Consider the following 57,671-nt stretch of genomic DNA (forward strand, 5'->3'; position numbering starts at 1 on the left):
GAGCGATGTTCCGAGGGCTACCTGCGAGGAGTCAGGTCATGCAGGGTGCTCCGAGGTCGGGCCGGTCGAGGTTGTCCGCGACGGCGGCGAGCGACGCTGCGAGAAGGTGTTCGGGGAGGTCTGTCTGTTCGGCGTGCCAGCGGATCCAGTCGGGTAGCAGGGCGCTGGCCTCCTTGGTGACGGGGTCGTCGACCCAGTCGCTGATCAGGCCTCGGATGTGGCGGACCCGGTGGGGTGAGGCCGCGTGCCAGGTGCCCGGAAGCCGTCCTTCGATCCACTCGTAGGCAAGGGCGTCAAGGGGCTCGGGGGCAGGCGGGTTGCCGTGCCGGTCGCTGTACCAGGTGGCGAACGCGTCGACGAGCGGGCCTGCGTCGAGGTCGCGGTGAAGGTTGGTCGCGCGGGGCAGCGGGGTGCCGCGGCGGCGTAGCGCGTCGGCGAGCTCATGCAGGCGGCGGCTGGTCCGGAACCAGTTGTCCAGCGCCGAGTCCGACTCGTCGCCCTGGAAGATCTCGCCCCCATGGTCGGCGTACGCCAGGCAGACCAGTTCGTCGGCGCGCTGCGCCGCGGCGGGCTCGGCGTCGCTCGCGGACTCGCCGGCGAAGGCTCGCCACGCTGCGACGGCCTGGGCGACGTCGTCGTACACGCCAGCGTTGACGACGGTCACCATGCCGCAGGCATCGACGTCGAACAGGAACACCGACGGGTCGACCCCGCCCGGGTAGGTGAAGCCCGCGATCACCCCGATCCGGCTGCCGTAGGCATCACACAGGTGCCAGACCTCCCCGGTGGAGGACAGACGGCGCATCGCCGGCAGCCAGCGCGCCTCGCCCCGCCCGCCAGCACGGGCGACCTTGGCGGCGAGGCGTCGGGCCGCGGTGGTCGCGCCGGAGGCGAGCGCGGGCGAGCCGATCGCGGCCAGGCCGTGCAGCAGCCGCCACGGCCCCTCCCAACCAGTGCCACCGCGGTCGAGTTCGTCATGAATCCGGGCCGCGGTCGCCTCGGTGAGCTGCGCGAACCACCAGTCGACCCACAACCCCCGGCGAACGTCGCGCACGGCGTGGCGGATCTGCCCACCGACCAGCTCGACGGTCGCCTCCTCCAGCACACGGGGCCCATCGGCGGCCAGAACCGCGCCAGAGCCGTCGAGGACAGCCGCGATCGTCGGATCGAACCAGGCCGGCCTCTCCCGAGAACCCACGAACAGGTCCACCGGCGAGACCTCTGCCGCCGAGCCGGCCTGCGCCCTGCCCGCACGCGGCGAGCCAGCACCCGACCGACCGGACGGCCCGTTCTTGGACTTCTTCGGCTTTCGCCCACGGGAGACCGGTGACATGTGGCTGATCGTAGGGACCCGCACCGTCAGGCCAACCAAGGCCATGGCGTGGTCCGGCCAACCAGATCTACGAGCCCACCCACGGCGGCGGGTCGGGATGTGAGTGAACGGCGGCATGCGGGATGTCGGTTGCTCCCGACCTCCGGACGCAAAGCGTCCCGGCGCGGCGGCGCCTACCTGCCCGGGCCACTGTGTTGGACCGGTCCGCCAGCCGCGCGGATGTCGTTCGCGATGACTGACCTGATGACCGGTGTACGACGCGATGTCGTGCGCGGTGTCCCTGGCGATGAGGGCCGCCGGCAGCGTCAGCAGTTGTCAGTGCGGCTACCGGCGACGCCCGGGGCCGTTCTTGCCGCTGATCGGAGCGTTCCATGTCGAACCGCGATCACTATCGCGTCAGTTCTCGTCTGTCTCGTCGCCGGCATGCCCAGACCGGTGGCACACATCGAGCACTACCGTCACCACGTCCTCGGCCTGCCCTACGGCACCCCCGCCCAGCCCGACGCCGCCGACCCCACCCAATACGCGCTCGGGGACCGCCCCACCGACCCTGCCGACGTGGCCGAATACGACCAGGCCCGCGACATCAGCGGCCTGCACGGCGGGCAACTGGCTCTGTAGGTACGACACAGGCACGCATGTGGACCTAGGTTGATCAGGTCGTAGTTGCCATCGCGCGGCCGGTGCTCACATCACCGATCAGAAAAGAGGTTCGAGTTCCGGTTGCCGCCTGTCCCGAGCAGGGGTGCCAGTTCGTCGATCAGCGTGTCGATGCTCGCGTCGCGCGCGACGGCCCGCGAGATCGCGGAGGCCACGGCCGGCTGCGCGGCGAGCGTGACGAGGTCGGGTCTCTCCTCGCGCCAGGCGACGCTTGCCGCGCCCCATCCTGGACGGCGGTAGAAGTAGTGGCAGGTGATGAGGAGTCCGGTCACCGCCTCCACCACGTCGTCGGCCGGTCCGACGACGGTGAAGGCGCGGCGGCTGATCTGGGGATTGCGGACCACCATGGAGGTCGCCGCCCTGCCATAGCGATCCCGCCAGCCGTAGTGCAGGGTGCCGACCCCGGTCTGGAGGGCAGCGCCCATGCACAGGCAGCAGGGCTCCACATTCGTGTAGAAAACGTGATCCTGACTGGTACATCCCGGCCGACCTGCTTGACGTCCCCGGCGAACAGATCCTCAGCCCCACCGACACCCAGCAGGACATCGTCGCTCGCATCGTCACCGAGGCCCTGCCGCCCCGCCTCCGACCAGGTGTCCCACCGGCGCTCCCGGCCTAACGGCACGTACCCGAAGCGGGCGCTCCAGCGGCTTCGACGGCCGCGTCGCCGTCTCACGGCGGGATGCGGCAGGCAGGTGACTCCAGGGACGATCGTCCGGCATCGGACGATTCTTGCCGGAGCGTAGCTTCTCTGGTGCTCTATGTAGGTGGCAGGTAGACGTTCGGGGTGGTCGGACTTCCTTCGGGCCCAGGAGCAGGAACGCACGCGTATCGAGCGCGAGAAGCGCAAAGTCGACGCCGCCATCCAGCGGGAACGGCAGCAGGAAGAACGCGACAGGCGGGCGGCCGCGCGGCGAGCCCAAACCGACGCCAAGGCGCGCGAGCAGGTGGCGCACGAGACAGCGGCGGCAGAGGCTACGGAGCGCACTGAGGAGATCAACGCCAAGGTCAGGCGGCTGGAAACGATTCTGGACGGAGCGAGTCCAGCCCCGTTCTCCTTCGACAGTCTGCGGCAGGCAGCCCGGATCCAGCGGTTCAACCTGGCGCGCTTCGGCGCGCCGGCGCCATCTCCGGACTGGCAGGACTTCGCTCCGGAGGGCCCGCCACGTGGCCTTGCGGCGAAGTTCGGTGGCCGTGCCCGCTACGAGCAGGCATTGGAAGACGCCCGGCGGCTCCACCAGGAGGCGCTCGACGCCGCGCAGCTCGCTGAAGCGACCCGGCAGAAGCGGATCCGGCAGGCGCGCGAGGAACATCAGCGCCGCGCCGACGCGGCACGCGCTGAGGTCGACAGACACAACCAGGCGGTGGACCTCTTCGAGGCCGCCTACTGGGCCGGTGATCCCGACGCCATCGAGGATTTCGTGGGTCAGGTGCTGGACCGGTCGCCGTACCCACCCGGATTTCCGGCCCGCCGCCGGCTCGCCTACCGACCCGAGCCCCGCGAGCTCTGGATCGAATTCCAGCTGCCAGACAGAGACATCGTGCCGCCCGAACGCGGGTTCCGCTACGTCAAGACCCGCAAGGCGACCGACAGCCAGCTGCGCACCAAGCAGGATCGGGATCGCCTCTACACCTCCGTGGTCGCGCAGACGGCGCTACGGATCCTCCGCGAAATCTTCGAGACCACCCCGGCAGAGTTGATCGATTCGGTGGCCCTCAACGGACACGTGGACACTCATGACCCGGCCACCGGCCAGCCCGCCTACCCATGTCTGATCACGGTCAGCGTGTCCCGCGCGGCTTACCAAGAGCTGAACTTCAACGACCATCTCAAACCCATCGACTGCCTTAAGCGACTGAAAGTGATCATGTCGCCGCATCCATACGACATCGTCGCCGTGACGCCGATCGTCGACTTCGACCTCTCCCGCTACAAGTTCGTCGACGACTTCGACGCCGCAGCCGAGCTCGACAGCCGACCAGACCTGCTGCACATGGACCCATTCGCCTTCGAGCATCTCATCCGCCAGCTGTTCGAGAAGATCGGAATGAAGGGCTGGGCCAAGACGACCCAAGGGTCTCGAGACGAGGGTGTCGACGTCGTCGTCACCGATCCCAACCCGATCACAGGTGGCATCTGCGTCATCCAGGCCAAGCTGTACAGCCGGGTCGTGCCCACCGAGTCGGTACGGGCACTGTGGGGAACCGTCGAAGAGCAGCACGCCACCAAAGGCATCCTGGTCACGACCGCCTGGTTTGGCCCCGCCAGCAGGGAGTTCGCCGCGAAACGCCTTGGACGAGTGCGTCTGATCGAAGGAGACGAACTCAAGGGTCTCCTCGAGGAGTACCTCAACAAGAAGGTTCGCATCGGCCTGCCCAAACCACCCCCACCCCGCCGCGGCTCAGGCACCTGACGTTCACCGCCGATCGTCGCTGTTCGGCGCCTGGGCGGTCAGGCGGTCGATGCGCTTGGCGGTTCGCCGACCGCCTCTGGGCCCGCCTGCTGGTTGATCGTGGCGAGCTGGGCCAGAGCGTCGTCGCGGACGTTCTCAGCGGCCTGGCGGGCGGCGTCGGAACGGGCGGCGCGGGCGGTCGCCTCGCGGGCCTCGGTGCGGGCGGCTTCTAGGACGGCGACGGCCTGGTCGGCGCGGGCCTGTTGGGCAGCGGCAGTCTCGCGGGCAGCGGCGAGCAGTTGCTCGGTGGCCGCGGCACGGAGCTGGAGACCGCCACTGGTTCAGACGGCCCGGTTGGGCACGCGATCCACCCGTCTTGACCGCCTTCGCCTCGGCCTGCCCCATCTGGTCAGCCACCGCACGGAGGCAGCCGCACTTAACGGCGAACTTAACCACCGTAGACTCGTATGATGCTGGCTATGGTCGGTGACAGAGCCTCGCATGCCACACCGCTGTCGGTGGCGCGGTCGCTGCGTCTGCTCGGCGAGCATGTGTCGACCTGGCGGAAGCTGAACCGGCTGACCGCGGCCCAGGTCGCCGAGCGAGCCGGGATCTCACGGGACACGCTGCGCGCCATCGAGCAGGGTAAGGGCACCGCGAGCACCGAGAACCTGTTCAGGGTGCTACGCACCGTCGGGATCATGGACGCCGTCGTCAGGGCCACCGACCCGTACGAGACCGACGTCGGCCGGCTACGCATGGACGAGATCCTCCCCAAGCGAGTACGGCGCTGATGGCCGAACGGAATCCTGTCGAGGTCACCGTCGAGATCGACGGGCAGGAGACCGCCGCCGGAACGTTGTGGCTTCACGACCGCGGCGGACAGAGCGCCACGTTCCGCTACACCGACGCCTACTTGACCAACCCTGCCGGATACGACCTCGACCCGGCACTGGCCAGGGCCGCCGGCGTCTTCCACACGCCGCCGCGGTCAGCCATCTTCAACGCGTTCGCCGACAGCGCCCCCGACCGATGGGGTGAGAACCTCATGAGGCGCGAGGAGCGCGAGCGCGCCCGTGCCGCCAAGACCACACCTCGCACTCTCGGCAAGGCCGACTTCCTTCTCGGTGTCCGCGACGACACCCGCCAGGGATGTGTCAGGTTCCGCCAGCCGGCAACCGCCACCTACTATTCGACGCACCGGCACGCGGTCCCACGGCTGATCGACCTGGCCCGGCTCATGCGAGCAGCCGACCGCGTCCGCGCGGAGGGCGACTTCGACCGCGACCTCGCGGACCTCATCGACGCAGGTAGCTCGCTCGGTGGCGCGCGCCCCAAGGCAACGGTACGGGACGTGTCCGGGCGGCTCTCGATCGCCAAGTTCCCGCGTTCGGACAGTGATGAATGGGACGTGGCCGGTTGGGAGGAGGTACAACTGAGACTCGCTCGGAGAGCGGGGCTTACCGTGGCGGAGTCGGAACTACTGACCGTTGCCGGCCGGCACGTACTACTCCTGAGTCGCTTCGACCGCATCGGGGCGCGGCGTCTGGGGTTCGCAAGCGCCCTGACAATGCTCGAGGCCTCCGACGGGGACCTCCGCAGCTACCTTGAGATCGCCGAGGTGATCGAACGTTACTCGCCGAGAGCTGACGCCGACCTGCGTGAGCTCTACCGGCGGATCCTGTTCTCCATCCTGACCGGGAACACCGACGACCACCTGCGAAATCACGCGTTCCTGCGAGAACGAGACGGCTGGGCGCTCTCTCCTGCCTATGACCTCAACCCCAATCCGGACAACCCGGCCCGGCTGAGCACGGCCGTCGATCTCGACAACACCGACGCAAGCCTCGACGTCGCGCTGTCGGTAGGCAACTACTTCCGCCTGTCGCCGCCAAGGGCCCGCGACCTCGTCAGAGAGGTGGAGACCGCCACGGCGGGCTGGCGGCAGGCCGCCGCCGAGCTCGGCATCCCGAAAAGCCAGGCCGACCGGATGGCAGTGGCCTACGAGAGCGAACAGCGACAGATCGCGCGTGCTCTCAGTGTGCCTTGAGGATCGGTGCAGGCGCGTGCGATCGCGTCAGAGACTGCCGTTGATCACCAGTCACACCCGCACCGAACGCAGCGGCGGCGCCGTCGTCCCAGGCAGACGTCGAGTGGTTGAACCCTGCCGGCGAGCGGTGAGGCACCATCCCACCAAGTGATCGCGGTGATCTCGTCGTTCGGGGCGAAGGCGTTGCCTGGTGTCGCTCGCCCGGCGTAGATCGCCGCGTACTCGGCGCGTTGCTCGGGGCCAAGCGCGAACCGCGCGAAGCCAGCGAAGGTCAGATCAACCCGACGCACAGGCCAAGGCCGGCCCGACCGCCAGCCGCGCCTGAACGCCGTGGATATTGGCCTTGGCGTTCCCTACCGGCCAAGTTGCCGGTTGAGTTCCTCCAGCATGTCGACGATCTCCAGCCGGCCGCTGCCCGCGGCCTCGGCCAGGACCGATCCTCGAAACCGGCCAACCAGAATGTTCGGGTCCGCGCCGTCGGCCAGCGCCTGTCCGACGGCCACCTCGTCACCGGCCCGCACAGCCTCGACCGGGCGCTGATCGGCAGCCTGTTTCACCGGTCATCACCACTGGATAGCTCGGCGAAGGCACGCAGATGCAGTCGTGCCGCGACACTGCGGGGGAACCAGGGGAAGTAGTTGCTGTCGAGTCGCCGATCCTTCTGGGGCCGCGGTCCGTTCCGCCGACGGTGGAGATCGTCGTCCGGATACGGCTCGCCATTATGCGGCAGAGGAGCGTCAGGATCTAGCTGGTGCAGACGCAGAGCATGGTCGAACAGGGCGGTCTGGGATCCGAGCGATCCAGGCTCGGCCGTCCCGCTCACCGAAGGACGCAGGACTCGATTCTTCCGATCATGATCGGCATGATGCCAACGCCGACCCACCAGGGCAAGTAGCGCACCCCGTATCCGCCATCCTCGAATCCGCGATCAATGCCTACGGACGGCGCAGCTCCTCGGGCCATGCCGCCGATGTCGCCAGGCTGATCATCCGTTTCCGATCTTGACGGTCTGGCTGACCGACTCCAACGGGCCTTGTCTTATACGAACCGTGCAGTATTCGCCTGTCTCGATTCGCCGAGGGCACATCGGACTCCGCGAGAGAGCCGCCGTGTAACCTGGCGGTCGCACACGGGAACGGCAGGATCGGCCCGCCCCGACCCACGGCGAGTTCCATCGGCGGACTGGGTGCGAGTGCATGGAGGCGCCGCCGCGCTCCCCGGCTCCAGTCGGGCCGTCGGTCAGGCGCCGCGGCTCACAGGGCCTTGGCGACGGTGGTGATGGTCCCGTCGGGCCCGATCCGGCGGATCCGGTTGTTCGCTATTTCGGCGACGTAGAGCGCGCCGCTCGTGTCGATGACCACCGAGTGGGCCCCCCAGAAGGTCGCCGCGACCGCCGGCCCCCCGTCGCCCCCGAAGCCCGTCTGGCCAGTCCCCGCGACGGTGGTGATGATCCCGTCGGGCCCGATCTTGCGAACGTTCTCCTTGACGGGGCTGACGACGTACAGCGTCCCGTCGGGCCCGATCTCGAGGATGGGCTGGAACAGGCCCGCCTTCAGCGCCGGGCCGCCCTCGCCCATCCGGCCGTCGGCGGTTTCGTCCAGCCGGCCGCCGGCGACGGCGGTGACCCCGCCGTCCGCGTCGAGGCGGTCGACCGTGGAGCTGATGAGATCGGTGAAGTAAAGGGCGCCGTCAGGGCCGACCTCGACGGTGCTCAGGCCACCGCCGGGCACGTGGATGACCGTGGAGATGACCCCGTCGGGCGTCACCTTGCGGATGCGCTCGTTGCCGAAGTCCGCGAAGTAGATCGTGCCGTCGGCAAGCACCGCGAGGTCGTCGACCGAGCCGATCTGCGCCTCGGTGGCGGGGCCGCCGTCACCGGAAAATCCCTTGACACCGGTTCCGGCCACTGTGGTGGCCATGCCCGCAGAAGGGGTGAGCCGATTGATGCGGTGTTCGCCTAGATCGGGGTAATAAAGGTTACCGGCGTCGTCGAAGTCGACCTGCCCGATGCTCGGGCTACCGCTGTAGCCCGGATAGCTGACGTCGATGTTAAGGACGTCGCCGTCCCGGCCGATCCGGTAGATCATGGCGCCACTGGAGCCATTACTGGACACGTACAGCGTGCCGTCCTTGCTCACCGCCACGTGTTCCGGCTCGAAGTCCGCGATCGCGAGTGCCTCGCCGGCGTAGGCAGGCCCGGGGCCAGGCGGCGGGGTGCGGGTGGGTGTCGGGAGGGCGGACTGCGCGCCGGGGGCGGTTCCGGTCGCGGCGGGTGTGCCCGCCGGCGAGTCGTCCGAGTCGCTGACGATGAACGCGGTCGTCCCCGCGGCCACGAGAACGACAACGGTGGCGAGGACGGCTGGGATCAGCCAGGTCCGGCGGCGGCCCCGCGGGGCACCGCCGCCGACGGGCCCGTACCCATGCGGAGGCGGGCCGCCCCAAGGCGCGCCGCCGGCCGGGGGCCAGGGGGTGGCACCGGCTGGACCCCCCGGGACGACCCAGGGGGTAGCGCCGGTCGGGACGACCCAGGGGGTGGCGCCGGTCGGGCCGCCTGGGACGGCCCAAGGCGTAGCGGCGGGCTGGGAGCCGTAGGGGGCGCCGCTGGGCGGGGACCAGAATGCGGCTTCCGCAGGGAGGGCGGGACCGCCGACGGATGCCGTGGGGACTAGGCCGGAGGGGATGCTGCCGGAGGGGGCGCCCCCTCCGGCGGCGCCCGGCGGCGCGGTGATGGCGACCGCCGAGGGCTCGGAGCCGGTCGGATGGTCGCTCCCGCCCGCGTGTCCGGGCTCGGGGGCCGGCGGCACGGCGTCAGGGTGACCGGCTGGGAGACTCGTTCCCGAGCCGCAAGGCGTGGTCTCATCTGGCGCCGATCCAACGGTCACAGCCGTCTGCACTCTCCCTGCTAGAGTCTGGCCAACTTGCCCCATATGGGGCATGCCGAATTGAGTACGGCGATGTTAGCGTAAGGGTGCAGCAGGATCCATCCGTGCTGCCCTTATCGAAGACCGGCCTTGACCGGCCCAGGAACGCGGCCCGCGACCTCGCCATGGACCGCCACGACATCGGCGCCACCGGCCGCTATCTCGCCGCGACCGCGACCGCCAATACTCGGCGATGTTCGACGCGATCCTCACCGACGCCGGGCGTTGCGGGCATGCCGGGCCTACGGTAGGCCGTTGTCGCGTCGCGTAGTGCGCGGTAGACAGCGTCGCGAGCGGGCTCGCCAGGGAAGCCGCCAGGGAACAGCCAGGTCGTTGCCGGCTTGATGGTGCTGTCAAGGATGGACGCGGTGCGGGCGGCGTCGCGCTGAGCGTGCAGAACAGCGGCGACAGCTGTGGGCAGGAGCAGCCTGTGCGCTCCCAGGCGGAGGTAGGTCCGGAGTGAACGCCTCCACCTCACCCGGCGTCCACTTCCACGGGTACTGGTTCGTGAACGCCGCGAACCGGCGCACGAGATCGATCCGGGCCCGGATCGTGGCCGGCCGAAAAACCGGCTCTGCTGCTGACGCGACCAGCCTTCCAACATTGCCGTGAACACCGCCGCCGCCGGATCGAAATGCGCAATCGTCATGGCCAGAACAAGATACGCAGCCCCGGGCAGATCAACGCGTTGCGCCACGGCCACCTCGTGTTGCATCCGATGCATCATCGTTGCATCGAACGTTGATATCGGCGTTTAGGCCGCGGTGGGTTGCGTGGTTGCCTGGCGGCGCCATTCGGACAGATAGCGGCGGGCGGTGCCCGCGTGCAGGTTGATGGCGGGTGCGAGGTCGCGGGCGAGGGCGTAGTCGGTGCGTGGGTCGTCGGGGGCGACGTCGCGGAGCAGGATGGTGGCGAGGCGGGCGCGTTTGCTGCCGCGGCGGCCGGTGCGCAGAGCCCGGGTGAGCACCGCCGGCGGGATCGGCTCCGGCGCCGCGTCCCACGCGGTAGCACTGTCCGGCCAGGACACGTCGCGCTTGGTCGGCCGGTGCGCCGCTCTGAGCGCGGCGGGCCGGCGGTCTCCGGGCGCCGAGCGCCGTCGCGGGCCGCAGCGGTCGGCTCCGCGCGCTGCCCGCCGTCGAGATCGCGCTGTCCGTCCGCACCGTGCCCGGTACCGCCGCCGAGGCTGTCGTCGTCGCTGGAACCAGTCAGGTGGACGCGGCTGGGCACGAAGTGTTGGGCGCCGCCCGAGCCGGGCCTGGGCGTGCTGGTGTGGCCGGCCGGTCGGGGGCCAGCCTGAACGGCGCGCCCCGGAGCGGCCCCAGTCGTCCTCGTGGATGGGTGGTCGTGGTCCCGTGGTGGGCAGGCAGGGTGCTCCGATCTGTTCTGTCGGTGGGGCGCGGTACCTTCCCGGCCACGAACCGCGAGTGGTAGGAGCGTCGATGAAGACGGACCCGGGCGGCCTCGCGATAGAGATCGCTGGCCTGTTAGCCCAACCCAGCCGGGCGACCATCTCGGCGCGCGCGACGTCGGCCGGGAGCCCCCACACATCGGATCTTGACGGCGACAGGTCTGCATAGGTGCGCCTGTTCCTGACCGTGGAATTGCCGCCCAGCATTGCTACCTGCCCGGAGCTCCAAACTGAAGACTGACCCTTAAACAACTGGGAGAGTGCGTGGTTGCAGTGCGGCCAAGAAGAAGTCGCACCAAAGGCAACACTAAGGAGGACGAACCGCCGCCAGCAGATTGCTCCGCTTCCGAATATGAAATATCGCTTGACGAACTACGGGCGCGTCGACCGAATCCGGTTTCTGTAACACCATCCAGGAATCCGGCCCTGCTTCCACTGGGCGAGCTCGAGCCGGAGGTATTCGAGCGACTTGTCGCAGAAATGATCGTACTGGAAAACAAACGCCACGTGGTCCATTACTACGGCCGCCGGGGTCAGCAACAGCACGGTCTTGACATATACGAGAAATGCATTGACGGCAAGCCGGTAGTTTACCAGGTCAAGCGATATCAGGAGATTTCTCCCGCAGAGATTCGCAGAGCAGTCGTTGCGTACGCGGGCCCTCCCCGGAGCTCATGCGGTTCCTCGCCAAAGCGCCGATTCAACTCGCAGAAGTTCGTTCTGGTGACGTCTGCGCGCTTCGACCATGAACGACGCAATGTGGATGCCCTCAACGCACTCGAAGAAGAATACAAAGATGATCTCGATATTGACGTTTGGGGGGCCGAGGATCTCTCGCGGCGGCTGCGGGAGCATCGAACTCTGGTTTCCGTCTTCTTTGGGAGTGCGTGGGCGAAGGAGTTCTGCGGCAGGAGGGGGATCAATCGGCGAGCAATATACGCAGTATGTATCATCGCGATCTTGGCAGCCGTTGTGTTTATTAAATATGACGGGCAGACGGCCGCAGGCGATGGAAAGAGTGGGGATGCCGTCGAGAACACAGCCAGTGGAAGTGCGGCCAAGAACCTCGTCGCTGGAACAACCTCAGTTTCGCCCGTAGGCTGCCGCTCAGGTTGGGTCATTCCTAATCAAGGAAACGGTGCGATCCCGTACAGCTCGAAAGACGCGCTTCCCGATGCTGTGGTGAGTAGCGGAGCAAAAGTGGCCGTTACTGTGCAGGGCACCATGAACAGGTCGGTTATTCTTGAGTCCGCCGAGGTAGAGATTGTAAAGCGCGCGTCACGGCGGAGTGGAGTCTATCTGCCACTCGACTGCCAAGCCGGGGTGGTGCCGAGAGCCTTCAGCCTCGATCTGAATTCACGATCACCAGAGATCGTTCCGCAGCCCGGGACCATTACTTTCCCCTACAGGGTGAACGAAGTGGAACCCGAGGTGTTTTGGATAACACCGGAACTACCGGAGGGCGAGGTCGAGTGGCGTCTTCATATAAATTGGACATCCGGAGCCGAGAAAGGGGAGTTGGTGTTCCCGCAGTCAGGGAAACCGCCGTTCCGTGTCGCAGGCACCGTTGGCATGCGGAAATTTTGCTTTGATCGGGTGAGCTACGAATGGAAACCAGAATGCTGACTCGAAGAGTAGCACTTGGCCTGGTCCTAGTGTCGGTCGCGGGCTGTGCTGCATCGGCGCCCGACACACCTCCAACGGCACCGGCTGCGACTCGGCAATTTGAGCCTCCGAAGTGGATGCGACAAGCACCGCAGCCCGCGCTCATGGGTGGTACCAGCCAGCAAGAGGCTGGCTGGGATAACGGCCTAATCTTGGCAAGCGCGGCGGCCTTCAGTAACGAAAATATGGAAGTCTTCACTTCACAAGATGGCCGCGAATGGGCCATGTCCCCACCTGCGGCTAAGACGCGTCAGCCACCGTGCTGCGGCCGCATAGTAGCGGGATTCGGTGCCGCGGGCTACGTTGTCGGCTGGGATGACACACAGCTGACTGTATGGAGAACCGAAGATGGAGAACGGTGGGCTGCCTTGCCGTTACACCTCGGTGATCTCACCGTGAATTCGCCGGTAGATCTTCGAGTCACCATCGCAGCGGGGCCGCGCGGCGTGATTGTGGTCGGAAATGATAACTACGCTCCACCTAGCTACAACGGCGTCTATGTCTGGCGCTCAGCCGACGGGCGCTCTTTCGGCGAAATGGACCGGGTGCCAGCACCTGAGCCATCATCTGGCGAAATAAGTGCGCCACCAATAGTTGCGGTCGATGCTAATGCCCAGGGATTCCTCCTCGGGCTCGCCAAAGGCGAGCAGAGCCGCCTGCTGACCTCCCGAGACGGTGCAGATTGGCAGGATACCGGTTCTGGGCTCCCTAACCCTAATGTGATCATAAGTAGTAATGGTCCGATCAAAGTCGCCTTCCGTGCTAACACCGCCGTGTTTCGCGACGGCGAGCCGCGCGCATGGTACTCACGTGATGGAGGCTGGAAGCCAGCCACAGTCGACCCGGGCCATCTCCCGGACGCCGGCGTTGTTCCGGCAGACCAGAGGCAGATCAACGCCGTACGCACCTGGGGGGACGGATTCATCGCCGTGGGAAACACAAGGGGCGATGATGGGGAGGAAAAGTCAGGGCTAGTTTGGTACTCCGTCGATGGCTCGTCATGGACTCGAATGCCGGCTCGAGACAACGGCTTCGATTCCGCCTCCGCGCTTATGGATGTTGCCATCGGAACTCGGAAGGCCGTACTCGTCGGCTATCCATCCGACGACTCGGAAAAGCTTCTTACCTGGCACGCCGACACTCCGCCACATTCAGGTTGAAGCAGCCTGGCGGCCAACCCTCACACGAGTACCAGGACGCGGCGACGGCGACGGCGACACAATCGGCTATCGGGTCACCGCCCCGCGGGCCACGCCACGAGGGTCCAGCGGGCGGGCTGACCCTGATCACGCAGCACTTGGACCGGGCGCCAGCCGCGCACCGCCGACCCCATGAGCCCGTTTCGTCTCCAACCGGCGAACTGGCTGAGGTGTTAGCTATCCGCGGCTGGACGTGGGTCCCGACGCTCGGCGCCGAACCCGCTCGGGGCCAGTCTTCCGAGAGCATTGACACAGGACAACCATCATCGGACGGCCGGGAGTAGTAGGGGTAGCTATTGAGAAGCCGGCGACAGAAATCGCCGTTGATCATTTGCTGAGGCGCGGCTATGGCGAATGGCCGTCCGCTATCCGCCGCACCACTTTGGGAGCGATGTTCCGAGGGCTACCTGCGAGGAGTCAGGTCATGCAGGGTGCTCCGAGGTCGGGCCGGTCGAGGTTGTCCGCGACGGCGGCGAGCGACGCTGCGAGAAGGTGTTCGGGGAGGTCTGTCTGTTCGGCGTGCCAGCGGATCCAGTCGGGTAGCAGGGCGCTGGCCTCCTTGGTGACGGGGTCGTCGACCCAGTCGCTGATCAGGCCTCGGATGTGGCGGACCCGGTGGGGTGAGGCCGCGTGCCAGGTGCCCGGAAGCCGTCCTTCGATCCACTCGTAGGCAAGGGCGTCAAGGGGCTCGGGGGCAGGCGGGTTGCCGTGCCGGTCGCTGTACCAGGTGGCGAACGCGTCGACGAGCGGGCCTGCGTCGAGGTCGCGGTGAAGGTTGGTCGCGCGGGGCAGCGGGGTGCCGCGGCGGCGTAGCGCGTCGGCGAGCTCATGCAGGCGGCGGCTGGTCCGGAACCAGTTGTCCAGCGCCGAGTCCGACTCGTCGCCCTGGAAGATCTCGCCCCCATGGTCGGCGTACGCCAGGCAGACCAGTTCGTCGGCGCGCTGCGCCGCGGCGGGCTCGGCGTCGCTCGCGGACTCGCCGGCGAAGGCTCGCCACGCTGCGACGGCCTGGGCGACGTCGTCGTACACGCCAGCGTTGACGACGGTCACCATGCCGCAGGCATCGACGTCGAACAGGAACACCGACGGGTCGACCCCGCCCGGGTAGGTGAAGCCCGCGATCACCCCGATCCGGCTGCCGTAGGCATCACACAGGTGCCAGACCTCCCCGGTGGAGGACAGACGGCGCATCGCCGGCAGCCAGCGCGCCTCGCCCCGCCCGCCAGCACGGGCGACCTTGGCGGCGAGGCGTCGGGCCGCGGTGGTCGCGCCGGAGGCGAGCGCGGGCGAGCCGATCGCGGCCAGGCCGTGCAGCAGCCGCCACGGCCCCTCCCAACCAGTGCCACCGCGGTCGAGTTCGTCATGAATCCGGGCCGCGGTCGCCTCGGTGAGCTGCGCGAACCACCAGTCGACCCACAACCCCCGGCGAACGTCGCGCACGGCGTGGCGGATCTGCCCACCGACCAGCTCGACGGTCGCCTCCTCCAGCACACGGGGCCCATCGGCGGCCAGAACCGCGCCAGAGCCGTCGAGGACAGCCGTGATCGTCGGATCGAACCAGGCCGGCCTCTCCCGAGAACCCACGAACAGGTCCACCGGCGAGACCTCTGCCGCTGAGCCGGCCTGCGCCCTGCCCGCACGCGGCGAACCAGCACCCGACCGACGGGACGGACCGTTCTTGGACTTCTTCGGCTTTCGCCCACGAGACACCGGCGACATGTGGCTGATCGTAGGGACCCGCGCCATCAGGCCAACCGAGGCCATGCCGTGGTCCGGCCAACCAGATCTACGAGCCCACCCACGGCGGTGGGTCGGGATTCCCGGATTTGATCCAGGCTGCACCTGAAGAGCGCCCGATCCAACGCGCCTTGGCCGACCGGCTCGCACAACTTGCCGAACAGGGCCTGCTCGATGCCCCCGACCCGCTCGAAGCCGCCGAGTTCCTCGGCCTGCTGGTGACCGGACGCGTCAACAACCGATCCTGGTACGGCGCCGCACCCCTCGACGACGCCGAGATTGACCGGCTGGTCGCCGGGGGCGTGTGGGTCTTCCTGCGCGCGTATGGCCGCTGAGCCCGGCAGTTGCGTCAGCGGCCCACGGGCTGGCCGGCGAGGAACTGCCCGACCGCCGTGGCGAACTCGGGTGCCGCGGGCGCCGTCCCGTGATCGCCGGCCACCTCGACCAGCGTTGCCTGGGGCAGCGCGTCGACCAGCTCAGCGGCCGACGCCGCGCGCGGGTCGTCCCGCCCGACAACCACCAGCGTGGGGACCTCAACCCCGCCGACCCGCTCGGCCGGCGTCGCGACGAGCGAGTCCAGCACATGCACCATCGCGACCGGGTCCAGCCCGCTCTCCCGCGCCCACCGCTCAGACCGTTCCTGCTCCGAACCCGGCGCGCCGGTCCCCCACCCAGCGGCCATCTTCCGGAGCTGAACACCAGCACCTCCGGCGACGCCGCGGCTCACCTCACGCAGGCCCTGACCGCCGACAAAAGCCCGAGCGGGCGTCGCCCCGCGGACCATCATCCGGACCACGATCCGGCCGCCGAGCGAGTACCCACCCAGGTCGTAGTCGACCAACCCCAGATGATCCACGAAGGCCAGGGCGTCGTCGGTCAGCACGTCGGGCGGGTACGCAGCGACGTCCTGCGGTTTCGCGCTCCTGCCATGCCCGCGAAAGTCCGGCATCAGCACACGGCGGCCGAGCGCGGCGAACGCCTCGGCCAGCCCGTAGTGCTCCCACATCGTCGAGTCACCAGCAGCACCGGACAGCAGGACCAGCGGCCGGCCCGCGCCCACCACCCGGTAGGCCAGCCGCGCGCCGTCCCGGCCGGGAAAGTACGCCAAGGTGGAGTTCACCATGTGGCAGAGCGTAGGCCGGACCGACGAAACGCGAAAAGCCCCGCCCCACGCAAAGCGGACCGGGAGTCGCAGCCTGCTGAGCGGCCGTCGTCTGCCCAATCACCTGCGAGGCGACGCCGCACACGCCGCGTCCCCGACGAACCGCTGCCGTGCTGATGGCCGCCAGCACCGTCGCCGTGAGGGCCTGCGCCTCGACCTCACCTTCGCAACGAACGTCCGGCCTTCGTACCGGTGAGACGTTAACGACCCGCTGCCAGGCCGCTGGCCGTGACGCCTTGCGCCCGGCGGCGGCGAAGCGGGGCACGAACAACGCGCCGTCTGGGTTGGCGGCCACACGCTGAATACCCGGCTGCCACCGCTGAAGATCACCCGAGATTGCCATCCCGGCGGCGACCACGGCGTCGCGCGCGGCCCACGGACCGCCGCCTCCGGAAACGGGTGAGACGACCTCGTAACCAGCGCGCCGATGCGTGATCTCCAGTCCCGCCGCCCGCAGGATCCACCTGAGCCGCGGGCCGAGAGCGAGGTCCTTGCCGCTGCGAATGTGGAACTGCGCGTACCGGTGGTAGAGGTCGGCGAAGTCGTCGTCGACGGGGTCGAAGCGAAGCGCGGTGGCCTCGGTGTCCACGACCTACAGGTAGCCGCCCAGGGCCGCCGCCGCGGTCGACCCGGCCGTCCGTCAGGCCGGTGAGGCGGCCCGCACTACCTGATCAACAGAACACACGACTCTGCCAATAAGACCGGGATCAGGGGAGGGTCACCGAGTGCAGCACCCGGCCGGCGCCGTCGCGGGCGAACAGCGACAGCGGCGGCCTGGCCTGCACCTGCTCGGGCGTGTCGACCGTCCTGTTCCAGTAGAGGGCGAACGCGCCCGTGGCACCGACGGGGACGTTGATCGCCTCCCCGTTCGGGATCACGGCGAACAGTTCCTTCACCTCCGGGGACACCCGCCCAAAGGCGTGCCAGAACCAGGTCGGGCCCGCCCAGTCGACCACACCCTCCTCCCTGGTGCTCGTGTTGAACACCTCGATCGGCGCCTCCGGAGGCCGGGAGAAGTCGGGGGTGCGGTCCGAGTGCCACCACCGGAGCATGGGCTTGTCGGACCAGGAGAAGTCCGGCGGGCCGTCGCGGCTGACCAGCTCGACCAGGCAAGCGGCCAGGCCCTGGCTGTTCTGGACGAGCACAAGGGAACTGCCGACCGCGACGAGCAGCCGGCCGTCGCCGTCCGGCGACACCGGGCGGCCGTTGTTCCCTGGAACGCAGCGGTGGACGACCGCCGCCTCGGCGTCGGCGTCGAGGTCGAGCAGCCGCCGGGTCTCGACGAAGCGGAGCGCGACCGGCTCGCCCCCCGGGCCAGCGGGGAGCACGACAGGCGGGGGTCCGCCCGGGCTGACCGACCCGGCCGGTACCGCCGCGGTGCCCCCGTCGCCGGGGTCGCCGCACGCGGCCAGGGCGACGGCCGCCGCGGCGACGACGCCGGCGGACCGCCAGCGCCCCCGGCGGACGGCGCGAGCGACCCACGACCCGTGGCGGTCGGCGGCCCCGCCGTCGCCCTCGATGCGCATCCGACCTCCATGAATGCCCGAACGCCGCCGACCGGTTGCCGGTGAGGGCGCGGCCATCGCGTCGATCTTGCCGGGCGCGCGCGGCAGTGGCAACTCCGCGCCGCCACCGAGGAAACCGCCCGCGAGCTCGACACCTTTCTCGGCGCCTACCAGAGCGCGCTCCGCGAAGGATCGGAGAAGCTCCTCCCACCCCTGATCGACCGCAATGCCACGCTGTCGGCGGCGGGACGTGCGGTCCGTGGGCGGGACGCCTTCGTCGCCGCACTGCCCGAGGCTGGATTGGTTTCTCTGTCCGAGGTCGAGTGGCTCATCGGCACAAGACGCCGGGAGGCCCTCTGCTCTACCGAAGCCGCGACCGAGAGAGGTCCGCGGCACCAGACCATGTTTCTCAAGGTTGTTGCAGGCAACTGGCAGATCGTTTACCACCATGCCGGATGAGTCGCGGCGAGGCTAGCGCCGATGATCATTGACTGCACGCGGTGCACTGGCTAGTTCTCATCCATAGTGGCGAGGAATGAGGTCCCGATGCAGCGAACGCGGCGGGGCGGGCTGCCAGGTCTGGACGAGACCATGAGGAGGGCGTCACCCGATCCACCGGACGGGCGGCTGGCCGCACGGCGGGCAACTGGCTCTGTAGGAACGACACGGGCACGCATGTGGACCTTGGTTGATCAGGTCGTAGTTGCCATCGCGCGGCCGGTGCTCGCCTCACCGATCAGGAAAGAGGTTCGAGTTCCGGTTGCCGCCTGTCCCGAGCAGGGGTGCCAGTTCGTCGATCAGCGTGTCGATGCTCGCGTCGCGCGCGACGGCCCGCGAGATCGCGGAGGCCACGGCCGGCTGCGCGACGAGCGTGACGAGATCGGGTCTCTCCTCGCGCCAGGCGACGCTCGCCGCACCCCGTCCTGGACGGCGGTAAAAGTAGTGGCAGGTGATGAGGAGTCCGGTCACCGCCTCCACCACGTCGTCGGCCGGTCCGACGACGGTGAAGCCGCGGCGGCTGATCTGGGGATTGCGCACCACCATGGAGGTCGCCGCCCCGCCATAGTGATCCCGCCAGCCGTAGTGCAGGGCGCCGACCCCGGTCTGGAGGGCAGCACCCATGCACAGGCAGCAGGGCTCCACATTCGTGTAGAGAACGTGATCCTGGAACGAGCCACGACAGGGAAGCCGCGCGAGCGCGTTGACCTCGGCGTGCGCGATCCGCGTGTTGGAAAGCTGGCCGGGCACCGCGATGTCCTCGTGGCGAGTACTACGCCCCTGCCCGACCGGCAGGCCGGAACCGTCGAGGACGACCGCGCCGATCGGCAGGCTCCCGGCCCGATACGCCTCCCAGGCCAAAGACATCACCAGCGGCCACGGAAACTCCACCAGACCAGGATCGCAGCACCATCCACATACTGAAGACCCCTCGCCGTGTTGATCACGGTTTAGGTCGGGCTGGGGCCCGCCACCCATCGCCGACCCCGCCGCACACGAGGCCGCCCTATCCCACCTACGCGCCTGAAATCGCCAGGCCGAGCCGCCGTCAATCACCCGAGTCGCCACCCGGTCTCCATAAACATCGGCAGGTGCCAAGACCGCTCGACTGGCAAAGTCGTGTGATCAGAGGTCCCATCTACGCGGAACCCGGTCTGTAGATCGTCAGGGACGATGAGCGCCGAGTCCACGACGATCAAACTAGTTCAGGCCGCACTATGATCATCGGTATGGTGGATGAGGCGGGCGGTCACGTGCCGGCCAACCGGCGGCAGTGGGACGAGCACCTGTCAGCCTGGTTCGAACGGTATGCGCATTCTCGGTGGACCGCGGACGAACCGTACTGGGGAATGTGGTGCATCCCCCAGTCCCAGCTACCGGTCCTGCCAGATGACGTGGCCGGTGCCGCGGCAGTCGAGCTGGGCTGCGGCAGCGCGTACGTCTCGGCGTGGCTGGCCCGCCGCGGCGCGCGCCCGGTCGGAGTGGATGTCTCGACCCGACAGTTGGCCGTCGCGCGCCGCCTGCAGGACGACTTCGGGCTGCGCTTCCCGCTGGTCCACGCCGACGCCGAACGGGTGCCGCTGACCGACGCCTGCGCCGATCTGGTGATCAACGAGTACGGTGCGGCGGTCTGGTGCGACCCCTTCCGCTGGATCCCGGAAGCGGCCCGGCTGCTGCGATCCGGCGGCCGGCTGGTGTTCCTGACCCACTCCACCCTGGCGCGCCTGTGCATGCCAGAGAACGGGCCAGTCACCCATCACCTGGTGCACGACCTGTTCGGACTGCACCAGCTGGTCCGCCGCGGCGGGTCGGGCCGACAGTACCGGCAGTTCACGCTGCCACACGGGGAATGGATCCGGCTCATGGCCGGATGCGGCCTCGTCGTGGAAGACCTGGTCGAGGTTCGGGTGCCGCCCGGTGCCGCCAACAACGACTTTCCCCAGTTTCCGGACCAGTGGGTCCGACGCTGGCCTGTCGAGGAAGTCTGGTTCGCCCGGCGCCGCTGATCCGCCGGCCAGGAGTGATCGACCACCTTCTACCAGGAGAACTCTCGTCTCAGGCAGTGGCGGGTTGGGCGGCGGCCTGGCGGCGCCATTCGGAGAGGTAACGGCGGGCAGTGCCCGCATGCAGGTCGATGACGGGCGCGAGGTCACGGGCGAGGCCGTAAGTCGGTGCGCGGGTCATCGGGGGCGACGTCGCGGAGCAGGACCGCGGCGGGGTCCTGATGGGGAGCCAGGCTCAGGCCGCCAGTGGGGATCGCGGCCAGGACCTGTTCTGCTCGCGTGAGGTCGCTGCCGCGGGCTGCCGGGTCGGCATGGCGTCCACAGGTGAGGCGGTTCGGGCGGCGTCCGTCGTCGCCCTTGGACATGGTCGATTGCCTGACAGCTACGAGGAGTTGGTAGCAGCGCGGTAGGCCGCGTTCAGGCGCTCGCGAACGCTGGGTGATCGCGGTGGGGTATCGGAGCCAAGGTGCGAGTAGCGCAGTTCGTCCATGAACTCTTGCCAGAGCGCGGGGCCGCCTTGTTCGAGCAGCTCGGCGCGAACGTGCAGCGCGGAGGTCGTGGGCCGGTGGCGAAGTCCCCAGCTGCCGAGCTGCGCGAACACGGGTACGAGTTGGATCGCAGGTTCGGTCAGGCTGTAGCACGCCCGCTGGCCGGGTCGCGTGTCCTCACGGGTGAGCAGTCCCGACTCGACGAGTCGCTTGAGTCGGTCGGCGAGGATGTTTGAGGCGATCCCCTCGATCGAGTTGGCCTGCAGCTCCCGGAAATAGCGACGGTCTCCGAAGACGATGTCGCGGAGCACGAGCAGGCTCCAGCGATCGCCGAACACCTCGATGGCGGCGTTGATCGGGCACTCCGACCGCGGCTCGTTCGCTTCGCCCATAGTGCTTGCACTCTACAACCGCCAGGCACTACGCTCTCGACGAGCGGTTGCAAACCACAAGCGGAAGGAGCCACCCGTGCTGAGGCAGGTCGCGGAGGGCGTGCTGATCCACGAGAGCGAGTTCCTCCAGAGCAACGCCATCGTGGTGCAGGGCCGGGCTGGCGTGTTGCTCATCGACCCTGGGGTGACCGGCGACGAGATCGCGTGCCTCGCGAACGACCTTCGCGAGTTGGGCCAGCCCGTAGTGGCAGGGTTTTCGACGCATCCGCATTGGGACCACCTACTCTGGGACGCCCGGCTCGGCGTGGCGCCTCGTTACGGCACGGCCCGCAACGCGTCCACTGTCCGAGATCGGCTATCGGACGCGCGTGCGAAGGCCCGCGTCGCCGAGCTGATACCGCCGGACATCGCCGAGCAGGTACCGCTCGACCTGCTCGGACTCATCACCGGCCTGCCCGCCGAGGAGACGCAGATTCCCTGGGATGGCCCTCAAATCCGAATTGTCGAGCATCAAGCGCATGCCCCGGGCCATGCGGCGCTGTTGATTGAGGAACGCGGGGTTCTCGTCGCCGGCGACATGCTTTCTGATGTCCTGATTCCGATGCTCGACCTGAACAGCACCGCCGACCCGGTCGAGGACTGCCTCGTCGCGCTGCGGCTGCTCGAGGGCGTGGCGGGCGACGTCGATGCCGTCATCCCCGGTCACGGGTCCGTCGGCGGAGCTGATCAGGTACACGCACGGATCGACCAGGATCGCGCGTACCTGCATTCCCTGCGTGATGCCGAGGTTCCCAGCGACCCGCGGCTCGGCCCAACGGCGTACGGCAAGGATTGGCTTCCCGGCGTGCACGAACGGCAACTCCAGCGCATCGCACGCTGAAGCCAGCGCGACGGGACGCCCGGCTAGCGATCCGCTTACGGGACTGGCCTGCACGTCCATCCTGCCGCGGTCAGCTTCGTCGCCGCGGGCCGGCAGCGGGCGCGGCGACGGTGGACGTCCCGTTCCAGTCCACCGTGAACCACCACGCAGCCTCCTTCCGAAGCTGCGTGAGTTCCTACCGATCAGACCGCGAACGCCCTCCCCGACACGCAGATCAAGGTCGCCGTAGTCCGGTCAACACGCCATCCGATCAGGAAATGCACGTCCCCTCCGCGACCTGGTCGATCTAACCTGCCGCCTATGCCGACACCCCTGGACTCGGACCGGCTGCCGACACTCGTCGTGCTGCGCGGTCCGTCCTGCGGCGGCAAGACGACCACCGCCCTTGGGCCTGTTTCGCGTGGCGGGCGGTCCTCAGCCCTTGACGGCCTCTGCGATCTGCCGGGCGGCCTGGGCGGCCGTGAGGTGCGTGGTGTCGACGACCTCGGCCGCGTCGTGCAACCAGGTGCGGGCTGCCTCGGCGTAGGGCTCAAGGTGGCTGAGACGGAACGGGGAGACAGCATGCTCGCCCAGGATGCGCCCGCGGAGGGTGTCTTGGTCGGCGTGGAGGACGAAGTGCCGAACTGGGACGTCATGGTGGGCGAGGCCCGTGCTGATCTCGCGCCAGTACTGCTCAACCAGGACCGTCATCGGCATCACCAGGATGCCGCCGGTGTAGTCGAGCACGCGCCGGGCAGTCTCAACGACAAGCGGGCGCCACGGCGGCCAGTGCTGGAAGTTGTCCGTCGCGGGCAGCCCCGGCGAGATGTCCATGAGCGTCTCGCCCACCTTCTCGGCGTCGAACACCCGTGAGTCCGGGATCAGCTGCTGCACAAGGGCACTGGTCGTCGTCTTGCCCACGCCGTGGGTGCCGTTGAGCCATACGATCACGGGACCCGATGCTACCGCCGCGGGCCGAACCGTCCTGCCGGCTCTGCCGCGGACAGCTCGTCCGCTGCGCGACCACGGCGTCACCGATTGTCACCTCAAGTGTCCGTCATATGGGGTCGGGCCCATGTCCGCGAGCCCACGGACCTCGCCCGTGCCGACGCCACTTCATCGACGGCAGGAGGTCGAACGCTCCGAGACGGTCGCCACGTGAGTCCGGGCCCCAGACACGGTGGCGCTGGCAGACAATCACCGGTCATGACAGTGCCTGCCGCGGTATGCAACGTCGTGGACACCTACCTGATGGCGATCGACGCCGCGGCTCCCGGTCTCGTGGAAGGCTGCTATGTAATCGGGTCCGCGGCCCTGGACGACTTTCGTCCCGGCGCCAGTGACATCGACTTCGTCTCCGTCACGGCGACACCGCCCGCCGGGAACCAGCTCGCCGCGCTGGAAAGCGTGCATGCTCATCTGCCCCGCCGTCCGCTCCTCGACGGCATCTACATCACCTGGCGTGACCTCGCCGGCGGCCCGGAACAAGCCTCACCCGGGCCGCACGCCCACGGCCGACGGCTTCATCCGCGGTGCGACCACCAGCGCCACCCCGTCACCTGGCACAGCCTCGCCCTCCACGGCATCGCGATCCGCGGCCCCAACCCCACGAACATCGGCATCGTCACCGACGCACAGGCCCTCGCCCACTGGACGCGCGCCAACCTCGACGACTACTGGCGACGATGGTGGCAACGCAGCTCCCACCTGCCCACACCGGCCGGTCTGGCCTGCCTCGCGCCACAGGGGCCAGTCTGGGGGGTGCTCGGCGTCAGCCGCCTCCACTACACCTTGACCACAGGCAAGATCGCCTCCAAGACGGCGGCGGGAGAATACGCACGAACCACATTCGAACCACGATGGCATCGCATCATCGACGAATGCCTACGCATCCGACGCGATGATCACTGCACGTCCCTCTACCGCAGCCCGCTGGCTCGACGGGCCGACGCACTGGCCCTCGTCGACGGGGTCATTCGTGATGTGCCTCCGCCCACGGGATCGGACTGACCGACCGCTCGCGCCACCAACCCACAGGTCCTGGCGCGACCCGTAGTCGCATGCGACACGGCACCTGCTCGCTTGGCCTTCCTAGGGGTATTAGGGTGAAACTAGAAACCCTAGGATCTGGGGAGGGTGGATGGCGCGGGCCGGGCTGACGGCGGAGCGGGTGACGGTCGCGGGCGCCGAGCTGGCGGACGAGGTCGGGCTCGACCAGGTGACCATGTCGCAGGTGGCGCGGCGGCTCGGGGTGAAGGACGCGAGCCTCTACTCGCATGTCCGCGGCCTGGACGACCTGCGCGGACGGATCGCGCTGCTGGCGGCGGACGAGAAGACCATCCGTATCGCGGAGGCAACCGCCGGGCGGGCAGGCAGGGACGCGCTGGTCGCGTTCGCGAACGCCTGGCGGGACTATGCGCACCGGTATCCGGGCCGCTACGCGGCGACGCAGATCTCGATCCGGATCGACCCCGAGCTGGCCGCGGAAGCACCGGGACCCCGGCGCGCGGTCAAGCTGACCTACGGAATGCTGCGCGGCTACGGACTAGCCGAGCCGGACCTGACCGACGCGGTCCGGCTGCTGCGCAGCACGTTCCACGGGTTCGTCGCGCTGGAGGCCGCGGGCGGTTTCGCGCACGAGCGTTCGTCGCAGCAGTCCTGGGTTCGCGCCCTCGACGCCCTGCACACCCTCCTGGAGCGTTGGCCCCCGTCCCGAGAAGGAGACCCTCCATGACCGAGCCGACCGTCGGGAGCCTGCGCGTGCAGGGCGCGACCCTGCACTACGAAGTACGCGGCCACGGCCCGCTCCTGATCCTGATCCCCGGAGGGACGGGAGGCGCGGCCTCCTTCGACGGCATCGCCGACGACCTGGCCGTCGAGTACACCGTCGCGAGTTACGATCCGCGCGGCATGTCGGGCAGCACCCTCGACGACTCCGAGGCCGAGCAGCATGTGGCTGAGCATGCCGACGACGCGTTCCGCGTCCTGGAAATGCTGTCACCCGGGCGGCCAGCCCGGGTGTTCGGCGCCAGCTCCGGCGGGATCGCCGCCCTGCACCTGCTCGCCACGTATCCCGAACGCGTCGAACGCCTCGTGGCGCACGAGCCGCCGGTAGTCGAGACCCTGCCGGACGCCGCCGAACATCGCGCGCTCATCGCCCGCGTGCAGGCAACGTTCCACGCTCAAGGGCTCATGCCGGCGATGGCCCTGTTCGCCGCGGGCCTGGCACAGGACGGCGAGACCACCGAGCCGAAGGCCGACATAGAGCTTCCGCCCCAAGCGGCGGCGCGGGCCGAGCGGACGATCGCCAACCTGCCGTACTTCGTCGGACGCATCGTGCCCAGCTTCATGTCCTATGCCCCGGACCTCCACCGTCTGGAGACGCTGTCGGACCGGCTCGTACTCGCCGGCGGCCAGGACTCACGAGGCGAGCTCCCCTACCGGGCTGCCGAATCCCTGGCCGAACGCCTCGGCACGGAACTCCACGACTTCCCCGGCGGCCACGTCGGCCTGACCACCCACCCCGCCGAGTTCGGCGAACTCCTGCGGAAGACCCTCAGTCCCTCGACCTGAATCCCGCTCACCCAAGCCAATCCCACGAAGCCGGACACTGCATGTCACCGGGCGACGCCCCGGGAATCGCGGCTCGCTGCAGCGCATTGCCCCCGGGCTCGATCGACCCGGCAGTTGACGTTACGAACATGTTCATGACGCATATGCGCTGCTCGGGACGGCTCAACGCCCTGAGCAGGTCGGTAAGGTGCAGCAGGACGTGGTCCGCCGCGAGCTGCTCCGCGAGCCGGACCTCCCGGGCGCACTGAACATCGACCTGACCGCCACGATCGTGACGCGCTGCCTGGCCGGCGGCTGCGACGTCATCCTCGAAGGCATCCTGGACACCACCCGATACGGCACCACGCTGAAGTCGGTCATCGCCGCACACGCCGGCCCGGCCCACGCCTACTACTTCCGCCTCCCGCTCGAGGAGACTGTGCGCCGACACGCGACGAAACCGAACACCGGCGGCTACGGCGAACGCGAACTGGCCGAGTGGTACGTCCCGGACGACCTGCTCGGCGTTCCCGGCGAACAGATCCTCAGCCCCGCCGACACCCAACAGGAGATCGTCGCCCGTATCGTCACCGAGGCCCTGCCGCAGCGAATCCACCCAGGTGTCGCACCGTCATTCCCGGCTTGAACAGCGCGGCCCGACGGCCAGGCTTCCGCTGTGGCAAGTGTTTAGAACCAGGAGGGCCTATCTGGTCCTGAGTGGACGCAGGATTCCACCCTGGCCACAGGCTACGATCGCCAGGTGGCGCCGACGTCAGACGAAATCGACGCCGCGCGGACGCCTGCGGGAGGTTGGACCCGCGAGCAACTAGCGAGGTGGGGTGTTCCCTGGCCTCCGCCGAAAGACTGGAGGCGGCGATTGATCGATCAGGATGAGCAGATCGTAGGCGCGGCCGAGCGGAGACCGCCTGTCGTCGCCCAGTACCGCACCTCCGCCGATCGCAAGGTGAGAACCGCCAGCGGAGGAGGGGGACGGCAAGGTGACCGCGACGGTGTCGTCGAGATCTACACCGACAGCGCCTGCAAAGGTAATCCGGGCCCCGGGGGATGGGGCGCCGTCCTGCGCTATGGCAGGCATGAGAAGACCATCTGCGGCGGTGAACCTGGTGACACCACGAACAATCGCATGGAGCTACTGGCGGCGATCATGGCGTTTGAGGCTCTCACCCGGCCATCGGTCGTACGTATCCATACCGACTCCCAGTACCTGCGTAGCGGCATCAACGAGTGGCTCGCTCGTTGGAAAAGGAACGGCTGGAAAACCGGCGAGAAGAAACCGGTCAAGAACGTTGACCTGTGGCAACGCCTGGACGCGGCCGCGAGTGTGCACAACGTCGAGTGGCTGTGGGTACGTGGGCACGCTGGCGATCCCGGCAACGAGCTCGCCGATCAGCTCGCGAACCGCGGACTGATCGAGGCGCGCCGACAGCCAAGCTGATCGCCGGGCGCGGACTCTCCCGCCCGAATGCCGAATGAACATCATCCGGGGATGCGCGGCCGGTCGGGGCTCTGCCGGTCGAGGTCGTCCTGCCGGGTCTGTTGCGCGGATCGAGGTCGTGGTCAGCCTCGGCGGGCCGACATGATCGAGTGATGTCTCGCCGCCACCCTCGTCCGCCGGTCCCGATCTCGGGGTTCGTCGGGTTCCGGTTCCCACCCGAGGTGATCACGCTGGCGATGCGGTGGTGGCTGTGGTTCGCGCTGTCGTACCGGGATGTCACGATCTATTGTGAAGCATCGAACCTGACCACCTTCCAACAAGCTCCCCGGATGGATTCGAAGGAACAACCAGAATTTCACCGGAGCAATCGGGTGACGTCGGCCCAGAAATTGCCCGCTCTCATTTCGGCGATCTGGCGCTGGGCCTCCGGAAACCAATATCTGACTGATCGCCAGCACGCCATATCGGCTCGATCTCCGGGAGAAATCCCCATTTTCACTGATCATGGTCGGGCGATTCTTCCGGGGCAGGAATATTGACTACTTCACGAAGGTGTCACGCCGCGCGAAGAAGATCCCGAACCTCGCTCACCTCCTCGGCGGGAAATCGAGCGCCCCATTTAGCCAAGTAGAATTCAGCGTCCCCGTAGTACTCCAGAGCGCCCTCGGCGATCTTCAGACTCTCATATGCATACTGGTTCACTCCGATCCGACCGGACCAGACCAAGCTGCCCCCAGCCCAGAGGCTCTCTGACCATACATTCGGAAACTCAACCAGCTGGAGGAATACGTGATGCCGAGAGTCCGTAAAGAAAAGCCAGGTTCCACCCGGCTCGGACAGAAGCAGCGCGATCGAAGACCGCGATCCCCGGAGTAGGTCTAGCGCTGACCGCACCAACTCTCCCAGCCCGTCTCCCAGATAGGTCGTGTGGACCGTGACGGTCCTTCCCGAAGCAGTCATGATGAGATCTGCCGCGGTTCCGGTATGCCCAATCTTCCACTGAAGTGCAAATTCTTCCACGCGTCACTCACTTGGGATACGCGGTACGGAGCGATCCGTCCGAATTGACAATAACTTCTACGACCGTCTCACCCCTTGACCCGATGGGATCGCCGACGTCAACGGTGTGCGCGGATCCATCTCTGAGAGGGCCTCGAGTACGGGACGCCACACGAACGTTACGGTGCCCTCGGGCGGCTGGATCGTGTTGTTGGCCAGGATCGTGAATCCGAAGGCGGCCAGCTCCCCGAGGGCTCGCGCGAATGAGGGATGCGCGGCGAGCGTTGCCTTCACATACGGGGCGACCACCACCGGGATGCCAAGGCCGGCGGCCTCGTTGACCACGCCGAGCGCCGCGTTGTCGTTGATGCCCGCCGCACATTTGTTGATCGTGTTGAAGGTGGCCGGCGCCACCGCGACGGCATCGGCAGGCGGCAGTTTCGGCTCGTCAGGACGTCGCGCTCGTGCGCAGACGGGGTGACCGGTCGCCTCGGCGAGCGCGGCAAGGTCCAACCATTCGGCCGCAGCCGGGGACGGGATGACGCACACCGACCAGCCATCGGACTGGGCAAGGCGGATGAGTTCCTCGATCTGCTGGGCGGGCGGCGCCGCGCAGACCACCACATGCAGGACGGACGCCTGTGCTTGGCTCGCCATCAGGCTGCGATGCCGGCCTGTTCGGCGACAGCGGCACGAAGATCGGCAAGAAGGTCCTCGTCGGGGGTGTGACCCTCGACTTCGCGAAACGCGTCGCGGCCAGCAGACTCGCGGCCGGTGCGTCGAGCATCCGCGGTGGTCGCTCCGGTGGTCGCGGCAGCCAGGACAGCCCGCCGAGTGGCTGGCGCGGGGACAAGCGCGGCGAGTTGGCCGCCAGCACCGAGGGCCTGGTCGAGCGCGGCGGCCTTCCGAGGGCTCGGTGTGCGCCGGCCGCGTTCGAGGTCCGAGACGCGGGTCTTGCCGCAGTGCGCCTGGCTCGCGAGCTCCCGGATCGACATCGGTCCCCGCAGCCCACGCAGCGCCTGCCCGAAGATCGCCACCACATCATCATCCCCGCCGCCACTCGATGAACAGCCGCAAGCCGCAACCGCGGGCTCGGCGTCAGCTGCCGTCACCAGGACGTGGCCCTCGCCCGGCGGTCAGCCAGGCTCGGCCCGCCCGGCCTGGCGGCGTCGACTCGGCCGCGGCGGGACGGCGGCCCCTGTCGAGAGGTCTGCGCGGCCGGGGTTCACCATGCGGATCTCGTGGACGACGCTGGTGAACCGCTCGTCGGCCGGCACCCCTGCGGCCGGCGCCCCGGTGGCTGGGACGGTGGGCAGGTGTGACAGGTCGGGGATCAGGAGCAGTGCGTCCGGGCGGAGGGTGATCGCGCCGACGGCGAGTGCCAGGCCGGGCCGGTCGGTTTGGCTGGCGGTGGTGTCGCGGTCGACGAACACCTCGACCAGGTCGAGGCCCGTCCGCCGGGCGTGGGCGGCGAGCTGGCCGTCCAGACCGTTGATCTGGTCCTCGTCGGCGTGCGGGACACAGATATAGCCGACAGCCGAGCGTGGCGCGGCCATCGCGGTGCTCACGCCGGCACCGCCGTCGGCCAGAGCGCGACCGGTGCCAGGCGTGCGGGCCAGGCGATGATCTGCTCCTGGTGGGTGACCTCCCAGACGACGCGCAGCTGAGCGCTTTTCCAGGTCAGGACGGTGACCGGGTGAGGGACGATGACGGCGCCCGATTCCCAGGCGCAGCGGGGCCGGGTCGGACAGATCACCAGCGGGGTCAGACAGGCGCCGGCGGCGGCGCGCTCGTCGGCGAGCAGCCGGCCGACGGCGAGAGCGAGCATCACCTGCCCCGGGGAGGCCAGCGCCGGGCAGGCGACCGCGACCCGCGCACCGGCCGACCGGGCGGCCCGCAAGGCGGCGGTGTCGACGGGCTGGCTGCCGGCCGGGATCCAGTCCGGCCATGGCACGGCGTCGAGGAGGACACCGGGCCGGGCGGGCAGCCGCACCGGTTCCAGGTCGACTGGCACAGGGCCGTAGCCAGCGCCGTCGAGGTCGATCATCAGGGGCGTCATCGGGCCTCCCGTTGGGCAGACGAACCCGGCTGGTGGCGCGCACCGCAGGTCCTGTGGTGCGCCACCAGCCGCGACGGCCCGCGCCAGCTGGGGCGGGCCGCGGCCACGATCACCGGGGGATGCCCGCCGTCGCCACCGACACCTCGTCCACGGCGCACCCGGCGACCACGGCCGGCCAGCGGCTGGGATCGCCTCGCCGGTCATCCCGCCGTCGGATCGCCGTCTTTCGGCCGTCGGACCGACGTCCTGGGACGGCTGGACCGCCGTGTTCCCGCCGTCTGGCGGACGTCTTACCGACGTCTCGGGACGGCGCGTGGTGGCGTCGTGACAGATCGGCCGAATGTCCGGATCATGGGCCGGACCCGCCACGTCAGATTTCCCGAGGGAGGCGGCCATGCCCCCGGACGACCCGCCCCGGACCCTGCTCGCCCTGCGCCTGCGCGAACGCGGCCTGACCGTCGAACGCTTCGTCAAGGAGTTCAACAAGGCCGCCCGCCGCGCCGGTCCCGAAAACCGCGACCACGCCATCTCCTACCGCCAAGCCACCCGCTGGGTCAGCGGCAACATCCCGTCCCTGCCCTACCCGGTGTCCTGCCGGGTGCTGGAGGCGATGTTCGGCGACGACGCGGACGCCCTCCTCGGCCCGCCAGACGGCCCGCCGCGTGCCCGGACTGTTCCCGGCAATGGGACGACGGCAGGCTGCTTGGCGGGCGACGATGGAGAGGCCCCGCCCGCCGAGGACGAGGAGGCGATTCCCACGCGCCGCCGAGACCTGCTCAACATCGGCGTTGTCGCCGCCACCACCGGCGCCCTGGCCGACCCCGCCACCCGCGCCGCCGGCATCTCCCGCGCCATCGCCACGTCGACACCCGACCCGCTGACGCTCGCCCAACTCCAGCACGGCATCCACCGGCTGAGCACGCTGTACGCCGTCACCCCACACGCCGAGCTCGTTGGTCCGGTGGAGAAGGCTTGGGACGACGCCGAGGCCCTTTTGGACACCCGTGTTTCCGGCGCCGCGCGTCGCGACGTCGAGCTTGTCGCCGGCCAGTGGGCGTTCTACCGCGGACGGCTCGCGTTCAGCATGAACGACGACGGCACCGCGTTGACCTTCTTTGTCCTGGCTGGCCAGCACGCCAACGCCGCAGACGACCCGCTGCTCGCCGGCGCGGTGGTGGCGATGCGCGCCGCACTGGCGTTCTTCGCCGGAGAATTCACGACGGCCGCCTCCATGGCCCGCGCCGCCCTGCCCGGCGCCCACCCGTATGTCGCGCCCACCCTCGCCAGTTCGCTGGCCCGTGCCCTCGCCCAGACCGGCGATACCGCCGGCGCGCTGGCCGCCCTGCGGACGATGCACGACACCGTCTGGACCGGGCCGCCCCAGCCGGGCACCGAACCCGGCGATGAGGAAGCCTACGAAGCCTTCAGCGCCGTTACCCTCGGCTACCTCGGCCAGGGCGAAGCCGCCGAGGGCCACGCCCGGGCGTCGCTTGCCCTGCTCCACGGCAGCGGCCGGCACGTCCGGATCGCCGGTACCCAGCTCGCGCTCGCTCGCGCGTTTCTCCGCCGGAGCAAACCTGAACCCGAGCAGGCGGCCGGCGCGATCCAGGACGCGCTGACCGTCGCCGCCGGCAACGACCACGGCGCCACCGTCAACCGCGCCGCCGCGATCTGGCGCCACCTCCACGCCAACCCCAACTGGACCCGCCTCCCGACCGTCCGCGACCTCGCCGACCAGCTCCTCCCCGCCGGCCGCGCACTGCCCCCAGGCGCCGTAGTCTGACCCGAACCTGCAGGTCAGCGACCCACCACTGTTATCGCGGCAGGAAAGGCGACGGGCTGCCAGTCCAGAGGACGACGAGTGCATCTCGGGCCCGAGAAGCAGCCACGTAGAGGAGGAATCGTTCGCGGGTCTCGCGGTCGGCGCGTTCGTCGGGGGTTTCGTCGGCGAGAGCCTGGGCGGAGGGGACGGCGTTGCGATCGACGCCGAACAGGATGACGCGGCTGAACTCAAGGCCCTTGGCGCGATGCATGGTCATCAGCCGTGGAGCGTCGGCGCGGCCGGGGTCCTGGGTGGCGACGACTTGGACGGGGATCCCACGGTCCCGCAGGCCTTGCGCAACGGTGTCGCGCTGGGCGGCGCTGCGGGTGAGAATGCCGAGACTTCCCGGCTCGACAGCCAGCACCTTGCCGTCCCTCTTCGCGCCGCGCGCGCCGTCGTCGGCGGTCTTGGCCGGTGGGATCAGCCAGGCGCGCAGAGTGTCGGCGGCGGCGTCGAGTTCCTCGGTCAGGCCGGAGCAGGGGTGCAGAGCCGGGGCAGGGCCATTCATTGCGGAGCGGTAGCCGGCGACGCTGTCGGTCTCGTCGTCGAGATCGGTGACGGGGCTGTCGGCGAGGATGCTGACGGCGAAGCGCAGGTTCTGCGCCGTCGTGCGGTAGTTGAGGGTGAGCCGGCGGCTCCGGCCGCGGATGTGTATGCCGTAACGGGAGAGGACGACCTTCTCGCCGTAGATGCGCTGGTGGGAGTCCTCAGCGATGAACAGGTCGTTCGGGCCCTCAGCTACGAGCGCCCGCAGCAGGCGCCAGTGGCCGGGGTGCAGGTCCTGGGCCTCGTCGACAACGACGTAGTCGGCCGGCCGGCGCCCGTCGGCGGCCTCCGTGGCGTCGGCGCAGCGGGCGGCCAGGACGGCGATCTCGGCGAAGCTGGCCTTCTGGTCGAGCGCGAGCTGGCGACGGTACTTCTCCACGGCGTCCCAGATGGACATCCGCTGGGCTCGGGAGAGCCGGGTGCCGCGGCCGGGGCGGGGGGCGCGCAGGTAATCGGCGCGGGTGGTCAGGTCACGGGCGAGGATGACCATCCGGTACTCACTGATGAGGAAGCTGGGCCTGGCCAGGTCTCCAGTCAGGCCCCTGGCCCGGGCGGCGTCGGCCCAGGCGGCGCGCTCCTCGCGGTCGGTCAGCGGCCCGGGCACCGTGCCAGCGGCGAGAAGGTCGCCGCCGACCTTCGCGCGGATCTCTGCCGGGGTAGAGCCGACGATCTCCAGCGCGAGCTGGTCGATTCCCCGGACGGTGATTCCCGGCTGCCCGAGCCGGACCTGCGGGATCGACGGGTCGAGTATCCGCAGGTCGCGGGCGAGGTTATCGGCGAGGTTGCGGGTGAAGGTGGTGAGCACGACCCGCGCGTCGTTCTTGTGGAACGTCAGATGCCGGGCGCGGTGAAGCGCGACGACGGTCTTCCCGGTGCCGGCTCCGCCAGTCAGCCGGTAGGCACCGTTGGTGTCGAGGTGGACGTAGTGGCGCTGCTCGGGGTGCAGGAACACCCGCCAGTCGGCGAACGTGCCGTCCAGTACGCGCCGCAACTCGCCGTCGGTCTCGATCCGGACGAAGTCCATCAGCGTGCCGGGCCGGGCGAGCGCCGCCTCGACCTCGGCGTCGCTCGCGGGCGTCAATACCTGCTCGGGCTCGGCCTTCGACCCGGGTGCCAGCTCCGGCTCGCCTCCCGGCTCGGTCGCCCGCCCGCCTCCCGGCTCGGTCGGCCCACCGCTGGCCGCGGTGGTGTTATCGGCCGGCGGCGCGTCCGACGGTCGCAGCTGGGCCAGCACGTCCGCGACGGAGGCGCCGGTGGCCAGCGTGAGCAGCGCGTCGCCCTGCCAGGATGGCAGCCGTTCGTCACCGGCGACGGCGATCAGTGCGTCCTCATCGGCGCAGGCGAGCGCCCGGGCCACCAGGCTCGCAGGCAGTCCGATCGCCTCGAGATCCGCGCTGGCGAACCCGGCGAGCGGCGGCTCGGCGCTTGGCGCGACCTCCGCGGCCACGGATGCGCCGGACATGCTGTCCGCGGCGGCGGAGGCCTCGACCGGCGTTGCCGCCGAGACGGGCGGGGCTGGCGGAACCCAGTGCGCCGGGGTGTCCTCCAGCACCTCCAGCACGCCCGTCACCGGATTGGTGGTGAGCACGAGCCGCTCGGCAAGCGCGTTGGCCTCGTCGTGCTTGGCGACGGCGGCGAGCACGAAGTGCGGCTCGGGCTGCTGGGCCACCAGGAACATGACGGCGCGGAAGTTGTCGTTGACCCGGCCGGTGCGCACCCGCGGGTCGCGCGAGCCCTTGATCGGCTCGATATGCAGCCCTGGGCTGGTCGGGTCGGTCATCAGCTTGGTGAGGAAGTCCCAAGCCCGTTGCTTGAGCGACCCGTCGATGTCGAGTCGCTTACGGAACTGCCGGGACATCGTGATGTTGCTCATCGACGCCCTGAGCCTCCGTCCGTGTCCGCTGCCGTCAGCAGCTCTACCAGTCGGTCCAGGTCGGGTCCGACGACCCGCCATCCGCCACCCGCCAGCGTCGCAGTGACGGCCTCGTCCGGAGTGACCAGGACAGCGATGTGCGCGGCCACCCAGGCCAAGTCGATGGGGTAGCCGTCGTCGGTCTCGTAGCCCTGCTCGGGGAGTGGCGCGCCCGCGGTGGCGAGGCCGATGAGCAGAGCGCGTTCCGTGTCGTCCGCGGCCGCCTCGACGAGGGCCTGCCACGGTGCCGGAAGCGTCGAGACGGCGGCAGCGGTGTCGCGGACGCCGCCGGGCGCCGTGGCGGGCTCGGCGCCTGTCTCGTCCGCGGTGGTCGCCGCCAGGGTTTGTCCCAGGGCCTGAGACAGGGCGACCGGTCGAGCGACCCTAGGGTTCGCGTGGCCGAGGACGTTGGACAGCGCCAGCCAGTGTCGCCAGGAGGCGGTCCCGTCGACGGTGGCGAGCGTGTCGTCACGGTCGTCGACAACGAGGATCGCCCCCGGGTCGATGGGCTTCGCTGCCCGGGCGGCGGTGGCGACCACGAGCGGCCCGTGACGCCAGCACCAGCCGCGAAGCTGATCCCCGATGCCGGCCGATTCGGCGGTCGCGGCGGGCGGGGTGGCGCCCAGTGCCTCGGCCGCGAGGCGATCGAGGGTGGAGCGCGTGCCGATGGGCTTGGGCTTGCCATCGACGAGGGCGAACGGGAGGCCGTGGGCGAGCTTGCGCCAGGCTTCGGGCCGGGGGTCCGTGACCCAGTGGATGAGCTGGGTGACGGCGTCAGCGGTGGCGAGCGCGTCGGAGACGGAGCCGGCGGGGATGGACTGCTGGCGCAGCCTGACGAGGCGGTCGCGGACCTTGCCGGTGTACCAGCCGGCGCCGGCGGGGGTTGCCTGCTCCCCGCGGGCGATCGCCTCGAAGGTGGCGACGTCGTCGTCGGTGACGGCCCAGACCACGTTGCCGGCCTCGCGCAGCACGGCCCGTTTCGCGGCGTCGTCCGCGATCCGGTTGTGTGCCGGGGTGGCGTGCCAGAAGCGGCCGTCGGTGAAGACGTAGACACGCGGGACCGCCGGGTCCTCGCACAGCAGCTCGAAGTCGGGTCGGCAGCCGTGGACGAGGACCTGCGGACGCAGCGTCCAGCGGCGGTGCACCTGCCCGGGCACGCCGAACCGGACCTCGGTGCCGACGAGGTGCGGGATCTCTTGGACGGACGCTCCGCGGGCCTTCAGCGCTTCGGTGAACGTCCGGCGGAACCGCAGCTCCAGGGCGCTGTCGAGCGACGGCATCGGGATGTCCGCGATGGACCGCAGCTCTTCGGGGTTCCAGCCCCGCCCGGCCGCCGGCTCCTCCTCCGCCGCGACGGCGGCGCCAGCGCCGCTGGGCGCGAGGCCGAGGAGCTCGGTGAGCATCTGCTCGGCCCGGGCCCGGGAGGTGCGGGCGACCACGCCGGTGAACGGGAGCAGGCATTGCGGGCAGGCCAGCACACCCTCGTCCTGGCACGAGCAGGATGCGACGACGTTCAGCGCGGCGGTGAGGACGTCCCGGACTCGGCCGGGCCGGGCCAGGTCGGCCAGGTAGCCGGTGCCGCCGGGTACCCGGTCGTGTAGCAGCAGCGCGGTGCGGTCCTGGCCGTCGACCGGGAGGTGGGTCTCGATGAGGGCCAGGTGGTCGGGCGTGCCGCCGAGCACTTCGCGCAGCCCGAGCAGCAGGGCGGCGCTGAACGACGGGACGGCGAAGTGGTCGAGGGTGAAGTGCGGCGGCAGCAGCATGCGCACGGCCTGGGTCCGCAGCGTGCGGCCGAGCGCCAGCTCCGCCCATGGAACGACGATCGCGGTCCGGTGCGGGCACCAGGCCCGGTGCCGGGCACCCTGCGGGTCGCGCACGCCGGGCTGGGCGGCGGGGACGACCCCGCAGCCGGGGCAGACGGTGAACAGCGGCGCGCGGACCTCGGCGCCGGCGAGCAGGCGGGGAGCGCCCTGCTCGACGGCGCGGCCGACGTTGACCCAGCGGACGTCGAGCTGGCGGACGTACTCGGCGCCGAACGGGTAGTCCCGCAGCTGCCAGGCGCCGGAGATCTGGTCCGCGTCGATGTCAGCGGCACCGATGACGGCGAACGTCATCCGGTCACGCTCGTCGCGGGCGTCCGAGATCGCCGCCGCGTCGCGGGAGACCTGTGCCGACACCCGTTCCAGCGGCAGCACGGTCAGCGCCTGGCCGGTGTCGGCGACGGCGGTGTCGCCGCAGCGCGGGCACGACGCGGGCGGCGGCGGCTCCGGGCCTTCGGAGCGGCGGGAGACGGCCGACCAGCCGCAGGCGGCGCACAGCCGCCAGGTCTGTAGCAGCGCGTCCAGGTCACGGCCGACGTCGACGGCGTCGATGCGCACCGCCAGCCCCTGGGCGTAGAAGGTCGAGCCCGGTGCCCACTCGGTGAGCGCGATCGCGCTGCCGCGCTGGTATGCGCGGGCCTCCTCGCGGTATTCGGCGGTTTCGTGGTCGACCCAGCGCAGCGTGACGTCGAGGGTGACGGTGTCGTCGAGCAGCGTGTAGTTCGGCAGCACGCCACGTTCTTCGAGCGCGGCGACCCAGAACTGGGTGGCCAGCTCAGCACGCCGTCTAGCGAGGAACTTCGCCTCGGCCTGGGCCATCCGGGCGGCGAGCCGGTCCTCGTCGGTGGCGGTCGGCTGGCCGGCGGCGGCGACCAGACCGGGGATCTTGTCGGTCAGCGCGCTGTGTCGGTAGCCGAGGTCGTCGATCTCCCGGCGGTAGTCGATAACGGCACGGCGCAGCAGCTGGCCCAGGCCCGACTCGCCCGCGCCGCCCGAGCCCGCGTCCACACCGGCCCAGCGGCGCAGATGCTCGGCGGTGTCGGGACGGACGGTGTCACCGAACAGGGCCAGGAACTCGGCGGTGTAGGCGTCGGCGTGGGCGGCCGCGTCGGCGAGCAGGTCGCCAAGCCACGTGCCCGGCCCGGCGTCAAGGTCCGGGAACACCCCACCGGCGTTACGCGGGCTCGGCACCCCGGCCCGGGCCCTCCGGTCGACGAGCCAGGCGACGTACTGGCGCTGCAGGATCTCGATCGCGTCCAGGTAGGTCGCCGGCGGGCGGACCTCGCCGTCGAGCAGCGCGAGTGGGTCGGCGAGCAGCGGCGCGTTCCGCGACCGGCCTGGCACATAGGCGAGGACCAGCGCGTTCCCGGTGAGCCGCCCGGCGCGGCCGACCCGCTGCAGGTAGGACGCGACCGACCGCGGCAGCGACCCGAGCAGCACCGTCGACAGGTCGCCGATGTCGATGCCGAGCTCCAGCGTCGGCGTCGCGGTCAGCACGTTCGGCACCGCGGGGCCGGTCCCGTCCCGGAACGCGTTCTCCACCGCCAGGCGCACCTTGCCGGGCAGCAGCGAGGTGTGCTCATGGGCGACGACCCGGCGCATGTCCCCGCTGCGGTACAGCGCCCGGTAGTAGTCGTCGCCGCGCGGCGCCCTGCGCAGCGTGCCCGGGCAGAACTGGCGCAGGCACACAGCCCCGGCCAGGTCCTCCACGGTCTGGCGCCGCCCCGGGGTCAGCGTCTGGCAGACGTCGCAGCGCAGCGCCAGCGACCCGTCGGCCAGCCCGTTCGAGTCGGTGGCGGCCAGCATGACCCGTTCGGGGTCGAGCGCGAACACCGTCGCGCCCGCCTTGGTCCGCCGGGTCCGCAGCCAGCCGACGGCGGCGGCCTCCTCCAGCAGTGCCCGGGTGACCAGCCCACCGTCCCGGTTCGTCAGCCGCAGCTGCCGCCCTGACCAGCGGGCATACCAGGACCGGGTGCCGGTGACGACGTCCAGGTTGTCGGCGCGGGCACCGGTCGTCGGGAACGCCGGCGCGGGCCGGCCCGGTGGGAAGGCCGGCAGGCCCTCGTTGCGGGCATCGCCCCGCCCGCCGGAGATGAACCAGCGGTTGCCGTCGTCGTCGATGTAGCGGTCCAGCCAGTGGTGCGCGATCCCGCCGCGGGTCCGGACCCGTTCCAGCACGCCGCGCACCCAGCCGGCCAGGCGCGCGTCGTCGAACCCGGCGCCAAGTGCCTCGTCGACGTCCTGGGACAGCGAATGCTGCTCGCGGGCCTTCGTCAGTGCCCGGCGCCCGACGCGGCGCAGCGCCAGCGGCGAGTCGGTGTCGACCTCGGCGACGACGGCCCCGGTCAGCTCCAGGGTGCGGCCGGTGCGGGCGTTCAGGCCGAACTCCAGCGCCGCGTCGAACGCGAGGCGCCGCTCCACGGTCCGCCGCGCGCTCGTCCGCTCCGGGCCGGAGCCCGACGGGTCCCAGTACCGCCGGAACGCGGCCCAATCCGCGACCGCGGGCGGCACCAGCCGGTAGCGGCGCACCGGGTCGTCGCCGGCCCGGGCCATCGCCTCCCGGGGCAGGTCGGCCAGGGCGAGCGGGCCGGCCGCGTCGACCGTGGCCGACAGCGCGGCGCGCAGCGACAGGGCGTGCGACCGGGCCTGCACGAACCCGGCCATGTAGGCCGCGTCCTGCACGCTGTCGGTGAACAGCAGGCTCTTCTTCTCCGCGCCATCCAGGTGGGCCGAGCCGAACAGCGCCGACAGCGTCACCGACGTCAGCGTGGACACTCCGGAGCCGAGGAACCGAATCCCGTCCGGCTGCCGGCACGACGGGCAGGTCTGGTCACGGGCCGCCGCGTCGTCGTCCCAGTCGACGAGCACCGGGATCTGAGTCGCCTCGTCGGCCCCGCCGCCGTCCGCCGCCGGCTGGGCGACGAACTCCAGACTCGCTAGGTCCAGCCATAGCAGCCCCTCGACGGCCACCCCGTCACCGCCCGGCAACGCGCCATTCGTGCCGCCAGCGCCGGGCGTCCGGCCGTTGCCGGTGACGGCGCCGGCTAGCATCGCCGCCTCGCCCGGGGCGTGCAGCAGGGCGCGGAACCGCTGGTCGCGTTCCCGGGAGGCCCGGCGCACCGACGTGTCCGTCGCTTCGAGGGCGCGGCCCATCACCGTGCGTACCGCGCCCCACCCCGAACGGCCGCAGTGCCGGCAGTACAGCGCCGGCAGGTACAGGTCGGTGTCGGTGTGCGCGCCGTCGTCCGACCAGCGGAACGCCGGCGCCGCCGACACCCGCCGGTCGACCCGGGTCACCTCCCGCACCCACATCTGCGTGTCCACGCCGAGCAGCCGCCGGCCCGCCGCCGGGTCGGCGTCCGCCCGCGCGGCCGAGAGCAGGCCGAGGAACGCCTCGACGACCAGCACCCCGTCGGCGCGGCCCGGGCTCGCGTCGTCCAGCAGCGCCACCGCGGCCAGGTCCCGCAGCGGGGACGGGCGCAGCGCCGCCGGCAGCAGCCGCCCGGTCAGCGGATGGGCCGCGAGCAGCGCCGCCAGCCGGCCACGGCCACGCAGCCGGCGGATGTCCGCCGCCGACAGGCCCGCGCCGTCGCTCTCCCGGGCGAACAACGCCCCCAGCAGCGCGTGCGCCACCTCGTCCGGGCCGCCACCCGCCGGCGCGCGGACCGCGTCCGCCAGCAGGGCCGCGCTCGCCAACGGTCGGGCGATGTAGCCCGACACTGGCGCCGCGGTAGCCGCGCGCCACTCGTCGGGTGTCATCCGCTCCTCGACGACGACCGCGTCCTCGTCGAACGGGCAGCCGAACACCGTCCGGGCGAACTCCCGCATCTCGGCGAACGACTCGGGGCTGCCGCCGCCGAGGGTCGCCGACGTAGCGACCGGGACGATGTCACCGAGTGGGGCGCCGTCGCGGGCCACGCCCAGCATCGAGCCGAGCCGACGCAGCAGCATCGCCACGTCGGTACCCTGCGCGCCGTCGTAGGTGTGGAACTCGTCGAGGACCAGGTAGGTCAGCGACTGCTCGGCGCCCACCCACAGGCCGCGGTCGTCCGCGCGTAGGAGCAGTTGGTCGAGCATCTTGTAGTTCGTCAGCAGCAGGTCCGGCGGGTCCGAGCGCAACACCTCGCGCGACGTGATCAGCCCCGCCTCGGAGACCTTGGTGCGCTGGGCCTTGTCCTCGCCGGTGTAAAGGCCCGCGGTCAGGCCTGACAGACGTGGGTCGGAGGTCAGCAGCCGCGCGATCCGGCCCGCTTGGTCGTTCGCCAGCGCGTTCATCGGGTACAGCAACAGCGCCTTCAGGCCCCGCCGGCCCGCCTGCCGCTCGCGCAACGCGTGGTCGAGGACCGGGTAAAGGAACGACTCGGTCTTGCCGGAGCCGGTGCCGGTCGTCACCAGCGTCGGGCGTGGGCGGTGATGCTTCGACGACAGCCGCTCCCACGCGGCCGCCTGGTGGACGTAGGGAGCGAAGCCGTCGGGCCACCAGTCCAGCGCCACCGTCCACGCCCCGTCAGCCGGGCGGAATGGTAAGCGCAGCCGGGCGTACGGGCCGCGGAAGATGCCGCCGTCCGGGTCGGTGAGGAAATCCGTCAGCGCCGCCCGGACATCGTCGTCGGTCAAAGCGAACGTCGTCGACAGGTAATCGGTGAGCGCCCGCCGCAGATCCGCCGCCTGCAACGACGGCAGCAACGGCCCACTCACGCCGCTACCCGCCCGGTCTCGGCGCGGCACCCGCCGGCCACCTCATCCACGTGCGGCCACAGCCCGCTTGCTTCTGTCACCGTCCCGCCTGCCCGGCCGCCGCGCCCTCAATCTGCCGCGCCCGTGCCTGCCGCTCGGCCGCGATCCGCGAGAAGTGCTCGTGCGCCAGCTGCAGATCCCGCTCCCGATCCACCGTGAAGAACGGCCCGACGTAGGTCCGGTCCGGCCCTTGCAGCGTGTGCACCTTGCGGCTGAGCGATATCTGTTTGTCGAGTTCCTTGGCCAGGTCGCCAGGCAACTGCCGCCCGAAGCTGTCGTACCGCGCCTTGCGCTCATAGTCCTGCAGCACAGGGAACTGCGTCCGGTAGACAGTCACCAGTTCGTCTGCAGTTAGCCCTAGCATGATCGCGACGATCGCGTCGATCTCCACCAAGGCCTGCCGCCTACCCGCGGCCCGCCTCAACGGCGTGCCGGGCTCCCACGTCGGAGTGACATCGCCAAGTCCCGGGCGGTCGTGGTAATCGACACCGACCCCAGGCGCCCAATCGTCTGCATGCCAGTCTAGCAGATAGAGCTGTTCCCAGATAGGGGCATATGGTCGAACGAGACAGTTCAGCCGCAGGGCACGCAACGTCAGAAGTGGCTCCAACACATGCCCGCGCAGGTGCGGAATATTTCGCATGAGCGGAAGAGTGATGTGGCTTGATCCCGTGGATTTGACGAGGAAGTCGGCGATCAGGGATGCGGAGATCCCTGCGGCGACGACGAGATCTTCCATACTCGGAACGGAAATGCTGTTGACACCGTGGACATGCGTTGGCCCCGGGGGCATCAAGGCGGTCTGCAAGGTCCTGACTGTCACAGAGTCCGCCATTTCGCGCCAGAGCAAGCGAAAATAGTCGTTACTGGGACGACCGTTCCATCTGGGGTAAGCGGCCCGATACTCGTCAACCGGCTTTGACCGCTGGTACGTGGTGCGCGGAATAAATTCATCAGAAACGGATTCAAGGTCAATTGACACAGTATCGGCGGCGTTACGCGAGGTCGGGTTCGGTTGCTGGTAGAGGGGGGTGGCCACGCTCAGATGCGGACCTTGAATGATCACGTCTCCCCATGTTGATGAGACGGCAGGTCGGCGCTCAAACCAGCCGTCTTGACGGGCTTCAGACTCGTGCCATCCTCGCGTCCACGAGACTTGAAGTTCCCCGAGCCTTGGAGCTCCCACAAGTTTACCCAAGACGGCCGCCGCGGACTGATTCACTGGAAATAGCATGCGAGTCTGGTCGGCCGGGACCCGCGCCTCTTCAAGTAGCCCCGCCCACTCGCGAAGCACTCTACTATCAACTCGAGTTATACGAGATCTATGCGGCCGGGTGTCCCATTTTCCAAAATGATCACGCACTCCCGGCTCGGGACCCGAGCTGTCATGAATGAGAGAACGGTCGACAATGTCCGGCCAGTAGATCCAGCTCGCATGCAAGAAGGAAACGTCGCGCGCCACACCATAGGTATGTATACCGAAAGCCCGCTTGTCGCTAATTTCCCGGAAGATATACATGTTATTCTTGAATCCCCAGTGGCGACGCAGGCGTCGATAAGCCTCCCGGCGGAGCGTCGCGGCGCGTAGTTCGGTGAAGTGGGACTCAGGATGGATCAGAGAGACGATTCCGCTTGGCGCCGCGGACCGCCACGCATGATCCATAAAGCAGCGATACAGGTCCGGCTGAAGACCATGCAGCAATGGCCGGTCGACCAGGCTTGCAAGATGCGCATACGCCCCGGCGTGCTCCGCGCGCTGGTCTAGGTGCCACGCATCAGCCCCGGTTAGTGCGAGCGTATACTTTCGGCGGTCCCGCTTCGCGGATTCAACTGCTTTGGTGTCGAGCGCCCACCACGGGTCGAACTCGGCGAGCACCCCAGGGTCGTCCCAGTCCGGGCGGACCCACGGCGGGTTTCCGACCTGGAGGTCGAAGCCGCCCTTGGTGAAGACCTGGGGGAACTCCAGTTCCCAGTGGAAGAAACCTTGGGTCTCGGCGATCTGGTCGGTAACGCGCAGCCACGGGTGGCGCGCCACGGCCTCGTCGGCCGGGAAGGCCGCCGCATAGCCGAGGTCCAAGGCCTCGGCGTCGTCGAGATCGCGCCAGCTCAGGTCGCCGGCGAACGTGGTCTGGCCGGCCTTCTCGGCCCGTTCGGCCTTCTTGTCTCCGCTGGCCTTGCCGAGCAGGGCTTCCAAGCCGGAGAGCCAGGCGTCCCAGTCGGGTGGGGCGACGTCGGTGGTCAGCGTCCAGGACCACAGGGCGCACCAGGCGTCCATCGCGCGGCGCAGGCGGCGGTAGGCGCTGCCGGGGTCGGCGAGGACCTTCTCGACCTGCTCGCGGCTGACCGGCTCCACCCCCTCGGGCAGCCCGGTGACGTCTGGGTCGGCGCCCCAGACGCCGGTGTCGCGGCGGATTCCGGCCTCGGCAAGCTCCAGCCGTCGCCGAGCGAGCGCCCACAGCGCCTCGACCCGGGTCGCGAGCCGCACGAGGCGCTTGGCGGTGGTCGCGTCGGGCGTGCTGAGGACGGCGGAGCGCCATTTCCGCAGTTCCTCGCGCTTCTCCGGCGCGTAAGTCTTCGCCTCGGGGGTGTCGACGACGGCGCCCCAGCCCGCGGCGGGTAGCAGGAAGTGGTGGATCCCGGCGCCGGCGGACGGGACGACGCCGGGCGCAGCCGGGTCGTGCAGGCCGATGTCCTTCGGGACGGTCGTCAGCCACGCCTTCTTCTTCAGCAGACTCGGGTCGTAGACGGCGCGGCGAGCGCCGATCAGGCTGTTGCCGCGGCGCAGGTGCAGGCCGAACCAGGGCGCGGCGAGGCCGGCCTGCATGGTGTCCAACCAGAGCGACACCTCGGCGAGCTCGACCGCCGTCGCGTTCAGGTCCACCCCGTAGACCTGGTGCAACGCGAGATACGCCTTCACCCGCTGCAGCTCGGCCGGGTATTCCTCGGCGGGGATGCGTTCGCCGCGCTCGTCCTGGGCGCGGCGCAGGTACTCGGCGGCGAGCTGGCGAACCGCCTCGATGGCGAACGCGCCGGAGCCGAGCGCCGGCTCGCAGATCGTCATCGTCAGGATGTCGGCGGCGCGGGTCGTCGTCCCGTCCTGGTCGAGCAGCTCGGCGAGCGCGTGGTGCACGACCGAGCGGGTCAGCGACTCCGGGGTATAGAAGGACGCGGACTGCTGGCGTTCCCGACCGGCCAGCCGGAAGACGAACGATCCCTTGCGGTGTAGCACCGGCTTGGGCTCGCCGGTCTCGCGGTCCTTCTCCAGGACCAGCGTGTCGGCCGGGACGTCGTGGACGCGCTCCGCCGGCAGCAGCCAAGTGCCGCCAGATGGGTCGCCGCCCTTCGCGACTTCGTACAGGTCGGTGTCGGCGATCATGCCGGACCAGGACATCAAGCCCTCGTAGACCGCGCCGAGCTGGTTGATCCCCAGCTCGCCGTAGGAGATAAAGCCGCGGTCGGCGCCCTTCTTCTCCGGGGTGAGCAGCAGATGGCGCAGCACCTGCTGCAGCGCCTCGTTGCCCAGGCCGACCTCATCGATCAGCGCGGTCGCCGCCTGCGCGAACAGGTCGGAGCGCAGCGCCTGGAACACCAGCCGGTCGCCCGGCACCGCCCGGTCGCCCTCGTCGCCGTCCGGCTCGTCCGCACCCGTGGCGTCGGCAGTCGACGGTTCCGCGGAACCGTCGATCTTCGCGTTCCGCGGAACGCGCGCGCCGCCGTCGCCGTCGCCGTCGGCGCGGCCCGCACCGCCCGGTTCCGCGGAACCGTCACGCGGGTCGTAGCCCGCCTCGACGAGGCGGAACAGCAGGGCGAGCGAGGAGTAGAGGTGGGTGCCGCGCCGGGCACGCTCGCCGGACAGGTCGGTGAGGATCAGGTCACGCAGCCGGTCGAGGCCGTAGCCGGCTTGGTATTCGGGCGCCTGAACGGGCAGCACCTCAAGCTGCGGCGACGCCTCCGCGTACAGCAGGAACAGGATCCGGTAGAGGAACCGCAGCGACTGGCGGGCCAGGTCCCGGCCGAGCCCAGGCACGTCGAGCACCGGCAGCCCGGCCGCGGTCCGCCGGTTCACCACGTCGTTCGCGATGATCGAGATCGACAGCCGCACGCCCCTGCGCAGGTCGGCCGAGACGCCGACGGTGTGCTGGACGGACTTCTCCAGCAGGCTGAGCCAGGGGGTCTGGCCGTCGTCGGCGGGCAGCAGCAGGTCCGGGCCGAGCATCGCGGCGGCGTGCTCCAGCTCGCCGGCCCGCTTCGTGTCGCGTCGGTCGACGACGACGCCGAGGTCGACGGCCAGCCAGCGGCCCTCCGGCCAGCGGCTCCGCTCCGCGAGCAGCACCCACCGACCGGCCTGGACCAGCACCAGCGGCGGCGCGTCATCGGCGAGGAACACGGTGGAGATCGTCTTCGCCAGCCCGTCCAGCGGCTTGCCGTCGACCAGCGCCGGGTCGAGCAACACGCCGGTGGCTGGGTCGAGCAGCTCCTCGACAGCGCGGACCGGTCTGGCCTCCAGGACCAGCAGCGCCGTCCCGGTCGGCGTCGGATGGACGACCGCCGCGGGCAGCCGCACCTCGTCGCCGGAGCGGTCCGACTCCCACACGGTGACGTCCCGGTCGAGCAGCAGCGCGCGGCGGACCTGGCGGTGCAGGTCGTGGACCGCGTCGACGGTCGGCTGCTCACCGAGGCCGCCGAACTGGCGGGCCAGCGCCGTGGCCGCGTCCCGCAGCGCCGAGCGGGCCGTCGGATGGCCCGCGCCCTCGGTCTCGTCCCAGCGGTCGCGCAGCGCCAACACCTCGGCGAGGAACGTGCCGCTGCGGGTGTCGGACGTCAGGTAGTGCTCGGAGATCCACGACTCGCCGACGATGACGGCGTCAAAGCCCGGCATCAGCCCTGCCCCTCCAGCCCCAGCCCCACCGGGCCCGGTTCCGCCGGCCCCTGCCCCGCGCCCGCGGGGATGACGACGACGAGCGGCCGCAGCAGTCGCTGGCTCGCCTTCAGCGACAGGGCGATCTCCTCCTCCAGGCTGACCCGCTTCGCCAGCCGTCGGACCTTCGCCCTAGCCGCGCCGGTCAGGGCGAGCTCCAGCTGCCTCGCCTCGTCGCGCCAGCGCAGCTGCCGGGACGACCAGGCCTGGAGACGACGGGCGAGGTCGGCGTGCTGGGTCTCCTCGGCGAGGCTCAGAACGGCCGCGGCCGCGTCGATCGCCGCGGGGACGAGCGCGGTCAGCTCGTCGGTGACGACCGCCGGCCCCGGGTTCACCGGATTCGGGCCCATCAGGCCGGTGCCGGTGAACAGCTCCAGGCCGTCGACAACGTCCGCGACCGGCAGGTCCGCGCGGCCGGTGGGGAACTCGACCGACACCATCTGCCGGGTGACGACCTGGCCCCGCTGGTTCATCAGCGTCGCCAGCACCAGCACACGGGGCGTGTCGACCGGGCCCCGGACCAGCGGCACCTCGCCCCGGCCCATCGCGGCGAGCACCTTGTCCGCCGCCCAGTCGAGCACCGGGTGCAGCGGCGACAGGAAATGCGCCTCCGGCCAGGTCGACCCGTGCGCCGGCAGCACCTCCCGGACGCTGACCGCGCCGTCGCCCTTGCGGGCCACGGCCGCGCCGCCCTTGCCGCTCTTCGGCACGGCAGTCGTCCTCGCCGGGCGGCGGACGCTCGGGGCGAGGCCTTCCCGGGCGGCGCGCAGGCTGTCGAGCGCAACCTCGGGCGCGGTGGCGAGCAGCAGCTGCTCGCGCACGCCGCGCTCGGCGACGTAGGACGCGGGCAGCGCGTCGAGGCGGACCCGCAGGTCCCGCGGCGGGGCGAGCGAGACCAGCGCCCTGCCCTGATGGACCGTCCAGCCGACGCCGCCGCTGCCTGGGGGCGCGCCCCGGTCCTCGTTCGGCGCCCGGGCCGGCTGCTCGTAGACCTCGGCGAGCGCCTCCTCCAGGAAGGCGACGTCGCTCGGGTACAGCGACTCGCGCCGACGCTGCGTGGGCGGTGGCGGCAGCGCGGCCTTGGCGGCGGCGATGACGAACTCGCTGTCGAACGCCGGGTCTCCCCCCGCGGCCGGCTCGTCGTCGTCCTCGTCGTCGAACATCGACATCAGGTCGCCGTCGCCGTCGCTGGCGTCGGTGGCGCTGCGGTTGGTCGCGTCGTGACTGGTGGAGGGGGCCGTCAGGGCGGTCGTCGGGTCGGGAACGATCTCGTCGAGGTCGAGGCGACGGGCCAGCGCGGCACGGATCGCGTTCTCCTCGGCCTTCTCCGAGTGCAGGTGCATCAGCGTGGCCGCGTCGCCGAGCGTGGTGTGCGCGAGGTGCTCCTTCTCCAGGAGGCGCTGCAGCACCCGGATGTCGCCGCTGAAATGCTCGTCGGACGGGGTGAGCGCGAGCGCGGCGATCTGGGGCGGATGCTGCTGGCCATAGCGGTCGATCCGGCCGTTGCGCTGCTCGATCCGGATCAGCGACCACGGGATGTCGACGTGCACCAGGTGATGGCACTGGGCATGCAGGTTCACACCCTCGCTGGCCACGTCGCCGGTGACCAGGATCCGAACCGGGCTCGCCGCCGTCTTGAAGTTGTCGACGATGCGTTCCTGCTCGACATCCGGCAATGCGCCGTGCATGACGGCTATCTGGCCGGGTGCGAGGCCGAGACGGGCCGGTAGCTCGTCGGCGAGCCAGCCGAGGGTGGCGACCCGCTCCGCGAACAGCACCGCCCGCGTCGACGAGCCAGGGCCTACCCCTGCGTCGGCCAGGTACTTGGCCAGTGCCGCCAGCTTGCCATTGGTCCCCGTGTTCGTGGGCGTCAGCGCGTCCTGGGCGAGGTCTCGTAGCCGTTCAAGCGCCTGGCGTTCCCTCTCGGTGTCACGGTCCGTCAGCGCGCTGATCCGCTTGAGCCGGCTCTCCGTCGTCTCCAACAGCGCCGCCGGGGAGGAGAGAAACGCCTTCGCAAGCGTCCAGGGGAACAGCGCCGAGCCCTTGCCCGAGATCGGGGCCTTCGCGCCGCCGCGTGGGTAAAGCCAGGTCTCCGACAACTCGGTGGCGAGCGCGTCTTCGGCCGCCGACGGCGGGACCGGGATGATGACGGGCTCCGGCCTGGGCGCCCAGTCAGCGCCGACCTCCCGCGCGACCTCCGGGGAGTTGCGGTGCCGGCGGACGAACAGCCGCGTCACGTCCGCGACGTCGTACTCGCCGTCCGGGCCGACCGCCGTCGGGTCCAGCAGGCGCAGCAGCTCGGCGAACGACTCCTTCTTGCCGTTGTGCGGCGTCGCCGACGCGAGGATCAGCGCCTCCGCATTCGGCGCAAGCACCCGGGCCAGCTCGTTGTTCAGCGTGCCGACGTTCGTCAGGTTGTGCGACTCGTCGATGACGACGACGTCCCAGCGGTGCTTCTCCAGGAACGACCGGTACCGCGGCGACTTCAGCGTGTCGATCGAGACGATGATCCGGCGATAGAACGTGAACGGGTTCCGGTTCGCGGGAAGCTTCTGGCGCACCCGCTGCAGCCCGTCCGAGTCCAGCCGCACCAGCGGCAGCCCGAACCGGCACCACAGCTCGTGCTGCATCTGCTCCAGCACATGGCGCGGGGTGACGACCAGGACCCGGTCGGCCCGACCCCGCCGTGTCAGCTCGGCGAGCAGCATCCCGATCTCAAGCGTCTTCCCGAGGCCGACGGCGTCCGCGATCAGCACCCGCGGGCGCAGGTTCTCCGGGGCCAACGCGTGCGCCACCGCCCGGCGCTGGTACTGCAGCTTGTTGACCAGCATTCCGTCCGACACCGTCAGCGACGGCTCCCCGAACGGCATCGGCGTCCGCCGCAGCGTCGCCTCCAGCCACAGCCGCGTCCGCCGATGCCTGGGCGACGGGTCGGGCCGCAGCCGGGCCTCCCGCGGGTCCAACAGCGTGATGTCGTGGTCCAGGGCGGTAAAGAAGGTGGCCGTCGTCTCCCGCACGAGCTCGCTCAGCCCGACAACATCCAGCCGCCAGTCGCCGCCGCCGCCCGCCCGCTCCGCGGCCGTGACCAGCCACTCCTCATCTCGGGCAATGACCACCGACCCCGGCGCAAACGCGACCATAATTGCTAACCCCCCGATGCGCCGCGTTCCACCCAACTACGGCGAGGGGTGAGCATAGTAGACAACGACCCACTAGGTGCGCCAGGTGATAAACGATCAATGCGCCAGACAAACCCAGGCTACGTGGCAGCAACATCACCGGACTCCATCCAACTTGACCCACCGAATCACCACGCATCGCGGTAGCGACACGCAGGCTGACGATCAAATCGCGCCACACGACGGCGCCCCGTGAACCTGGTCGCGGGCCCACAGCACCCCGAGGGCCTCGCGGGCCTGCGCGTTGATGGCCGCAGGTCGGCACGGACGATTCAGGCCGCTGCTGCGTGTCGGCGGGCAGGACGTACACCACGCCGCTGAGGTGCTTGCGGCATGCGCAAACGCCGCCCCGCAGTCGATGCGGCTCACCCAACCGTGGCGACCTCATCGACAGCCACGACCCAGCGGTTCACCAGCGGCCCGAGGACGCGACCGACAGCCGCGTCCGCTGCCCTTGCCTCCCGACAAGGGGCGAGCCGGTCCGTCGCGGCGGGGTGGATCGGCTACCTACCCGACTGTTCAGGTGGCTTGGCGTAGGAGGTTCGCGAGGTCGGTGGAAGTGAGGCGGGCTGAGGGGTCGGCGACGCCGTTGGTGAAGATCATTCCTTCCGATTCGAGGACCTGCCGGGGCGCGTCGGTGCGGGCTGGGTCTGGCCACTTGAAGCCCGGGGCGACCTTGCCGTCGGCGGTCAGCACTCGCCAGGCGTTCTGGCAGGACAGGCAGCTGGCGATGTGCTGGCCGAGCGGCTGGGCTTTGGTGCCGACTACCTGGGCGAGATCGCCGTAGGTGGTCCACCGGCCGGCGGGCAGGGCGTCGAGGTAGGCGTGCAGGTCGGACCAGTCGCGCCTGCTCTGTCCGGGGACGTCCTCGGCGAGATCCGCCAGGCTGTGTTTGGCCTCGTCCTCCCACCAGATCGTTCCGCGCACCGCGTCGGGCGCCGATCCCGTGGCTTGAGTAAGGATGTGCAGGACCAGCCTGGTCGGCAGCCAGGAGTTGCCGTCATGCTCCCAGCGAAGGGGACCCTTCGGGTCGTTCTGCCAGGTGGCCCGGCCGCGGGACGGTTGCTGCTGTACCCACTGTTCGAGCTGGGGCCGCTGCGCGGCCGTCGCGGCCGAGAGAGCGAGCCGGAGGACGGTCCCGTCGGCGAGTGTCTCCGCGTCGATGAGTCGCCGTACCGCCGAGGCCGACCGGGAGCGCTGGACCTCCTTCTGGCTGACGCGTTCGGCGTCGGCCCGCGCTGTCGGGCTGAGGGTGAACTCCTCGGCGCCGGGCGTTGGCCACAGCCGGTTGAAGCCCACGAGGATGCTGTCGTCGGCCGAGCGCCAGGCGGACACCTCGACCAGTTCGACGAGCAGGTCGAACTGCGAGAGCCAGACGGCCGTGTTAGTCACCTGCCGCGGGAACGCACCGGCCACCAGCATGATCCGGGGCTTACGAAGCAGCTCCGGATCGAGCTCGCCTCCACCAATGTGCTCGAGCAGCAGCGCCCGGGCGGCGTCCCGGTCCGTCAGGGTCCCACGCCTGGTGAGCCAGGCCGCGTGCGCGTCGGTGAGCGTGTCCAGCGTGAAGCCCGAGACCATCGCCGCATAGGTGATCGCCTGCAGATGGGTGTCCCCGGGTGCCGCGTCGCGCTTGAGCTCCACGACGACGAGCCGGCCGGCGGTACTGAGCCCGAGAACGTCGAGCCGGTCTCGGGCGCGGATCCCGTCACTACCAGTCCACTGATCATATTCGCTGGTCACGACCAGGACGTCCTCGCCCAGGATCGTGGGGTTGGCGAGAACCCACTCCTGCAGGTGGTTCCGCTCGCTCAGCCCGGCCTCAGCGAGCGAGACGGAAGACAGCGCTGTCGCCTTGCCGCCGTCGACCTTGAACAGCAACGTCATCGTCGTTTTCCACCCACCGTCCGGCGTCCTCGACCGCCACGCGCCGCACGTGGCTAGCGCACCACGAGTGCGACAAGTGTTTGTCTACCAGCTATCGGCCGCCTCGCCGTCTCACCGGAGTGATTCAGACGGGCACAGGAGACGGTCAGGAATCACCAGTTAATTCTGGGGCCGGCGTCGCTGGCCACGTGGGGCGATGGAAAATCGTTGGTGGCCGGCCGGTCGACGTCGGGTCGCCTTGGTGCCGTAGGTGGAGCCCGTCCGTTAGTTTGACGTGGGGATCTTCAGGCACGTGGGACTGCCGCCTCGAGCGCGACCTCTAGACTCTTTGATCATTGGGATCCCCCCGGACAGTCACCTGATGGTGTCGAGGTGTCAGGGGGTCTGGTGGAACAGCAGGTGTCGCGGTGCGCTGGTCTGGACGTCCACAAGGATGAGATCGTCGCCTGCGCCCGCCTCGCCGAACTCGTCGCCGCGACCAACGACTGGATCGCGCTGCCCCGCGCAGCGACCGGGCGCAAGCTCGAAGCGGCGCTCGAAGTCGCCGAGACGTCCGCTGATCCGGCCGCGATAGCCCTGGCGACAGAAATCCGTGCCTACCGGGCCGGCACCGGCGGACGGCTGGGCAATGGCCGGTGAGGTCCGGGCGCCGCCGAGAACACCCTCCGTCACCACGCCGTTCGGGCTCCTTCACCAGCGAGCTCCGGCCGACCCCGACCCGGAAGGGTCTATGCCTTCTTGACGGCCGTGTAGATGTTGTAGCGCCAGGCATCCTGGTGTTTCCACATCTCCACGCCGCTCATCGCGTTGACGGCCTTCTCCGTCTTTCCCAGCAGCCGCGCGAGGGTGTAGGGGACGCGGCCGAGGACCGCGAACACGCGCAGCATCGGCAGCATGCGGGCCGTCACGTCCTCGACCGACTCGACCTTGAATGACGCCGATTCGAGCAGGTTTTCGAGGTCGCCGTGGTTGAGGCGGTGCCAGGCCGGCATCGCGCCCAGCTCGCACACGGCGTCGAACGCCGCCCGCGCGGCCGGCGCCAACCGTTCCTTCGGCGTCCGCGAGTACTCGAACATCACGAGCCGACCGCCTGGGCGTAGAACCCGGTGGAACTCGGCCAGCACCCGCTCGGGATCGGCGGCGTGCACGAACGTCTCCATCGTGTAGGCCCCGTCGAACCCGCCGTCCTCGAACCGTGAGAGGTCGTGGTAGTCGCATTCGATGAACCGGGTGTGGCCGGTGATCCCGGCTAGCTCGCTTCGACGCCGGGCCTCATCGAGGTTGAAATCGAGAATGTCTATTCCGGTGACATCCAGGCCGAAATCGGCCGCCAGCGTGCGCGCTACCTCGCCCATCCCGCAGCCGGCGTCGAGCACCCGAGAGCCAGCGTCGAGACCGAGACGGCGTCCGAGCTGGTGCTCCATCCGGCGCATCGCCGGCGAGAACCGCCACCCGGAGTCCCCGGCCTCGTACCAGCCGAAGTGCTTCGTCCCGCGCAGCAGATACAGGTAACCCAGTCGTGACTCCGTGCGGTCGTAGTACCGAAGAACCGCCCCGAGGTTCGTGTCACCCACCGGCACCCCGCGCTCCATGCTCGGCAGACTACCGACTCAGACAGTCTGCTTGCTCAGACAGACTGATGGCTCCGACATAAGCGTGCGTAGGAAGGCTCACTGGCTGAGAAGCGGTCATACCTGCACGGCCCGGTCTGCCGGCGTTGCTCCGGTTCGCAGGCCTGCCCCGTTGTCGATCTATCTGGCGATCCACGGGGGATGGTGGTGGCGGTACGCGCAGCTCAGGTCATGGTGGTCGGTCAGATGACGGCTCCAGGGGGCGGCGTGTAGAGGGTGAGCGCGCGGATGGTGAGGTCGGTGGGCTGATCGGGGACGCGTCGGAATGGGCCCGGATGTGCCGGGCCAGGGCTGGAGTCGGCCAGCGAGTCGTCTCCGGCCAGTCCGGGGACTGCGACCAGCAGACGCCGTCGAGTCGCGCCCCGGTCAGGTCGGCGCCGGTGAGGTCCGCACCGACGAGATCGGCCCGGTGAAGGTTCGCGCGCGTCAGGATCGCGCCGACGAGGCGGGCCTCGCTGAGATGGGCACCGGTCAGGACGGCGTCGTCGAGCCGAGCGCCTGTCAGGTTGGCGTTGGCGAGGTCCGCGCCGTCGAGGTTGGCCCGGGACAAGCAGGCCTCGGCGAGGTCGGTCGCGGTGAGCTTCGTCTTGGCGAGTACCGCGCCAGTGAGGTCCGCGCCGGTCAGGCGGGCCGCCATGAAGTCTGCGAACGTCAGGTCCCGGCCGGCGAGGCGTGCGCCGACGAGTTGGGCCCCGGGGTAGTGGGCGATGGTCCAGTCAATGATCTTCTCGACGCGTTGCGGCACCAGTTCCGTGGGCTCGTCGCTGGCGGGCGGCGGCGCCCAGCCAGCGCGGCATTCCGGGTAGAAGGCGGGCAGCGGACCGCCTGGGGCTGGCCGCGGCCCGTGGGCGATCTCGTCGTCGACGCGGTGGACGACGTCGGGCGCGGGCGGCGCCGGTCAGATGCTCACCGCGTGTTCCTCGAGTGGCGGCTCGGCGTCGAAGCAGGCGGTACCGGCGGCTCGCGCGGCGTCGCGTCCCCTCGTCCGCACCTGGACCCGGTACCAGCCAGGCCCGCCGGGCGTCAGGTTCCACAGCTCGGGCGGCCCGCCGCTGTTCAGGTCGCCGAGCCAGGTCCGGCCCGTGTTGCTGTGATGGCTGATATCCACGACCATGGGCCAGCCGTCGAAGGCAGCGGCGGGCTCGTCGTCACGGACATCGACGATGATCCGGATCCGGCCATAGTGGGTCCCGCAGACCACGGCCAGGTGCCCGCCGCCCGCCCCGACCAGCGAGTTCCCCTGAAAGGCCTGGCTCAGGCCCACGCCCTCGGGGATCACGTTGTAGTCGCACGGGTAGTACTGGCTGTAGTCGACGCGGAAGTCGTCGGTCGTCCACCTCACCGGTCGACCATCGCAGCCGCGATCGATCTTCCGAACACACCCACGCCACTCGGCCAGCCAGGTCTTGAAGGCCTGTTTGGAGCGTCCCTCGACCATGTCCAGCAGCCTGGCTGGGCCGGTGCCGTCCCTGGATGGGGGTCAGGTCGATGATCACCGTGACGTATTTGTCGCCCTTGCGGGTGTGGCGCCACACATGCTCATCGACGCCGATCACGGCCACGCCGTCGAACCGCGTGGGATCGCCGATCACCACGCGCTTGCCCTCGGCCAGGACCGCGTCGTTGGCGGTGTTCCACGCCACGCCGAGCCCCTCTGCGACCCGGGCCACGGTCAGGTGCTGGACCACGAGACCCTCCAAGGCCCACCGCAGCCCGCGACGCGACAGCTTCGCTCGCGGCTGCGCGGCCTTGCTGGTGTCCTGTCGCCACACGTGCCCGCAGCCACTGCACCGGTAGCGGCGCACCGTCACCAGCAGCGTGGTGGGACGCCACCCGAGTGGCTCGTGGGCCAGCCGCCGGACCACGGTGTCACGCGCGACCCCTTGACCGCCGCAGCAATGGCACCAGTCGTCGGGCGCCACGACGCGACAGGCCAGGAAGGCACAGTCGGGCTCGAGTCGCTGCCCGATGACAACGAGGCCGAGCTCGTCCAACGGCAGAAGGTGATCAGGTCAGAGCAGGCGAAGCCCGCCGTCGGGGTAGCGTCAGGCACGTCGAGGTCTTCTGGAGAGGCGTGTAGGAACCCCCATCGTCAGGAAACTCGACTCCTACCGGCCCAACCACGCGCTGACCTTCATCACACCCAGCTATGAAGAACTGGTGCCGGCCCGGACGCCAGCTTCACGTTGACGCAAGGGCAGTGCACCCTGGTCCCGTCTGGGCCAGCACCTCGATCTCCCATCATCGGAAGACCTCGCCCCCTACCCGGTGATCACCGCGCGCACCCCGACCACCCTCAACTGCGAGAAGCCACTTCCGGAGCGGACGATGGACAACGAGATTCAGCTGATCAGTGACGGTGACGGACTGGCGGTCATCGGGAATGCGACGGATGTCGACCGCTTCCTCGTCTCGGAGGGACTGTCGTCGAAGGACCTCGGACTGCAACGACTCAAGTCCGTCGTCGGTACCGGGGCTGTAGTCGCGCAGGCAGGTTCGGAGATTGCCGCCAACTCCGGTCGCTGGGTGAAACTGACTCGGGAGTCGGCACAGCTTGTCAATAAGTACAGGCTGAGGGAAAGCTCGAAGACGGGTCTCAGCACAGGCGTGGTGAAGGGGTACAAGGGCCAGGTCAGGGGATTCGTCGAATTCGAGAAGGGGTCCCGAACGCTTCTGACCAACCCGGCGATTCTTGCTAGTGCTGCGGGGATCATGGCGCAGGTTGCGATGCAACAGACCATGGACGAGATCACCGACTATCTCGCCACGATCGACGAGAAGGTCGACGACGTGCTGCGCGCCCAGAAGGACGCCGTGTTGGCCCGCATGATCGGAGTGGGCTTCGTCATCGAGGAGGCCATGACCGTCCGAGAGGAGAGGGGCAGGGTCGACGAGGTTACGTGGTCGAAGGTGCAGGCCGCGCCGGCGACGATCGCAGAAACCCAGGCATACGTATTGCGTCAACTCGACGCACTCGCGGAGAAGATGGAACGCAAGACCAAGATCGACGATCTCGCCACGACGGCCAAGGAAGCTGAGTCCATGGTTCGGGAGTGGCTCGCTGTTCTGGCTCGCTGCTTCCAACTACAGGACGCGATCACGGTGCTCGAACTCGACCGAGTACTGGACGCGTCTCCGGAGGAGCTGAACGGGCATCGCCTCGGGCTGAAGGCTGCCCGGCAGAACCGGCTGGAACACATCTCACGGAGCACCGAGCGTCTGGTGGCCAGAATGAATGCGGCTGCTGGCACGGCCAACGCGAAGGTGTTGCTGCACCCGACCAAGTCCCCGGCTGTAGTCCAGTCGAGCAACCATGTCGCAACCAGCGTCTATGACTTCCACGGGCGGCTCGGGATTGAGTCTGGTCGCCAGTCATCGGAGGCGAGACGATGGGTGGACGCGGCCGCGGAGGCGAGGGACAAGGCGCTCGAGACAGGAGCAAAGGGCGTCGATGCCGCCAGAAGCCTCGGCAACGAGACCCTCGACCGGGCCAGCTCGGTAAAGGGCAAGCTCTCCAGCGGGATCGCCGAGCGAGCGCGCCGTCGGCGCGGGGACGAGGAGGAACGCGACGAGGAAGGCTGAGTGAGCGCCGACCGTCAGCCACGTGCGCAGCCCGACTACACCGTCAACTGCGAAGAGCCTGTTATCGGACCAGCTAAGCATCCTGGGGCGGCCGGCCGCCGATCGGCCAGCGGCGCTTGTCTCGCGGCCGTGCTCTGTGGCCTGGTCACGATTTCTCGGGGCGGGGGCCCGCGCTCGCGTAGTACGCCTTCCGGGCGCCCTGAATCATCGTCCGGGCGGCGCCCGCAGTGGTTCCCTCAATGTTCAGGGGTGGACGCAGGCGTTCGATGAGCTGCCGTTCGATGGCGCGGGGTTCGGGATGGAGGGCTGTGGTGATGCGCAGGTGCTGGTGCATCCAGGTGGTGAGCCGGATTTCGTCGTCCGGTAGGAGAACCACTCTGTCGGTCCACCGCGTGCGGTAGCCCTCGTGGGCCAGGAGGAGGCCAGCGAGGGTCCTGCGCAAAGTCGAACTCCCGGACCGCGCGAGGTGGTTCGACATGATCCTGGTGCGCAGCCGGGTCGCAATCCCAAGGTAGAGCAGCCGCACGTCCCCGATGATCAGATTCGGCTGGCCTGGCAGATCCGGGAACACGGCGGCCGACGCCCACCACGCGTAGAGACCAGGCTCGGCCGGAAGCGTCGCGGCATCGGCCAGGTCCGAGGGGCAGCCACACAGCTCCCTGATGACCCGTTCAAGGGGCCCTCCGTCAACCACCACACCATCGATTCTCACCCCAGACAGGGCGATGACCGACATCGCCGGCCCCACCGGGCCGCTCAACCTCCTGGCGGTGGCTGGTCAGGCCGCGCGGGCGCGGGCGCGTCGCAGGAGGCTGCTGATGGTGAGGGCGCGGTTGGCGGTCTCGGGGTGCAGGTGCCGGCCATCGGGCCGGGTGAACATCAGCTCTCGCAGCCGGACGGGCCGGCCGCGCCGATCGGGCAGGGTGCCATTGCACCGGGCATCGCCGAGCTTCCCGCGCGCCGCGTCCAGCGCCAGCCGGTGCGCCGCGAGCGACCCGAGCGTGGTCGGATCGAGGCCGACATCGACACGCTCAACGCCGCCGCCCGCTCCATGCTCGCGGCAGATGGCACCCAGGGTGTAGGCGATCAGGTGCGGCTCCCGGGATCGTCGCGCGGCTTCCAGGGCGGTACCTTGGAGGTACTGGAGGCACCAGGCGGCCTGGGATCTGGCAGGAGGGGAACGGACACCGCGATGATCGAGCACACGCCCCGGCAGGTGGCGGTCAAGGTCTCCCCCGAAGGGGACAAACTGATTACCAGCGGCGCGCACTACCTGCACATGAGCAAGAAGGATCTCG

The 57,671-nt window shown here is 69.7% G+C and carries 43 protein-coding genes and 2 pseudogenes (1 of these 45 running past the window's edge); 18 read left to right on the forward strand and 27 right to left on the reverse strand.

Annotated features, from left to right (window positions below; all coding sequences use genetic code 11):
- Window positions 1-31 precede the first annotated feature (31 nt).
- The gene (locus QOZ89_RS28695) at window positions 32-1,210 is read right to left on the reverse strand and encodes a hypothetical protein (protein WP_312626549.1); all 1,179 of its coding nucleotides are present in this window, start codon (window positions 1,208-1,210) and stop codon (window positions 32-34) included.
- 546 nt (window positions 1,211-1,756) lie between these two features.
- Here QOZ89_RS28695 and QOZ89_RS28700 point away from each other — a divergent pair.
- On the forward strand, window positions 1,757-1,954 hold the full coding sequence (locus tag QOZ89_RS28700; protein WP_312626551.1) for a hypothetical protein: 198 nt from the start codon (window positions 1,757-1,759) through the stop codon (window positions 1,952-1,954).
- Window positions 1,955-2,025: 71 nt separating this feature from the next.
- On the opposite strand, the gene QOZ89_RS28705 is transcribed toward QOZ89_RS28700, so the two are convergent.
- The gene (locus QOZ89_RS28705; protein WP_312626553.1) at window positions 2,026-2,418 is read right to left on the reverse strand and encodes a hypothetical protein; all 393 of its coding nucleotides are present in this window, start codon (window positions 2,416-2,418) and stop codon (window positions 2,026-2,028) included.
- 342 nt (window positions 2,419-2,760) lie between these two features.
- Here QOZ89_RS28705 and QOZ89_RS28710 point away from each other — a divergent pair, with 342 nt between their 5' ends.
- From QOZ89_RS28710 to QOZ89_RS28720, 3 genes are all read left to right on the forward strand, one after another.
- Window positions 2,761-4,407, forward strand: a complete 1,647-nt coding sequence (locus QOZ89_RS28710; RefSeq protein ID WP_312626555.1) for a restriction endonuclease — start codon at window positions 2,761-2,763, stop codon at window positions 4,405-4,407.
- Between the two features lie 458 nt (window positions 4,408-4,865).
- A complete protein-coding gene (locus tag QOZ89_RS28715) occupies window positions 4,866-5,180 on the forward strand; it encodes a helix-turn-helix transcriptional regulator (protein WP_312626557.1) in 315 nt (104 codons plus the stop codon).
- On the forward strand, window positions 5,180-6,436 hold the full coding sequence (locus QOZ89_RS28720) for a type II toxin-antitoxin system HipA family toxin (RefSeq protein ID WP_312626559.1): 1,257 nt from the start codon (window positions 5,180-5,182) through the stop codon (window positions 6,434-6,436). The genes QOZ89_RS28715 and QOZ89_RS28720 overlap by 1 nt, the downstream gene beginning before the upstream one ends.
- A gap of 353 nt (window positions 6,437-6,789) precedes the next feature.
- Here QOZ89_RS28720 and QOZ89_RS28725 read toward each other — a convergent pair whose 3' ends face one another.
- From QOZ89_RS28725 to QOZ89_RS28735, 3 genes are all read right to left on the reverse strand, one after another.
- The gene (locus tag QOZ89_RS28725; protein WP_312626561.1) at window positions 6,790-6,993 is read right to left on the reverse strand and encodes a hypothetical protein; all 204 of its coding nucleotides are present in this window, start codon (window positions 6,991-6,993) and stop codon (window positions 6,790-6,792) included.
- A 696-nt stretch (window positions 6,994-7,689) separates the two neighbouring features.
- Window positions 7,690-8,769 (reverse strand): NHL domain-containing protein, encoded by a 1,080-nt coding sequence (locus tag QOZ89_RS28730; RefSeq protein ID WP_312626563.1) that lies wholly within the window; start codon window positions 8,767-8,769, stop codon window positions 7,690-7,692.
- Window positions 8,770-10,111: 1,342 nt separating this feature from the next.
- Complete coding sequence (locus QOZ89_RS28735; RefSeq protein WP_312626565.1) at window positions 10,112-10,384, reverse strand: hypothetical protein; 273 nt, start codon at window positions 10,382-10,384, stop codon at window positions 10,112-10,114.
- A gap of 645 nt (window positions 10,385-11,029) precedes the next feature.
- On the opposite strand from QOZ89_RS28735, the gene QOZ89_RS28740 reads away from it, so the two are divergent.
- Window positions 11,030-12,391, forward strand: coding sequence for a hypothetical protein (locus QOZ89_RS28740; protein ID WP_312626566.1), 1,362 nt, complete (start codon window positions 11,030-11,032; stop codon window positions 12,389-12,391).
- A gap of 1,655 nt (window positions 12,392-14,046) precedes the next feature.
- Here the strand turns inward: QOZ89_RS28740 and QOZ89_RS28745 are convergent.
- Window positions 14,047-15,225 (reverse strand): hypothetical protein, encoded by a 1,179-nt coding sequence (locus QOZ89_RS28745; RefSeq protein WP_312626568.1) that lies wholly within the window; start codon window positions 15,223-15,225, stop codon window positions 14,047-14,049.
- A gap of 188 nt (window positions 15,226-15,413) precedes the next feature.
- Here QOZ89_RS28745 and QOZ89_RS28750 point away from each other — a divergent pair, with 188 nt between their 5' ends.
- Window positions 15,414-15,701: a TetR/AcrR family transcriptional regulator C-terminal domain-containing protein gene (locus QOZ89_RS28750; RefSeq protein WP_312626657.1), complete on the forward strand. Its 288-nt coding sequence runs from the start codon at window positions 15,414-15,416 to the stop codon at window positions 15,699-15,701.
- Between the two features lie 14 nt (window positions 15,702-15,715).
- On the opposite strand, the gene QOZ89_RS28755 is transcribed toward QOZ89_RS28750, so the two are convergent.
- The 3 genes from QOZ89_RS28755 to QOZ89_RS28765 form a co-directional block, all read right to left on the reverse strand.
- Window positions 15,716-16,489, reverse strand: coding sequence for an alpha/beta fold hydrolase (locus tag QOZ89_RS28755; RefSeq protein ID WP_312626570.1), 774 nt, complete (start codon window positions 16,487-16,489; stop codon window positions 15,716-15,718).
- Window positions 16,490-17,235: 746 nt separating this feature from the next.
- Window positions 17,236-18,054, reverse strand: a complete 819-nt coding sequence (locus QOZ89_RS28760; RefSeq protein ID WP_312626572.1) for a hypothetical protein — start codon at window positions 18,052-18,054, stop codon at window positions 17,236-17,238.
- A gap of 708 nt (window positions 18,055-18,762) precedes the next feature.
- Window positions 18,763-19,392: a nucleoside deaminase gene (locus tag QOZ89_RS28765; protein WP_312626574.1), complete on the reverse strand. Its 630-nt coding sequence runs from the start codon at window positions 19,390-19,392 to the stop codon at window positions 18,763-18,765.
- Between the two features lie 368 nt (window positions 19,393-19,760).
- Here QOZ89_RS28765 and QOZ89_RS28770 point away from each other — a divergent pair, with 368 nt between their 5' ends.
- Window positions 19,761-20,537 carry a class I SAM-dependent methyltransferase gene (locus QOZ89_RS28770; protein WP_312626576.1) on the forward strand — a complete coding sequence of 259 codons (777 nt, stop codon included), beginning with the start codon at window positions 19,761-19,763 and terminating at the stop codon, window positions 20,535-20,537.
- A gap of 49 nt (window positions 20,538-20,586) precedes the next feature.
- Here QOZ89_RS28770 and QOZ89_RS28775 read toward each other — a convergent pair whose 3' ends face one another.
- Both QOZ89_RS28775 and QOZ89_RS28780 read right to left on the reverse strand, forming a co-directional pair.
- On the reverse strand, window positions 20,587-20,715 hold the full coding sequence (locus QOZ89_RS28775; protein ID WP_312626578.1) for a hypothetical protein: 129 nt from the start codon (window positions 20,713-20,715) through the stop codon (window positions 20,587-20,589).
- A gap of 201 nt (window positions 20,716-20,916) precedes the next feature.
- The gene (locus tag QOZ89_RS28780; RefSeq protein WP_312626580.1) at window positions 20,917-21,414 is read right to left on the reverse strand and encodes a winged helix-turn-helix transcriptional regulator; all 498 of its coding nucleotides are present in this window, start codon (window positions 21,412-21,414) and stop codon (window positions 20,917-20,919) included.
- A gap of 76 nt (window positions 21,415-21,490) precedes the next feature.
- Here QOZ89_RS28780 and QOZ89_RS28785 point away from each other — a divergent pair, with 76 nt between their 5' ends.
- A complete protein-coding gene (locus tag QOZ89_RS28785; RefSeq protein ID WP_312626582.1) occupies window positions 21,491-22,294 on the forward strand; it encodes an MBL fold metallo-hydrolase in 804 nt (267 codons plus the stop codon).
- A 414-nt stretch (window positions 22,295-22,708) separates the two neighbouring features.
- Here QOZ89_RS28785 and QOZ89_RS28790 read toward each other — a convergent pair whose 3' ends face one another.
- On the reverse strand, window positions 22,709-23,224 hold the full coding sequence (locus QOZ89_RS28790; protein WP_071052220.1) for an ATP-binding protein: 516 nt from the start codon (window positions 23,222-23,224) through the stop codon (window positions 22,709-22,711).
- Window positions 23,225-23,479: 255 nt separating this feature from the next.
- On the opposite strand from QOZ89_RS28790, the gene QOZ89_RS28795 reads away from it, so the two are divergent.
- From QOZ89_RS28795 to QOZ89_RS28820, 6 genes and pseudogenes are all read left to right on the forward strand, one after another.
- Window positions 23,480-24,283 carry an aminoglycoside adenylyltransferase domain-containing protein gene (locus QOZ89_RS28795; RefSeq protein WP_071052221.1) on the forward strand — a complete coding sequence of 268 codons (804 nt, stop codon included), beginning with the start codon at window positions 23,480-23,482 and terminating at the stop codon, window positions 24,281-24,283.
- Window positions 24,284-24,413: 130 nt separating this feature from the next.
- On the forward strand, window positions 24,414-25,007 hold the full coding sequence (locus QOZ89_RS28800; RefSeq protein ID WP_071052222.1) for a TetR/AcrR family transcriptional regulator: 594 nt from the start codon (window positions 24,414-24,416) through the stop codon (window positions 25,005-25,007).
- Window positions 25,004-25,846 carry an alpha/beta fold hydrolase gene (locus QOZ89_RS28805; protein ID WP_071052223.1) on the forward strand — a complete coding sequence of 281 codons (843 nt, stop codon included), beginning with the start codon at window positions 25,004-25,006 and terminating at the stop codon, window positions 25,844-25,846. The genes QOZ89_RS28800 and QOZ89_RS28805 overlap by 4 nt, the downstream gene beginning before the upstream one ends.
- 187 nt (window positions 25,847-26,033) lie before the next feature.
- The gene (locus QOZ89_RS28810; protein WP_312626587.1) at window positions 26,034-26,471 is read left to right on the forward strand and encodes a P-loop NTPase family protein; all 438 of its coding nucleotides are present in this window, start codon (window positions 26,034-26,036) and stop codon (window positions 26,469-26,471) included.
- A gap of 231 nt (window positions 26,472-26,702) precedes the next feature.
- Window positions 26,703-27,281 carry a ribonuclease HI gene (gene rnhA / locus QOZ89_RS28815; RefSeq protein ID WP_491723676.1) on the forward strand — a complete coding sequence of 193 codons (579 nt, stop codon included), beginning with the start codon at window positions 26,703-26,705 and terminating at the stop codon, window positions 27,279-27,281.
- Window positions 27,282-27,433: 152 nt separating this feature from the next.
- Window positions 27,434-27,559 (forward strand): annotated as a pseudogene (locus tag QOZ89_RS28820) (IS6 family transposase); the annotation flags it as partial.
- Window positions 27,560-27,836: 277 nt separating this feature from the next.
- Here QOZ89_RS28820 and QOZ89_RS28825 read toward each other — a convergent pair.
- The 5 genes from QOZ89_RS28825 to QOZ89_RS28845 all read right to left on the reverse strand — a co-directional run bounded on the left by QOZ89_RS28825 (window position 27,837) and on the right by QOZ89_RS28845 (window position 30,339).
- Window positions 27,837-28,301 carry a hypothetical protein gene (locus QOZ89_RS28825; RefSeq protein WP_312626589.1) on the reverse strand — a complete coding sequence of 155 codons (465 nt, stop codon included), beginning with the start codon at window positions 28,299-28,301 and terminating at the stop codon, window positions 27,837-27,839.
- A gap of 57 nt (window positions 28,302-28,358) precedes the next feature.
- Window positions 28,359-28,904, reverse strand: a complete 546-nt coding sequence (locus QOZ89_RS28830; protein ID WP_312626591.1) for a flavoprotein — start codon at window positions 28,902-28,904, stop codon at window positions 28,359-28,361.
- Window positions 28,905-28,936: 32 nt separating this feature from the next.
- Complete coding sequence (locus tag QOZ89_RS28835) at window positions 28,937-29,320, reverse strand: helix-turn-helix domain-containing protein (RefSeq protein WP_312626593.1); 384 nt, start codon at window positions 29,318-29,320, stop codon at window positions 28,937-28,939.
- 96 nt (window positions 29,321-29,416) lie between these two features.
- Window positions 29,417-29,848 (reverse strand): recombinase family protein, encoded by a 432-nt coding sequence (locus QOZ89_RS28840; protein ID WP_312626595.1) that lies wholly within the window; start codon window positions 29,846-29,848, stop codon window positions 29,417-29,419.
- Window positions 29,845-30,339, reverse strand: coding sequence for a hypothetical protein (locus QOZ89_RS28845; protein ID WP_312626597.1), 495 nt, complete (start codon window positions 30,337-30,339; stop codon window positions 29,845-29,847). Before QOZ89_RS28845 ends, QOZ89_RS28840 begins: the two co-directional genes overlap by 4 nt.
- Before the next feature lie 394 nt (window positions 30,340-30,733).
- Between QOZ89_RS28845 and QOZ89_RS28850 the strand changes: the two genes are divergently transcribed.
- Window positions 30,734-32,122, forward strand: coding sequence for an NsdA family TPR-like regulatory protein (locus QOZ89_RS28850; RefSeq protein WP_312626599.1), 1,389 nt, complete (start codon window positions 30,734-30,736; stop codon window positions 32,120-32,122).
- A gap of 31 nt (window positions 32,123-32,153) precedes the next feature.
- Here the strand turns inward: QOZ89_RS28850 and QOZ89_RS28855 are convergent, their stop codons facing one another.
- The 5 genes from QOZ89_RS28855 to QOZ89_RS28875 form a co-directional block, all read right to left on the reverse strand.
- On the reverse strand, window positions 32,154-34,580 hold the full coding sequence (locus QOZ89_RS28855; protein ID WP_312626601.1) for a UvrD-helicase domain-containing protein: 2,427 nt from the start codon (window positions 34,578-34,580) through the stop codon (window positions 32,154-32,156).
- Window positions 34,577-41,137: a DEAD/DEAH box helicase gene (locus tag QOZ89_RS28860; RefSeq protein ID WP_312626603.1), complete on the reverse strand. Its 6,561-nt coding sequence runs from the start codon at window positions 41,135-41,137 to the stop codon at window positions 34,577-34,579. The genes QOZ89_RS28855 and QOZ89_RS28860 overlap by 4 nt, the downstream gene beginning before the upstream one ends.
- 76 nt (window positions 41,138-41,213) lie before the next feature.
- The gene (locus QOZ89_RS28865; protein ID WP_312626605.1) at window positions 41,214-46,055 is read right to left on the reverse strand and encodes an Eco57I restriction-modification methylase domain-containing protein; all 4,842 of its coding nucleotides are present in this window, start codon (window positions 46,053-46,055) and stop codon (window positions 41,214-41,216) included.
- Window positions 46,055-49,234 carry a helicase-related protein gene (locus tag QOZ89_RS28870; RefSeq protein WP_312626607.1) on the reverse strand — a complete coding sequence of 1,060 codons (3,180 nt, stop codon included), beginning with the start codon at window positions 49,232-49,234 and terminating at the stop codon, window positions 46,055-46,057. The genes QOZ89_RS28865 and QOZ89_RS28870 overlap by 1 nt, the downstream gene beginning before the upstream one ends.
- Window positions 49,235-49,792: 558 nt before the next feature.
- Window positions 49,793-51,160, reverse strand: coding sequence for an MGMT family protein (locus tag QOZ89_RS28875; protein ID WP_312626609.1), 1,368 nt, complete (start codon window positions 51,158-51,160; stop codon window positions 49,793-49,795).
- A 372-nt stretch (window positions 51,161-51,532) separates the two neighbouring features.
- On the opposite strand from QOZ89_RS28875, the gene QOZ89_RS28880 reads away from it, so the two are divergent.
- Entirely contained in the window at window positions 51,533-51,799 is a 267-nt protein-coding gene (locus QOZ89_RS28880; RefSeq protein ID WP_312626611.1) for a hypothetical protein, read from the forward strand.
- An 89-nt stretch (window positions 51,800-51,888) separates the two neighbouring features.
- On the opposite strand, the gene QOZ89_RS28885 is transcribed toward QOZ89_RS28880, so the two are convergent.
- The 4 genes and pseudogenes from QOZ89_RS28885 to QOZ89_RS28900 all read right to left on the reverse strand — a co-directional run.
- Entirely contained in the window at window positions 51,889-52,740 is an 852-nt protein-coding gene (locus QOZ89_RS28885) for a class I SAM-dependent methyltransferase (RefSeq protein ID WP_312626613.1), read from the reverse strand.
- A 220-nt stretch (window positions 52,741-52,960) separates the two neighbouring features.
- Window positions 52,961-53,536 (reverse strand): pentapeptide repeat-containing protein, encoded by a 576-nt coding sequence (locus QOZ89_RS28890; protein WP_312626615.1) that lies wholly within the window; start codon window positions 53,534-53,536, stop codon window positions 52,961-52,963.
- 153 nt (window positions 53,537-53,689) lie between these two features.
- Window positions 53,690-54,133 carry a hypothetical protein gene (locus QOZ89_RS28895; RefSeq protein WP_312626661.1) on the reverse strand — a complete coding sequence of 148 codons (444 nt, stop codon included), beginning with the start codon at window positions 54,131-54,133 and terminating at the stop codon, window positions 53,690-53,692.
- 42 nt (window positions 54,134-54,175) lie between these two features.
- Window positions 54,176-54,844: pseudogene (locus tag QOZ89_RS28900) on the reverse strand (transposase); the annotation flags it as partial.
- A gap of 275 nt (window positions 54,845-55,119) precedes the next feature.
- On the opposite strand from QOZ89_RS28900, the gene QOZ89_RS28905 reads away from it, so the two are divergent.
- Window positions 55,120-56,373, forward strand: coding sequence for a hypothetical protein (locus QOZ89_RS28905; protein WP_312626617.1), 1,254 nt, complete (start codon window positions 55,120-55,122; stop codon window positions 56,371-56,373).
- A gap of 145 nt (window positions 56,374-56,518) precedes the next feature.
- On the opposite strand, the gene QOZ89_RS28910 is transcribed toward QOZ89_RS28905, so the two are convergent.
- Window positions 56,519-57,109 (reverse strand): GIY-YIG nuclease family protein, encoded by a 591-nt coding sequence (locus QOZ89_RS28910; protein WP_312626619.1) that lies wholly within the window; start codon window positions 57,107-57,109, stop codon window positions 56,519-56,521.
- Window positions 57,110-57,220: 111 nt separating this feature from the next.
- On the opposite strand from QOZ89_RS28910, the gene QOZ89_RS28915 reads away from it, so the two are divergent.
- Window positions 57,221-57,671, forward strand: partial view of a hypothetical protein gene (locus tag QOZ89_RS28915; protein WP_312626621.1) — the 5' portion only. Its footprint extends 170 nt past the window's final position; only the first 451 of its 621 coding nucleotides appear in the window; it begins with the start codon at window positions 57,221-57,223; its stop codon lies off the right edge, out of view.

The organism is Pseudofrankia coriaricola, from assembly GCF_032027725.1.
Classification (GTDB): Bacteria; Actinomycetota; Actinomycetes; order Frankiales; family Frankiaceae; genus Pseudofrankia.

Bases quoted from the DNA above. Each gene is read 5' to 3' on its own strand.
- QOZ89_RS28700 (WP_312626551.1), top strand. From the start codon at position 1,757: ATGCCCAGACCGGTGGCACACATCGAGCACTACCGTCACCACGTCCTC.
- QOZ89_RS28705 (WP_312626553.1), bottom strand. From the start codon at position 2,418: ATGGGCGCTGCCCTCCAGACCGGGGTCGGCACCCTGCACTACGGCTGG.
- QOZ89_RS28715 (WP_312626557.1), top strand. From the start codon at position 4,866: ATGGTCGGTGACAGAGCCTCGCATGCCACACCGCTGTCGGTGGCGCGG.
- QOZ89_RS28720 (WP_312626559.1), top strand. From the start codon at position 5,180: ATGGCCGAACGGAATCCTGTCGAGGTCACCGTCGAGATCGACGGGCAG.
- QOZ89_RS28755 (WP_312626570.1), bottom strand. From the start codon at position 16,489: ATGGTGAACTCCACCTTGGCGTACTTTCCCGGCCGGGACGGCGCGCGG.
- QOZ89_RS28760 (WP_312626572.1), bottom strand. From the start codon at position 18,054: ATGCGCATCGAGGGCGACGGCGGGGCCGCCGACCGCCACGGGTCGTGG.
- QOZ89_RS28770 (WP_312626576.1), top strand. From the start codon at position 19,761: ATGGTGGATGAGGCGGGCGGTCACGTGCCGGCCAACCGGCGGCAGTGG.
- QOZ89_RS28775 (WP_312626578.1), bottom strand. From the start codon at position 20,715: ATGACCCGCGCACCGACTTACGGCCTCGCCCGTGACCTCGCGCCCGTC.
- QOZ89_RS28780 (WP_312626580.1), bottom strand. From the start codon at position 21,414: ATGGGCGAAGCGAACGAGCCGCGGTCGGAGTGCCCGATCAACGCCGCC.
- QOZ89_RS28795 (WP_071052221.1), top strand. From the start codon at position 23,480: ATGACAGTGCCTGCCGCGGTATGCAACGTCGTGGACACCTACCTGATG.
- QOZ89_RS28800 (WP_071052222.1), top strand. From the start codon at position 24,414: ATGGCGCGGGCCGGGCTGACGGCGGAGCGGGTGACGGTCGCGGGCGCC.
- QOZ89_RS28805 (WP_071052223.1), top strand. From the start codon at position 25,004: ATGACCGAGCCGACCGTCGGGAGCCTGCGCGTGCAGGGCGCGACCCTG.
- QOZ89_RS28845 (WP_312626597.1), bottom strand. From the start codon at position 30,339: ATGACGCCCCTGATGATCGACCTCGACGGCGCTGGCTACGGCCCTGTG.
- QOZ89_RS28850 (WP_312626599.1), top strand. From the start codon at position 30,734: ATGCCCCCGGACGACCCGCCCCGGACCCTGCTCGCCCTGCGCCTGCGC.
- QOZ89_RS28855 (WP_312626601.1), bottom strand. From the start codon at position 34,580: ATGAGCAACATCACGATGTCCCGGCAGTTCCGTAAGCGACTCGACATC.
- QOZ89_RS28865 (WP_312626605.1), bottom strand. From the start codon at position 46,055: ATGCCGGGCTTTGACGCCGTCATCGTCGGCGAGTCGTGGATCTCCGAG.
- QOZ89_RS28870 (WP_312626607.1), bottom strand. From the start codon at position 49,234: ATGGTCGCGTTTGCGCCGGGGTCGGTGGTCATTGCCCGAGATGAGGAG.
- QOZ89_RS28875 (WP_312626609.1), bottom strand. From the start codon at position 51,160: ATGACGTTGCTGTTCAAGGTCGACGGCGGCAAGGCGACAGCGCTGTCT.
- QOZ89_RS28905 (WP_312626617.1), top strand. From the start codon at position 55,120: ATGGACAACGAGATTCAGCTGATCAGTGACGGTGACGGACTGGCGGTC.
- QOZ89_RS28910 (WP_312626619.1), bottom strand. From the start codon at position 57,109: ATGTCGGTCATCGCCCTGTCTGGGGTGAGAATCGATGGTGTGGTGGTT.